We start from the raw sequence: 57,671 nt of genomic DNA, 5'->3' as shown, positions 1-57,671 counted from the left end.
GTGTTATCTATCTTAAATGCTGAATAATTCAGTATAAAGTAGAATGTAGCACCTTCTTTAAAGATAAAGGGTTGCTAAGGTTTCATCGGGTCTTTCCCTCCGCCTTTCGTGATAACTTTCAATAAAAATAGGAACACTGCAAAGTAAAGACATAGCGTTAATAATTGCAAGTATTAACGCTATATTTTTTTACTAGTTTTATACTATGGCTTTTACCACAGCTTTTGGAGCCTCTTTACGGGTTCCGTCAAATCCGTCAACACCAGAAACTGTAGTATATTTTAATACATATTTCTTACCTGGATTGATGATTTGGTATGCTGCCTGACACATTAAAGTCGCTTCGTGGAATCCACAAAGAATCAATTTTAATTTCCCCGGATATGTATTTACGTCACCAATAGCAAAAATTCCAGGAATGTTCGTTTGGTAATCCAATGCATTATTTACTTTAATGGCATTTTTTTCAATGTCTAATCCCCAGTCCCCGATAGGACCTAATTTTGGCGTTAATCCAAAAAGTGGAATAAAATAATCCGTTTCTATAGTACGGTGCGCTCCATTTTCCTCAATATCAATTGATTCTAAATGTTCAGCTCCGTTCAAACCAATTACCTCTGCTGGCGTAATCATTCTTATTTTTCCTAAATCTTTCAATTCTTGGACTTTTTCTACAGAATCTAATGCACCTCTAAATTCATTTCTTCTGTGAATCAAAGTCACCTCAGAAGCTACATTAGACAAGAAAATACTCCAGTCCAAAGCAGAATCACCACCTCCGGCAATTACAACTCTTTTGTTTCTGAATTTCTCTGGATTTTTGATGAAATATTTTATCCCTTTATCTTCGTAAAATTCAATGTCTTCGATAAGTGGTTTTCTTGGTTCAAAACTTCCTAATCCACCCGCAATCGCAACCACTGAAGCATGAAATTTCTTTCCTTTATTAGAAGTTACAATAAAACTTCCGTCTTCTTGTTTTGCTATAGTTTCTGCACGTTCGCCTAGCGTAAAACCAGGCTCGAATTGTTTGATTTGTTCCATCAAATTATCAACTAAATCACCCGCTAATACTTCCGGAAATCCTGGAATATCATAAATAGGTTTTTTTGGATACAATTCTGAAAGTTGTCCGCCCGCTTGTGGCAGTGCGTCTAAAATATGACATTTTAGTTTTAACAATCCTGCTTCAAAAACTGCAAATAAACCTGTTGGTCCGGCTCCTATAATTAATATGTCTGTTTTAACCATTTTTTTATTCTTTATATGTGTAATTATGCTAAACTATTTTACTGCAAATTAACGATTGATTTTTACTGTTTTAAATGATAAATATCATTCGTTACTTAGTGGCTCTTTTATTCTTTATTTTTTAACGCTTCGGTGATTTCATTCATTTTTTGAACTTTTTCCTCGAAATTTCCTTTCAGCGTTTTGCGATATTCATTTAGGTTTTCGACCATTTTATTGATATCGTCCGGGATTATTTCTTCAAAAAACTCCCGTAATCTTTTGGCTGTTGTCGGTGATTTCCCGTTTGTTGAAATGGCTATTTTGACATTGCCTTTGGTTACGATTCCTCCCAAATAATAATCACATAATGGCGGCGTATCGGCAATATTGCAAATCAAATATCTTTTTCGAGACAAGTCGAATACTCGTTTATTGACTTTCAAATCATCGGTACAAGCGATAACCATGTGCCGTTTCTTCAACATTTTTTTCTTGAACTTGGCTTTCGTCAATTTCACCGAAGGATGCTTTTTAACCAACTCCTCCAGTTCGGGCAAAAACTTTGGTGCTACCACCTCAACATTTGCATTGGGGCTGGATTTTAGCATAAACGATAACTTTTCTAAACCTACATTTCCTCCTCCTACAATAAGTACATTGAGGTTGTGTAATTTTAAAAATATCGGATATAATTCGTTCCTTTCCATTATTATCTTATTTCAGATGCTATAAATTCTTCGTAAAACCCTTTTAACTTGCTGCTTTCTTTTACCACTTCTCCAATAACAATTATCGCTGGTGAACTTAACTTGTTCTTCGCCACAACTTCTTGGATACTGTTAATCGTTCCAACTCCCCCTTTTTCTTGTGGAGTAGTTCCGTTTTGAATAATCGCTATTGGAGTTTCTCCTTTGGATTCTTTTTGAAATAAAGAAACAATTTGCGATAGTTTACTCATTCCCATCAAGATCACAACTGTTGCTGATGATTGTGCTGCAAGCGCTACATCATCCGACAAATTCCTGTCGGAAGTTGTGCCTGTAATAACCCAAAAACTTTCGGAAACGCCTCTTTTTGTCAAAGAAATTCCTTGATAAGCGGGAACAGCAATTGCCGATGAAATTCCAGGCACCACAAATGTAGGGATTCCAAAACTTTCTGCGTATTCTATTTCTTCGCTTCCACGACCAAAAATAAATGGATCGCCACCTTTTAACCGAACCACATTTCCATACGTAAGCGCGTTATCTACAATCAGCTGATTGATTTGGTCTTGAGAATATTCATGTGCTCCAATTCTTTTACCCACAAATATTTTTATGGCAGTTTTTGGCGCGTGATTCATTATTTCTTCATTGGCCAGCGCATCATACAAAACCACATTCGCTTCAGCAAGTGCTTTTACTCCTTTCAGAGTAAGCAAATCTGGGTCACCGGGACCAGCACCTACTAAAGTTACTTTTGTTTGTATTGTATTATGCATCAGCTAAATCTTTTGCTCTGTATTTTTCTATTTTATCAAAAAACGCAACTCCTTCTTGAATGTATTTTTGTGCAAATTCCGCAGAAGGCTCATTCGCTTTGATTTGATAAACCAAATCTTTAAAGCTTGAATCCAATTCGATTTTTTTGCTTTCGATAAAAACAGTATCAAATAAATCGATAATTCCAGCGTGGTGATTCGTTTTTTGGTTTTCGGCCAATAATATTGCTTTCGCTCCATTTACAAAACCTGCGTAGGCTAAATAAATCGCATCTGCCCATTTTTTATCTTCAAAAGCTTCTTGTGCAAAAGTCAATTTGTCTTTGGCTTCTAATATTAAAGTAGCTACTAAATCAATAACGACACCCGCACATTCTCCTACTCCAACTGCTTTTACGTAGTTATCTGCATTTCCCCAATCTACAAAATCAGCTTCGGTAAGATTTGTCAAATCAGCTAATGGTTTCAAGAATTCGTAGAAATATTTCTCTCCTTTGGCATCGTAATAATTCAAGAATGATTGTCCGTTTCCATTGGCATCAAAATCATTTAAGATAAAACGCAATGCATCTGGCCCTCTTCTGCTTGGAATTTTGATTACTTTATCAGAAAAACGTCCTACTCCGTTTCCTAAATTTCCTCCACCTAACAATACTTGAAGTGCTGGAGCAACTAGTTTTCCTGCATTAATTGACATTCCTTGGAAACCAATTTCAGACATATTGTGTTGTCCGCAAGCATTCATACAACCGCTAATTTTAATTGCGATTTGTTGATTGTTGCTGTATTGTGGGTATTCAGTTTTTAATACTCTTTCTAATTCATCCGCAATACCAGTACTACTTGCAATACCTAAATTACAAGTATCCGTTCCCGGACAAGCCGTGATATCTCCGATAGTATCATATCCTAAAGCAACAAAATCCAATTTAGCTAATTCTTGGTAAAAGAACGCTAGATTTTCTTCTTTAATATTACGTAAAACGATGTTTTGTCTTAATGAAAAACGCAATTCATTAGCTCCATAATTTTTAATCAAATCAGCTAATAATCTTGCTTTGTCTGTATAAAAATCTCCTAAAAGCACTTTAATACCAATAGCAACATATCCTGCTTGTTTTTGTGCAATCACATTTGATTTTTTCCAAGCTTCAAAAGCTTCAACATTCTCAATTGTTACTGATGGTACTGTCAACAAAGGTTCTGTAATTGGCCCTTCAAAAGCGGTAGTATCTATTTCGTAAGTATGAAATGGCAAGGCTTTTTTCTCTTCGTCAACCAAACGTAAAAACTCATCACGCCCTAGGTCTTTGATTAAAAACTTCATACGTGCTTTCAAACGTTTTGCTCTTTCTCCGTAACGGTCAAAAACTCTAATTATACCTTCGGCAGTTGGGATAATTTGATTCACCGGTACAAATTCTGAAAGCAATTCAGCGTGACTTGGTTGAGAACCTAAACCACCAGCGAACATTATTTTGAACCCTTTTTCGCCATTTACAATTTTTGGAATAAATCCTAAATCGTGTAAATAACTCAGCGCCGTATCTTTATCAGAAGAGGAGAATGATATTTTGAACTTACGTCCCATTTCTTGACAAATTGGGTTACGCAATAAATATTGAAACAAACCATGTGCATAAGGCGATACGTCGAAAGGTTCGTCAACATCTACACCAGCTAATTCGCTTCCAGTAATATTACGCACTGTGTTTCCACAAGCTTCTCTCAAAGTGATATCGTCTTTGGCTAACTCAGACCAAAGCTCAGGAGTTCTATCTAAACTCACATAGTGAATTTGAATATCCTGACGGGTAGTAATGTGCAAACGTCCCGTAGAATATTTATCAGAAACTTCAGTAATTCTCTTCAATTGCTCACTAGTCACTTTTCCGTATGGTAATTTAATACGAATCATTTGCACGCCTTCTTGACGTTGACCGTAAATACCACGTGCCAAACGAAGACTACGAAAACGCTCATCGTCAATTTGTCCACTTCGGAATGAATGAATTTTTTTCTCTAAATCGATAATCTCTTTTTGAACAATCGGGTCTTCTATTTCGGTTCTAAAACTTTGCATCTTTTTTAGCTTTTAGCTATTGGCCTTGGGCTTTTAGCTGTTAATCTATATCTTTTAACTTATTTATTTTTTTAGCAAAAGCTAAAAATTATTTTATAAAACCAACTCCTGCTGTTGTGTTTGTTGCAGCATCTATTAAGATGAAAGCTCCGTTAGATTTATTATCAGTGTAAGCATCAAAATAAATGGCTTTGCTCAATTTAATAGTTACTTCTCCAATTTCATTTATAGCTAATTGAGTCGCTGGAGTTGTTCCAGAATAATCGGTTGCGATTACGTTTTTTACACTATCAATTTTTGCCAAAACTCTATTGCTATTGTGTTGTACATAATATTTTGCACCTGCCACTAATTTTTTAGTGTCCATCCAACAAACAGTTGTTGTGATGTCTTTTTCAATTTTAGGAAGTTCATTTGATTTTACAATCATATCACCTCTGGTTACATTGATGTCATTATCTAATTCGATAGTGATAGAAGAACCAGCCGTAGCTTCATCAAATTGTTTATCAAAAAAGTGAATATTCGTTACTGTAGATTCTGTTAAAGAAGGAAGTACCGTTACGGCATCCCCAACTTTAATAGTGTTACCGTATAATTTTCCGGCATATCCTCTAAAATCGTGATATTCCTCTGTTTTTGGTCGGATTACTGTTTGCACAGGGAAACGTGCGATTCCGTTTTCGTAGATATCATTTGGTTCTAAAGATTCCAAATGCTCCAAAACCGTCTGTCCTGTGTACCAAGGCATATTCTCCGATTTATCGGCAACATTACCACCATTGATTGCACTTAACGGAATGTAACTTACATTTTGTTCTTTGAAAGCACTTTTTGCATTTAATGCCTGAAAGTCTGCTTTGATTTTGTTGTATACTTCTTCTGAATAATCAACTAAATCCATTTTGTTTACCGCAACAATCACATCTTTTACTCTCAATAAATTATTGATGAAAAAGTGACGGTAGGTTTGCTCAATAACTCCTTTACGAGCATCAATCAAAATAATTGAAACTTGTGAAGTTGAAGCTCCGGTAACCATGTTACGTGTATATTCTACGTGACCTGGAGTATCGGCAATAATGTAACTTTTTTTGGCAGTCGAAAAATAAATGTGAGCCACATCAATCGTGATTCCTTGTTCTCTTTCAGCAACCAAACCATCAGTAGCCAATGAGAAATCTAAATAATCGTATCCTTTTTGTTTGCTGCTTTTTTCTATTGCTTCAATCTTATCTGTAGTCAACGATTTTGTATCGTATAATAATCTTCCGATTAATGTACTTTTTCCGTCATCTACACTTCCTGCTGTTGCTATTTTTAAAACTTCCATATCTTTTATCCCCTCCCCAGCCCTCCCCGAAGGGAAGGGAGCCGAGTCTGGCGTTTTTTTAATTAAAATTTCACTTTTTTATTCGATTTTTTTTTCTCCAAACCCTTAACCAATTGGATAATTTTTATCCGTTATGGCTCCCTCCCCTTCGGGGAGGGCTGGGGTGGGGATTCTAAAAGTACCCTTGTTGTTTTCTTTTTTCCATTGCAGCTTCAGAACGTTTATCATCAATTCTGGCTCCTCTTTCAGAAATAGTTGAAGATCTAATTTCCCCAACCACTTCTTGAATAGTTGCTGCATAAGAATCAACGGCAGCAGTACAACTCATATCTCCAACAGTTCTAAAACGAACAATTCTTTCCTCGATTTCTTCATCTTCTTCTTGGTATACAAATGGAGAATGTGACCAAATCATACCATCTCTTATAAATACTTTACGCTTATGCGAAAAATAAATAGATGGAATTTCTATTTGCTCTTGTTCGATATAACTCCAAACATCTAATTCAGTCCAGTTCGAAATTGGAAAAACACGTACGTTTTGACCATTTTCAATTTTTCCGTTCAAAAGATCAAATAATTCAGGACGTTGGTTTTTTTCATCCCATTGACCAAAATCATCACGAACAGAAAAAATACGTTCTTTGGCTCTTGCTTTTTCTTCATCTCTACGAGCTCCACCAATACAAGCGTCAAATTTAAATTCTTCGATAGCATCTAATAATGTAGTCGTTTGCAAACTGTTTCTGCTAGAATATTTTCCAGACTCTTCTACAACTTTCCCTTCATCTATAGCATCCTGAACATTACGAACGATTAATTCCAATCCTAATTCAGCTACCAATTTATCTCTAAATGCAATAGTTTCCGGAAAGTTATGTCCTGTATCAACGTGCAACAATGGAAAAGGAATTTTAGCAGGAAAAAAAGCTTTCTGTGCTAAACGCACCAATGTAATTGAATCTTTTCCACCAGAGAAAAGCAAAACTGGTTTGTCAAATTGAGAAATAACTTCTCTAAAAATGTATATCGCTTCGCTTTCTAAAGCGTTTGTTTTTAATATTGAACTCATTTTTTGTTTTTTTGGTAATTTATTTTTTTGTTAATCTGTTTTCGTCTAAACGATTAAACTTTTATTTTTGGTGTAAACCACATTCCTTATGACTTGATTCCCATGACCATCTTCCCGCCCTGATATCTTCTCCTTCGGCTATGGCTCTGGTACAAGGTGCGCAACCAATGCTTACAAATCCTTTTTTGTGCAATGCGTTTTGAGGCACATTATTATCATCAATATATTTTTGAACTTCGGTCAAAGTCCATTTCAACAATGGATTAAATTTGATAATATTAAAATGGGCATCGTATTCAAAGGCTGCCAAATCATTTCTGTTTTCCGATTGTTCTGCACGCAAACCGGTAATCCAAATTTCATTCCCTTTTAATGCTTTAGTCAACGGAGCCACTTTTCGAATAAAACAACATTCTTTTCTATTCTCAACTGATTCGTAGAAACTGTTTGGACCTTTTTTATTCAATAATTCTTCTACTGCAGTCGCTTCCGGAAAATAGGTTTTAATGTCTATTTTATACTTTTTCAATGTCTTATGAAAAACATCATAAGTTTCTTGGAACATTCTTCCTGTATCCAAAGTGAAAATGGTAATTGGCAAATCATTTTTGGCAATTAAAGCCGTTATCACTTGGTCTTCCTGTCCAAAAGAAGTTGAAAAAACCACTTTGTCTTTGTATTCATTAGCCAAAAAAGCAAGTGTTTCCTCAATGGAGAAATCTTTTGTTTTTTCTAACAAACTATTAACTATAGCTATACTCATAATCTCTTTTCTCTTTTATAAAAATTTAGATAATGTTTTTAAACTCAAAACAATTATCAATATTCCAACCGCAATCATCATTGGCTTTCTTTGAATTTTATTAACCAAATAAGCCGCAAGTGGCGCCGCAGCCACCCCTCCTAAAATCAACCCCAGAATCACCTGCCAACCATGTATCCCGCCAAAAAGCATAAAAGTAATTCCACTTGCAAAAGAAACTGCAAATTCTGCAGCATTCACAGAACCAATAGTATAACGAGGATTTCGACCTCGTCCAAGCAATGTTGAAGTCACAATCGGTCCCCATCCGCCGCCTCCAACAGCATCCATAAAACCACCAAAAGTAGCCAAAACACCTAAGCGCTTTGTTTTCTTTTTGATAATATTCTTTTTCATGGCTTTTCTAATAATTATAACAGCCAAAGCAATCATATATACTGCAATAAAAGGCTTTATTACATCACCATCAATTACATCCGACAATAAATACGCCCCAACAACAGAACCAATCACCCCTGGAATTAAAAGGTTTTTGACTAACTTTTTATTTATGTTTCCAAATCTATGATGAGAAATGGCTGACGCTCCCGTTGTAAACATTTCAGCAACATGAACTCCAGCACTACTAATGGCTGGTGAAACTCCATACGCTAATAAAAAAGATGTTGACGTAGCTCCATAACCCATCCCTAAAGTTCCATCCACTAATTGAGCAAAAATCCCAATTAAGACAAATATTAAAAACTCTTGGTCAAACCCAGCTACAAAACCATTCCAAGAAAATTCATCATAATGGTTATACACCAATGTTGACAATAACCCAACTAACAAAACAACAGGAATAATAACCCACAAACGTTTTGTAAACGAAACTTCCGGTTTTAATGCCCCACTGTTTATTTTCAATTCTTTATTCATATTTTCCATGTAAAACTAATTTGGCCTCAACTATGTCCATTACCCTATCGGCTTAGTAGATTACTCCGCAAAGGTACTACTTATTTACAAATAACAAAATAATATTTGGATTTTTCACATTAAAAAAGCGTCCTAAAAGACTCAATAGTTGGAATCAGTTAGTTTCAATACTTATTTGTCATTTTACCAAGAGTCACTCAATTTGCGATACAAGTAACCGACTTCATTCTATAAGCGAGAACTTAAACTATTTGAAGAAAATATTAAGCTTCCACCAAATTCAATGGGATTGTAAATTTATTTAATTGTCATTATTAAGAAGAAGATTGATTTATTTTTACTTTTTTAAAATATATTCCATAAACCCTACCTTGTCTATAGGACAATTATAAAAATAATTGTTATTTTGTCAAAAAATTTCTTTCATGGATTTTCAATTCGGTTTAGTAGTTGCAGGTTTAGTAGTTGGTTTTATAGTAGGCTTAACAGGTGTGGGAGGAGGATCTTTGATGACTCCAATTTTATTATGGTTTGGTATTCCACCAACAACTGCCGTTGGAACCGATTTATTGTATGCGGCTTTTACTAAAATAGGTGGTGTGTTTGTACATCATAAAAAAGGCAATATAAATTGGTCCATCACCGGTTGGCTTACTTTAGGCAGTGTTCCTGCAGCTTTACTAACTTTATGGATATTAAATAGTATTAAAACAGACATTTCAACTATAAATGCTGTAATAAAATACAGTTTGGGTTGGGCGCTACTTTTTACTTCGATAGCCATTTTATTCAAAAAGAAACTCTTAGTTTTTTCACAAAAACATGCTGGTGATAAATTTCATAGTCAGAGTAAAACTCAAAATGTATTAACTGTCGCTATTGGCGTAATGCTAGGAGCAACCGTGACCCTGACTTCGATAGGAGCTGGTGCTTTAGGTACGGTTACTTTATTTTTCCTGTACCCACTTTTGCCAACTCCGAGATTAGTTGGAACCGAGATTGCCCATGCCGTTCCTTTAACTCTTGTTGCAGGAATAGGACATGCCTCAATGGGAAATTTAGATTTAGGGCTGTTAGGACAGTTATTAATAGGATCCCTTCCCGGAATTTTTATAGGAAGTATGTTGAGTGGAAAAGTACCTGATTTGTTCCTTCGAAATGCCATTGCAATAATGTTATTTTTCGTGGGATATAAATTGGTTTTTTAACTCTTATGACGAAATCTTTTAATTGAAATTGAATTAAAAAAGTGGTTCAACAATTCATTTTTAAACATATTAGCTTAAAAAAATGACCTTTTTAGTGTATCAACACACTAAAAAGGTCATTTTTTTAAGCTTTTTTTTTAGAACAGGATAGGCCTAAAAGGCAATATCTGCCAAGGTATTATTTTCTAAAATCATTAAGGTATTGTCCCGAACTTCCATCATTAATTTCCGAACGGCGCATAAGGATTCATCTTTACAATCGTCGCATTTTTCGTAAAAGTTATGACTGGCACAAGGCAATAAAGCAATTGGACCTTCAAGAATTCGGTACACTTTTGCCATATTAATATCCTTTGGATCTTTGATAAGATAGTAGCCACCGCCTTTCCCTTTCTTCGCTCCAAGAAAACCAGAATGACGCAAAAGCAATAAAATACTTTCTAAAAACTTAATTGAAATTTGCTCTGCCTTTGCAATATCTGCAATAGCAACAGGAGTTTTATCTTCTTGGCGCGCCAAAAAAGTCAAAGCTTTTATTCCGTATTTAGTCTTTTTTGAAAGCATATTAAAAATATAAGATTGAAGATTAACGATTTTTGATTTCAGATTTCAAACTAATCTAAAATCTACAGGCCTTTATTGTAACGACAAAAATATACTTTTTAACTATAAAAAATAATGAATGATAATTAATGATTGTTATTGGATTACAAATCTGCAATCTATAACAATCATTAATCATCATTCTAAAATCTAATATCCTTATGAAAGCGCTTGCTCCAAATCAGCAATTACATCTTTCACTGTTTCTAAACCTACTGAAACACGTACCAAACCATCAGTTATACTTACTGCCAAACGTTCTTCAACAGATAATTTACTGTGTGTTGTAGAGGCTGGATGCGTTACAATTGTTCTCGTATCACCAATATTTGCCGAAAGGGAACATAGTTTTATTTTATCGAGAAATTGTCGTCCTGCTTCTATTCCTCCTTTAATTTCAAAAGCGATAATGTTGCCTCCCAAAAGCATTTGTTTTTTGGCAATTTCATATTTCGGATGTGATTTCAAGAACGGATATTTCACGCTGTTCACATTCGGATTATTTTCTAGAAATTCGGCTACTTTCAAAGCATTTTCGCAATGTTTTTCGACACGAACTACCAATGTTTCTAAACTTTTAGATAAAATCCAAGCATTGAATGGGGATAAAGCTGGCCCTGTATTTCTAGAAAATAAATAAATTTGACGAATCAAATCTTCGCTTCCTACTGTTACTCCACCCAAAACTCTTCCTTGTCCATCAATTAATTTGGTAGCTGAATGTACCACTAAGTGTGCTCCCCATTTTATAGGTTGTTGAATATAAGGTGTTGCAAAACAGTTATCGATAATCAATATCAAATTATGTTTCTTGGCAATTGCTCCTAATAATTCCAAATCAATAATATCAACCGCAGGATTCGTAGGAGACTCGGCATACAAAATTTTGGTATTTGGTTTAATGAAACTCTCAATAGTTTCTGGCTTATTAATATCAAAATACGAGGTTTCAATATTCCATTTTGGAAAATAAGTCATAAACAAAGCGTGCGTAGAACCAAAAACACTACTTGCAGAAACAATATGATCCCCAGAATTCAACAAAGCTGCAAACGTAGAATATACCGCAGCCATTCCTGTTGCAAAAGCATAACCGGCTTCAGCGCCTTCCATTTTGCAAATTTTATCTACAAACTCAGTTGTGTTAGGATTGCTGAAACGGCTGTAAATATTGCGTTCTTTTTCTTCTGTAAAAGAGGCACGCATGTCTTCGGCATCTTCAAATACAAAACTCGATGATAAATACAAAGGCACAGAATGCTCTTGATATTGTGATCTCTCTAATTGGGTACGGATGGCTTGGGTTTCAAAACCAAAATCTTGTTCGTTCATTTTTATTTTTTAGTTTAAAGTTTAAGTTTTAAAGTTGTTGGAATCATAAACACGAACAACTTTAATTTAAACTATAATGATTTATTATTCAAAACTACTTTATAATGTATCGTTGCGTTTGGTTCCAATGTTTTTGAAACCGAACAATATTTCTCGAAAGAAAGTTGTGCTGCTCTTGCGGCTTTTTCTTCATTAATTGGCCCTTCCAGATAAAACACAATATGAATATCCTTGAATGGTTTTGCCTCTCCTACTTGAACGCGTTCCCCTTCAACCTCAGCACTGAAAGAGGTAATTTCTTGACGTTGTTTTTTCAAAATCGAAATCATATCAATGGCGCTACAACCTGCAACACCCATCAATACTAATTCCATTGGACTTGCACCCATATCATTCCCGCCAAATTCAGGACGACTATCCACATTTACGGTATGACCTCTTTCGTTTTTCAATTCAAAGTGAAAGTTGTCGTTTATTCTGTTAAGTGTTATTTTCATTGTTATCTATTTTCCTCTCCCCGACCCTCTCCAAAGGAGAGGGAGCCAAAACTGGAGAATTATTACTGTTTAATTTTTTTAAATCTTAAATCAAAAATCGTTAATCTGCAATCTTAAATCATTACCCTTTATCCGACAATCTCAAAATGTCCCCAAAAACCCCTCTCGCCGTCACTGCCGATCCAGCTCCTGCGCCTTGAATTACAATTGGTCTGTCACCATACGATTCGGTGTAAATTTCGAAGAAAGAGTCAGAACCTTTCAATCCGCCTAATGCCGTATCCGAAGGTACAGAAACTAATTTCACTTCCAGGTTTCCTTTGTCATTTTGCAAATCACCTGATAATTCACCTATGTATCGCAACACGTGATTTGGTTTTTGTTCCGCTTTAATTTTATCATAAATAGGATCAAATTCCTTTAATTTATTTAGAAAATCAGAAACATCACCTTCACGTAAATGCTCCGGAATTAAATTCTGAATATTGATTTCTTCAAATTCATTTTGCAAATCTAATTCTCTTGCTAAAATTAATAATTTTCTACCAACATCATTCCCACACAAATCTTCTCTTGGGTCTGGTTCCGTATATCCATTATCAATAGCCTCTTTCAATATCTCACTAAACGGCACCTCTTTTGCAGAAAAATTATTGAACAAGTAACTCAATGTGCCCGAAAAAACGCCTTTGATTTTCGTTATGTTCTCACCTGAAAGATGCAATAATTTTATCGTATCAATCAGTGGTAATCCCGCTCCTACATTGGTTTCATACAAATAACTCTTTTGATTATCCGCTAATACTTTTCGCAATTTTTTATAAAAGCTATAACTTAATGTATTTGCCACTTTATTAGAAGAAATCAAATCGAAACCATTCTCTATTAAAGGAATATAATTTTCTACAAATGCAGCACTTGCCGTGTTATCAATAGCAATTAAATTCTCTAAGTGATGCTCATTTGCGTAAGCGATAACATCATCAATTGTATACGAAAACCCATTATTCTGGATTTCATTTTTCCAATTTGGAGTGACGCTATTTTTATTTAAAAGCACATTTTTAGAATTTGCAATTGCAAAAACATTCAGTTTTATATCTTTTCTTTTCTCAATAGCTGCAGCTGACTCCAGTATTTGGTTAATCAAAGTTCCACCTACTAATCCATGACCAAAAATAGCAATGTTAATTTTCTTAGAAACCCCGAAAATCTCCCCATGAATCACATTTAATGCTTTGTGAAGCTGTGATTTTTTAACCACTAAACTCACGTTTTTACCAGTAACCGTGTTATTGAAAAGTATAGGGACAATTTTATTTTTTATCAATGCCGTGTAAGGCTTATGGAACGTACTCAAATCCTGCCCAATGATAGAAATCACCGAAACATTATCAGTAACCGTGATTTTATTCACATCCTTCGAGTAGAAATCATTTTCGAATTCTTTCTCTAGTTCAATCATTGCTTTTGTCGCTTTATCGGCATCAACTACCAAACCGATTCCTCTTTCTGAAGAACCTTGTGAAATAATACTCACGCTGATATCATTATCACCCATCACTCTAAAAATACGGGCATCAACACCAGTTTTCCCAAGCAGTCCTCTTCCTTCCAGATTTACCAACGACACATTTTCAAGAACTGAAAGTGTTTTAATTCCTTCTTTGTTAGAATTAGAAGTAATTAATGTTCCTTTATTTTCGTGATTGAAAGTATTAAGAATACGAAGCGGAATATTTTTTTCCAATAAAGGAATAATCGTTTTGGCATGCAGTATTGTAGCTCCAAAATTAGCCAACTCATTCGCCTCATTAAAAGTCAAATGATCTATTTTTTTAGCATCAGGAACTAAATCTGGATTGGCTGTATAAATTCCGTCAACATGCGTGTAATTCTGCAGTTCTTCGGCATCGATATAATTAGCAATCAATGAAGCGGTATAGTTACTGCCATTTCTTCCTAAAGTCGTCGTGTCGTTCTTGCTATTTGAACCTATAAAACCGGTAACCACATTTACGGTTGTTCCGTTATTTTGTTTGAAATAATTGATTACGTTTTTCTTCGAAAGTTGTTCCAAAGGTTGTGCGTCTCCAAATTTTGAATCAGTTTTAATTAATTCTCTTGTATCTGCAAAACGCGCATTTACTCCATTTTTAATTAAAATAGCCGTCAGTAATTTTGCAGAAAGCAGCTCCCCTTTTGAAAGCACCTGATCTTTAATTTTACTACTGTAATCACCAATTAAACTTACACCTTCAAAAAGTTTTTCAAGGACATTAAATTCTTCTGATAAATCAACTTCTTGGTAATCGTCTTGCTGGTATTTTTTGAAATCTTCAAATAGTACTTTATAATTACCATTTTTAGAGGCAACTCCTAAAATTTCTTCCAACTCATCTGTAGCATTTCCTCTTGCCGAAACCACTATAGCAATTTTTTCTCCTTGATTTACTTTATCAGTAATAATGGCAACTACTTTGTTTATTCCCTCGCCATTCGATAAAGATTTACCTCCAAATTTTAATATTTTCATTGTGTATGTTTTTATATGGTTTCGCCCCTAAAAAATTGAGGCAAGCAAATTGTCTAATTGTTTGTATTCTATCAAAAAAGCATCATGTCCGTGAATGGAAACAATTTCTTGATAGGTGACATTATTTTTATGTTTTTTTAATTCCTCATAAGTCGCTCTATTTTCATTTACCGTAAAAAACAAGTCTGAATCGATTCCGATAATGTGGATGTCAGCTTCAATTTTGGATGCTATTTCTTCAAATGACCCGCTATTTCGGGTAATATCTATTGTTTTGAGCAATTGATTCATCATTTTATAAGATGACAGTTGGAATCGTTTTTGAAGTTTTTCACCGTGATGACACAACCAGCTTTCAATGTTAAAAATGGCTAATTCTTCATTAGTTGTTCTCTGAAATTTTGACTTGAAGGATTCTGGGGTTCTATAACAAAGCATTGCATGAATCCTTGCATCTTCAATAGGTTTCGAAGAATTATTGAGAATTTGCTCCTGCAAAAAGCAATTGGCAATCAACCAATCTGTCGATTTCCAATCCGTCGCGATGGGAATTAAATGTTGTGTGATTTTAGGTTCCAAAGCCGCTATTTCCCATGCAATTCCGCCACCAACTGATCCACCAATAATAGCGTACAGTTGTTTGATTTTAAGAAAATGAATGCCTTGAATAAAAATTTTGGCAATATCTCTGGTGTTAAAATCCAAATAATTCTCAATGACGGTATCATCAAAACCATTTCCGGGAACATTAAAAGCCAGTATCGTGTATTTATTTGTATCTATGGTTTTGTTTTCACCAATTAAATCATTCCACCAACCGCTCTCTCCCACAACTTGGGAATTTCCTGTCAATGCATGATTTACCAAAACTATTGGAGCGGAATGTAAAGCTGGTCCAAAAACTTGAAAACTTAAGTTTAAGGTAGCATAAAAAGCCCCACTTTCCGTGGTGAAATTTTGTAATGTAATAGGTGTTGGTTTATTTTCCAATTTTCAAATCTTTTATGATTTTTTGATTTGTGTCTGGAAATATTAGAAAGAAAGCTAGAAGTAAACTAGGAGAATTCTTAGTGTTATCTTTCCACATTATGATGTGGTAGAATGCAGCACCTTCTTCGATAAATCGAAGGGTTGCTAAGGCTTCATCGGGTCTAATCCCTCTGCCTTTCTTTATAACATTTCAATACAGTTCTGAACTTAAAGGCACAAATTAACTACTATTTTTTTTAAGAAACAAATTTTTATAGGAATTGATTCTAATTGTTTCATTGAAAAACAATCTGGAAAAGCAACTCACAATTGCCTTTTCGACGAAGGAATAGTACCATTATATGGATTTTCTACTTCGTCGAAAAAACAGCTTTGGGTAACAATCTCAAGGAATCAAAATCGATTTTGAAATTCGATTTTTTAAATAAAAAGCTCTTCATTTTCCTTTGAATACATTAGAAAAAGCAAAGAATTTGGCACCAATTTTTGCGCTAAAGGATCGTTTTTTGATATTTCAAATCTTGGATGGATCAATTCATTTTTTGAATCGCTACTGTTTTCTATTTTGTTCCTGAAACTAAAGTTTTTTAGCAACCGAAAGGTTCTTGGGAAATATTTTAATGTTCTCATAATTTTAAGATATTAGCTATTATTTTTTTCTTTTGAATTAATTATAGATTCTGAAACAAATTCAGAATAAATGAAAAAACCCTTTTAGATACGTATCCAAAAGGGTTTTTAAGTTGTGTTATAAACTTATACTTTTTGGAATCAACAGACATGAATACACATAATGGCATTGGCACAAATGTTATTTTTGACCTTGGAATTATTTGTTTTCTGTTGATTTAACGTATTCATTTTATTCTTGTTTTTTTTATGTTTAAAAAATTACAACCGATGCATTTCAAAAAAAAAGCCTCCCGTTATCCGGGAGGCTTTTGCTATATAAATTTTTAATTTAAATTTAAGCAATAAGCGACCCGCAGGATTCTTCCTGAATGGCTTTTGACATATTGCACACATTAAATTTCATCTTTGTTTTCTTTCTTGTAGCAAATATGCAAACTATAATTTAAATATCCAAATAATTTAAAAAAAAAATCCAATCAAATCTTTTCTTTTTTTTATGGATCAAAAAAGCAGGAAATATTTTAACAGCAAAAAAAAGTTAAGATTAATTTGCAATTCAAAATGGTTTCATACATTTGCACCCGAATACAAGAGGAAAAATTTGAACTGATTGCAACCTCTTCATAATGAAACGAATTCATTATGGATGCTGAAAATTTTTCAGTAGAAAAAATGCTAAAGCAGAAACTCTTCTTTAGTCTTTTTTAGCAATTATTTTTTCTCGCTTAATTTTAAACTAATAATTATTATGGCCTATTTATTTACGTCAGAATCTGTAAGCGAAGGACATCCAGACAAAATTGCAGATCAAATTTCGGATGCGTTAATCGATAACTTTTTGGCATTTGATGCTGACTCAAAAGTAGCTTGTGAAACTTTAGTAACTACTGGTCAAGTAATTTTGGCTGGTGAAGTAAAATCAAACACTTATTTAGACGTACAACAAATCGCTCGTGACGTAATCAGAAAAATTGGTTACACTAAAAGCGAATACATGTTTGAAGCCAATTCTTGTGGAATCCTTTCTGCCATTCATGAACAATCTGCTGATATCAATCAAGGTGTTGACAGAGCAAATCCTGAAGATCAAGGAGCTGGTGACCAAGGAATGATGTTTGGCTATGCCACTAATGAAACGGAGAATTATATGCCATTGGCACTTGATTTATCACATAAATTATTGCAAGAATTAGCTATTTTAAGACGTGAGAATAACGAAATTACTTATTTGCGTCCTGATGCAAAATCACAAGTAACTTTAGAATATAGTGACGACAATAAGCCAACTCGTATCGATGCTATTGTAATCTCGACACAACATGATGATTTTGACGAAGAAGCAACAATGCTTGCAAAAATCAAAAAAGACATCATTGAAATATTGATTCCAAGGATTATTGCAAAAAATCCAACACATGCTCATTTATTCAACGATAAAATTCAATACCATATCAATCCAACCGGGAAATTCGTAATTGGAGGACCTCACGGAGATACTGGGCTTACAGGAAGAAAAATCATTGTGGATACCTACGGTGGAAAAGGTGCTCACGGTGGTGGTGCATTCTCTGGAAAAGACCCAAGTAAAGTAGACAGAAGTGCAGCATATGCTACACGTCATATCGCTAAAAACTTAGTTGCAGCGGGTGTTGCAGATGAAATTTTAGTACAGGTTTCTTATGCAATTGGTGTTGCAAAACCAATGGGTATTTTTATTGACACATACAGGACATCAAAAGTGAATTTAACCAATGGCGAAATCGCTAAAAAAGTAGAAGCTATTTTTGATATGCGTCCTTACTTTATCGAACAACGTTTGAAATTAAGAAATCCTATTTATAGCGAAACTGCTGCTTACGGACACATGGGACGTACGCCAGAAACCGTAACTAAAACTTTTTCTGCTCCAGGTGGAAACGAAAAAACGGTTACTGTTGAATTGTTTACTTGGGAAAAATTAGATTTCGTTGACCAGGTGAAAACGACTTTCGGACTGTAATTATCCAAAATTACTTTATAGACAAAACCATTCGACAAGTGCGAATGGTTTTTTTATGCTTTTTGGACATTTGCAAAGAACAAAACATAATTCTTTTTTGTAATTTGCTTGAATTATGAAAAACCTTATTATAGTATTTTTTTTCACCTTATCCTCGATTGCATCCGGGCAAAACCAAAAACTACTTGCTACAAAGATAAATCACATAACTATTGCTGCCGAACAGTTTTTGGGATACGATAAATTTGATTTTTATTACACCATTAAAAATAATATTTTTTCTAAAACGAAAGACAGCGAATCTATAGAATATAAAAACATTGCTTTGGGAAAAATCACAAAAGTAGATTTGCAAAATCCTTTGAAAATTATTTTATTCTACGAAAACTTTAATACCGTTATCTTACTTGACAATCAACTGAACGAAATTCAAAAGATTAACTTTTCAGAACACATAATCCCAATTGTTGTGACCGCTACCGGAATAGCTTCTCAAAATCAATTATGGGTTTACAATAGTTTGAATCAGCAAATTGGACTATACGATTATTTAAAAAATGATTACAAAACCATTTCAACCTCATTTCCGGAAAGCATTAAATATTATCAATCTGATTTCAATACTTTTTATTGGATTGACGAAAAAAATAATTGGTACTCTTGTGACATTTTTGGGAAAATAACAAAGAAGAGAAAAACACCCGATTTTGATTCGATAGAAATCATCAACGATAATCAATTTATCATTTTTAAGGACTCCATTCTGACTATTGAAGACATTGAAAAGAATCAAAAATTTGAAATTGAAATTTTAGAAAAAACGTTTAAAAAATTCTGCTACAAAGACCAAATTTTATCTATTTTTACACTTGAAGGAATTACAAATTATAAAATCACAATACCGTAATGCACATAGCAGTAGCAGGAAACATTGGATCAGGAAAAACAACTTTGACACAATTACTGGCAAAACACTTTAAATGGGAACCCCATTTTGAAGATGTTGTCGATAATCCTTATTTAGATGATTTCTATCATCAAATGGAGCGTTGGTCTTTTAATTTACAAATTTATTTCTTGAACAGTCGTTTTCGCCAAGTAATGCAAATTCGCGAAAGCGGAAAAAAAATCATCCAAGACAGAACGATTTATGAAGATGCCCATATTTTCGCCCCCAACCTTTATTCCATGGGTTTAATGACGAATCGTGATTTTCAGAATTATTCTTCTCTTTTCGAATTAATGGAATCATTGGTGAAACCACCCGATTTGCTGATTTACTTAAGAAGTTCCATCCCAAATTTAGTGGGACAAATTCACAAACGCGGTCGCGAATATGAAAATTCCATTTCTATTGACTATTTAAGTCGTTTGAATGAGCGTTATGAAGCGTGGGTTCATACATACAACAAAGGAAAACTATTAATTATTGATGTAGATAACATTAATTTTGTTGACAATCCGGAAGATTTAGGAACTATTTTAAATAGGATTAATGCAGAACTGAATGGATTATTCTAATCCTCTACTCTCCCGAAGCTTCGGTACTCTTTAAAGGAAAGGGAGAAGAAACTGGAGAAAAAACTTTTAAAAAAATTACATATAACAAAATGTCTCACAATTGCGAGGCATTTTTTATTTTTATATCTTTATACATCAATACTTTAACACAAATAAAAATTAAGCTAATTTACTTTCGCCACCCTTATTTTACCACAATAAAACATTAATCAACTGATTTTTCTGATTATTAATTAAAATTTAAAAATCATGAGACTCAAAAATTTTAAAACTAAAACCGTTTGTTTTTTACTGGTTATTGCGCTTATGCTGCAAAGTTGTAGCGTTTATAAAAAAACGCCTGTGACTTTAGAGGAGGCTGCAACTACAGATCGAAAAGTTTTAGTCATTAAGTCTGACAATACAAAACTCAAATTTAAGAGGATTGAACAAACTGACGGCATCTATTACGGCCTCCTAAAAACCAGAGCTGGAATTGAAAGAATACCACTAACCGAAAGTGATTTAAAAACGATACGTGTTCTCGATAAAACAGCAACAACAGTAGGAAATGTCGCAATTGTTGTCGGTTCCTTGGGGGTTGTTCTTTTAGTTATTGCTGCAGTAGAACTTTCTAATTTAGGTGACGATTGGGGCAATTGGGATTGGGGTACTTATTGAATCTTTATAAAATACTAATCGACGGATTCAAAGTTAAATAAGCTAATTTTATCAGTAATTCATCGGTTGTTATAAAAGCAAAATGCCCTGTTTTCACAGGGCATTTTAACTATCAAATAACTCATTGTTTTATTTCAAAGCATCGATTTTCGCCTGAACTTCTTTCTCAGTACCCTCGAAAACTTGAGTATCCACTTTACCATTTATCGTTGTTGTTACTGTAGCCACAACCACACCATTAGTACTTGTTTTTTGAATTGAAACTTCTTTATACATCATGTGGTGATTTGGCATTGCTGCTGCATTCATATGTTCACAGGTTTTATTTGTACAGCCTTTTGCTTTACATTCTTCCGCTGACATTGAGGTGCATTTTCCTGAAGCCACGCAACAAGACGCTTTATCGGAAATCGTGTGACTTCCACTGCCCAAAATTGGTGCAATTACCAAACCAATTAAACAAGTCAATTTAATCAAAATATTCATTGATGGTCCAGAAGTATCTTTGAACGGATCTCCAACAGTATCTCCAGTAACCGCCGCTTTATGCGCATCAGAACCTTTATACGTCATTTCACCATTAATCATAACTCCTGCTTCAAAAGATTTCTTAGCATTGTCCCAAGCACCTCCAGCATTGTTTTGGAAAACAGCCCAAAGGACACCAGAAACAGTAACTCCAGCCATATAACCTCCTAGCATTTCTGCAATTAATTGATTGTTATCTGAATAAACTAACTTCCCTAGTAAAACAATCGCAATTGGAAAACCAATAGTCAAAATTCCCGGCAACATCATTTCGCGTAAAGCGGCTTTGGTAGAAATATCAACACATTTAGCATATTCCGGTTTTCCAGTTCCTTCCATAATTCCTGGAATCTCCCTGAACTGACGACGTACTTCATACACCATATCCATTGCGGCTTTTCCAACAGAATTCATTGCCAAAGCAGAGAAAACTACGGGTATCATTCCGCCCACAAATAACATGGCTAAAACGGGCGCTTTGAAAATATTGATTCCGTCAATTCCTGTAAAAGTAACATATGCCGCAAACAAAGCCAGTGAAGTCAATGCAGCTGATGCAATTGCAAAACCTTTTCCCGTTGCAGCAGTTGTGTTTCCAACAGAATCTAAAATATCAGTTCTGGTACGAACTTCTTTTGGCAATTCACTCATTTCAGCAATTCCACCCGCGTTATCTGATATTGGTCCGAAAGCATCAATTGCCAATTGCATTGCCGTTGTTGCCATCATCGCTGAAGCAGCCAAAGCCACACCATAGAACCCTGCTAAAGCATAAGAACTCCAAATCGCTGCTGCAAATAAAAGAACGGTTGGAAATGTAGAAATCATTCCGGTTGCCAGTCCTGCAATTACGTTTGTCCCTGCTCCGGTTGAAGATTTTTGTACAATTGCCATAACAGGTTTTGTCCCCAATCCTGTATAATATTCAGTTACTGACGAAATGAGTCCACCAACTGCTAAACCTACAATTGTAGCATAGAAAACACGCATTGAAGAAATTTCTTTAGTCCCTTCTCCGAAGAAATCCATTTTCATCGTTTCTGGTAACATATAATCAACTAAAAAATAACATGCAATTAAGGTTAATCCTATTGAAAGCCAGTTACCCATATTTAAAGCGCTTTGCACTTGCGCTTCTTTTGCATTATCATCAGTAATTTTCACAACCATAGTCCCGATAATAGAAAATAAAATTCCAAAACCAGCGATTGCCATTGGTAATAAAATAGGCCCAATCCCGCCAAAAGCATCTTGAATGTTTCCGCCCATATCTTTGATAACATAGTTACCCAAAACCATCGCAGCCAAAACAGTTGCTACGTAAGAACCAAATAAATCGGCACCCATTCCGGCAACGTCTCCCACATTATCACCTACGTTATCTGCAATTGTTGCAGGATTACGAGGATCATCTTCAGGGATTCCAGCTTCTACTTTACCTACTAAATCCGCTCCAACATCGGCAGCTTTTGTATAAATTCCACCACCAACTCTTGCAAAAAGCGCAATAGACTCTGCTCCAAGAGAAAACCCAGCTAATGTCTCCAAAACAATAGTCATATCATCTGTTGAAGTCCAAGCTCCATTCATAAAAAAGTGGAAGAAGAAAATAAAGAATGTTGTTAAACCTAAAACTGCTAAACCCGCAACTCCCAATCCCATTACTGTTCCACCGCCAAAAGAGACTTTTAATGCTTGCGGTAAACTGGTACGTGCAGCTTGCGTTGTTCTAACATTTGTTTTTGTTGCGATTTTCATTCCCATATTCCCCGCTAATGCTGAGAAAAAAGCTCCGAAAACAAAAGCAACTACTATTAATATATGTGTGGTGGGAACAATAAACGAAATCCCTGCTAAAACGATACTTGCACCAACAACGAAGAAGGCTAATAATCTATATTCTGCATTAAGGAAGGCTAATGCTCCTTCGTAGATATAATCTGAAATCTCTTTCATTTTACCATCTCCGGCGTCTTGTTTTAATACCCAAGCTCTTTTAACCCACATGAACAGAAGTCCTACAATTGCCATAACTATTGGCAAGTAAATCATTATTGTATTCATAAATTTCTTTTGGTTTTTGGTTAGTATTATTAATGCAACAAAACGAATTTAAACAAAAAAGCAATACTCCTAACGGAATATTGCTTTTTTTGTAAAAATTATAGCCTAAAATTATTTAATACTAAATAATCCTTCTGGTTTGTTTTCAATTTGATTAAAACGCTCTGTACATTCTTTAATAATGGCAAACGCTTCATTTACATCTCCCCAACCTTCTACATCAACTTGCTTGTTTTCAAGATCTTTGTAAACTTGAAAGAAGTGTTCAATCTCTTTTAACAAGTGTGGATTAATATCCGATAAATTTTCTAATGAATTCCAAATTGGATCTGAAACCGGTACACAGATTACTTTTTCATCTGGTCCTTTATCATCTGCCATATGGAAAACACCGATTGGTTTTACTTCCATTACACATCCGGGAAAAGTTGGCTCGTTTACTAAAACCAAAACATCTAATGGATCTCCATCTAATGCTAAAGTTTCAGGAATAAATCCGTAATCAGCCGGATACATCATTGACGAGAATAACATTCTGTCAAAACGCATTCTTTTTATTTCGAAATCATATTCGTATTTATTTCTACTTCCTCTTGGTATTTCGATTAAGACATCGAAAGTTGTTAATTTGTCTGCAGTCATTTTAGTTTTTCTTTTCTATATTTATGGGTGCAAAAATAAGTAAAGAATCCCTTTCAGCAATGAAAAAATTAGGTTATCTGTTGATTAAATTGTAACAAACAGCACTTTAGTAAACCACCGTTCTATTTCTTTTGTTCAAATAATGATGCCATAAAAGATAGGTAGCCACGGAACGATACGGACTCCATCTTATAGTATGGACTTCCATATCTTCTTTATTGTGAATATCCAGCAATTCTTTTATGGTATTTACTACCGCAATATCACCCAAGGGTAACAAATCTGGTGCTTGAAGACAAAACATTAAATAGATATCAATTGTCCAATTTCCTATTCCTTTAATCTTGATAAGTTCTTCTCGAACTTGCTGAGCCGTTTTGCTTGGCAAACTTTCCAAATCAATATCCTTATTCAGTATTGCAGTTGACAACGCTTTAATGTAAGACGTTTTTTGGTGGCTTACACCAAGATTCCTAAATTCTTCGTCTGATAAATTAAGAAGTGCATTAGGTTCAACCGTTTTTTCTTTGGTTTTTAATTTTAAAAAAGTGGCCTTGGCTGAATCTATAGATACCTGTTGTTCTAAAATCAATAATACTAAAGTCTCAAAACCCTGAGGCCTTTTAGGAATGGTTGGCATTCCATATTGTTCAATAATTGACTTGAAAATGGTGTCTTTTTCTAAAAGATAGTCGATGGCTTCTTGCATAATCTGATTTTTTTTTAGCCCGTCCTAAAGTTTCGGAAGGAATAGCTCCTAGAAATTAAACCCAAATGACCCTTTTACCGAAAAACGTTTCGTATCAGGCGTATTGAGATAATTACCTCTCCAAGCAAAATCGATACGGAATACTTTGAAGATATTGCCAATTCCGGCACTGTATTCCCAATACCCTTTTTCGGGTGCGTTGTAGACCAAACCAGAAGCATTTATAGCTCTGTTCTCATCTGAAATGCTACCGTAAACGCCTTTTACCGATACGATTTCTCTCCAATTGAGTTTTCGCATAAATGGAATTCTAGAAAAAAATCGGCCATTGAAATTGTGGTTCCACTGGAAAGTAGCGTATTGATCTGACACAAATTCATAAAAATTAAGATTGCTAAAGGTGTTCTCAAGTGTGAAAAAAGTTTGATTTCCCGGAATAACACTCATCAATCCCAAAGGAACGGTTCCAAAAGTTTTCCCCAGTTCCATAATTATATTCGTACGCCCCAATGGCCCAATAATTATCGGTTGCTTGTAATAGAATTGTATCTTATCATATTTGAAATCACTATTCAACAATCCTTTAAAACCATGACTGTAATTGACAAAAAAGCGACTGTAAGGACTGTCAACATTTTCTCTTTCCACAGCAAATCCAATGGTTTTTCTCTTTGGTGTATATTCAACCTGGAAGTTAGCTTCCGATTGCTTAACTTCACTTTTTGTCACACCATTCGCTATATCCGTGTAATAATCCAGGCTAAATGTGGGGGAAGCAGACTCCAGAGTGCGATACGAAATTCCGGTTTGAAATATTAAATTTTTAACCGGCTCTATTTCTACTGCGATATTGCTCAGATTGATATTGGTCAATTTTCCGTTACTACCTGATGAAAAAACAGAAGACGAAGCAAAACTTCTACCCAAAATATCATATGTAGTAGTCAAACTGGCACCAATTTGCTCGATATCACGCCTGTTACCTCCAGACAAAATGATTCTTTTTTTCTTATCGACCATCCATTTACCGGAAAATCCATATTTGAATTTTTCATCCTTAAAACCATAGGCTGTATAGCCTTGCAAACGCCAAGTGTCGTTCGTTCCAAAATAGGTTCTTCCACCTGCTCGCAATCGAGCACCCTCCACTTCATTGTATCCAAAAGTGGAGAAAATGGGACCATAATCAAAATTTCCAAATTGCAAAAATCCGCTGGCCAGAACCTGAACCGTACTGTATATTTGCTTGAATTTCCTAACCGTTTGCAGTGTATCCAGCATTTTATAAACACCCAATTCGTCCTTAGTTAAGTTCTCAAATCGATTCTCGTTCCAGTACTCATCCGATTTGTTATAAACATCAGCATCCATATAATTAACCTCCTCCTTATAGAAAGCAACAGGTTTCTCTTTATTGAATTGATGATTCCTATAGAAAGTGGTTCGCTTTCCGTAAACACCTTTTGATTTTTCTTTTTTGTTTAAAGCAAAATCAGACATTAAATAATCTCGGGTTAATAGAAAAACAGAATCACTGACCACCTCAAATTCCTGCTCCAAATAAATGTCTTTTACCCAATTGATATTGGCACTTTTTGTAACTGCCATATTAATTTTCTTGATGGCAAATGTGGAATCATTCACCCAAAAATCACCTTTGAAAGTCAATTCGTTCTTGCGTCGTGGATAAAATACAATATTATAACACCATTTCTTATCAATGAAAGCACTGTCTTTCAAGACATAATTATAAACATCAATACCCGTTTTGGACAATGGGCTCGTAAAACTTTTGTCAAAAAAAGTTAAGTAGTTATTATAGATATCGTAATTAGAATATAAATCTTTTACAAAAGTCAAAATCTGTTGGTTCCCATTAAAACCAGAAGTCTTATTGGCTTTTATTTTTTCCTTTACTTTTTTTAATTTATTATCTCCGTAAACATCATTAAGCGATTCATTTACAAAAATGGGTAAATACGTTTTACCCGTAATTTTTGAAGTATCCATTTGGTTGAAAATAAACTCCATCCCCTTAAAAAGCTTGCTTTCCATAAAAGTACTATCAATAGAATTCATGTCAAATTCTATTTTCTCATACTTTTCCATTTGATATTGATCAAATAAATACAACCCATTATGACGTTTCCTTTCCCAAATTTTTTTCAGAATATCAAGGGCAGGATTATTTTTTTTTGAAGTTTTACCTGCAAAAACAACTACTTCACTCAAACTCTCGGCTTCATTCAACTGAATTTTGAAATTATAATTCACCTGTTTATCTAAAGTGATTTCTTTTTCGGAAAACCCTACCGAGGATATTATTAAAGTAGTGTAGGTTTTTTCGGATTCAAGGTAAAAGCGACCATCTTCATTGGTAACAATTCCTTCACTCGAGTTCTTGAAAACCACATTGGCAAAAGGAATAGGTTGATCTGTTTTGTCCACAACAATTCCACTAACTTTAGTTTGCGCAAAAAGAACATTTACTGAAACCAGTAAAAAAAATAAGAGAAACAAAAAATTCTTTTTCATAGTCATTCAAAAAAAAACTCCATCAAATATACAATTGATGAAGTTTCAAATATAGGTATTTAGAAATCTAGATTCCCTGAAATTAAGTCTATTGACTGTTAAAGTTTATCTAAAAATAAAAATTTAAAAAAATCTATTTTTTATACAATACTTTTTTAACCGCTTTCACTACATCTCCCGCATTAGGCAACCATTCTTTAAGTAATACTGGAGAGTAAGGCGCAGGAGTATCAGCCGTTGTGATACGCTGGATTGGCGCATCAAGAAAATCAAAAGCACGCTCTTGAACTAAATAAGTTATCTCAGAAGAAACACTTGCAAAAGGCCAAGCCTCTTCAAGAATCACCAATCTGTTTGTTTTTTTAACCGAAGTCAAAATTGTTTCAAAATCCAAAGGGCGAACTGTTCTTAAATCGATAATTTCACAGGAGATTCCTTCTTTGGCTAACTCATCTGCAGCGATATACGCTTCTTTGATGATTTTTCCAAAAGACACGATAGTTACATCAGTCCCTTCACGTTTGATATCAGCAACACCAATTGGAATAGTATATTCACCATCTGGAACTTCCCCTTTATCACCATACATTTGTTCTGATTCCATGAAAATCACAGGATCATTATCACGAATAGCTGATTTTAATAATCCTTTAGCATCGTAAACATTAGATGGAACTACTACTTTAAGACCTGGAGTGTTAGCAAACCAGTTTTCAAGTGCTTGTGAGTGTGTCGCTCCTAATTGTCCCGCCGAAGCCGTTGGTCCACGAAAAACGATAGGCACATTGAATTGTCCACCTGTCATCTGACGCATTTTGGCAGCGTTATTTATTATTTGGTCAATCCCTACTAAACAGAAATTGAAAGTCATATATTCAACAATTGGTCTACATCCATTCATTGCTGAACCTACTGCGATACCTGTAAAACCTAGTTCCGCAATCGGAGTGTCAATCACTCTTTTTTCGCCAAATTCAGCAAGCATTCCTTTAGATGCTTTGTACGCACCATTATATTCTGCAACTTCTTCACCCATTAAGTATATGGACTCATCGCGACGCATTTCTTCACTCATTGCTTCGCAAATGGCCTCTCTAAATTGTATAGTTCTCATAGTTGTATGTTGTATGTATGTAATTTTCGAAAAGCAAAAATAAATATTTTAAACCACTTAAAAGCATAAATCACTTTAAAATAATCAGGAGCCATTTCCGGCTATACGCTATATCTTGTTGTGGTTAAAGGAACCACAACAAGGATACCGCTGCTATCCGGGCTACGAAATCGATGTAGCATTAAAGATTTGTACATCTTAAGCAACTTATCCCCTCAATCTGCACATTAAATGAGAAGTCGAAAACAACAATTTGGTTGCTTTTTGTTTAATTTTTTTCATTAATTCATTCAAATCCATAAGCAACCTTTCTCTTATCAAAAAAATATCCCGCTTTTATTACAAAATTGCGAAATCGTAATAGCATTTGAAAATATTATGCACGCATAGTAAATTATTCGAATTATTATTCTAATTTTGTGAAACAAATTTTGAATAATAAAATCAATACTTATGAAAATATTAGTTTGCATCAGTCACGTTCCTGATACTACTTCAAAGATTAACTTCGTCAATGGTGACTCTGAATTCGACACTAATGGCGTACAATACGTAATCAATCCAAATGATGAATTTGGTTTAACACGTGCCATTTGGTTTCAAGAACAACAAGGTGCAACCGTTACTGTTGTAAATGTCGGAGGACCGGAAACGGAACCAACTTTAAGAAAAGCATTAGCAATAGGCGCAAACGAAGCCATTCGTGTAAACGCAACCCCCAAAGACGGATTTTTTGTTGCTAAACAACTTGCAGAAGTAATTAAAAACGGCGCATACGACGTTATCATAGCCGGAAAAGAATCGCTGGATTATAATGGAGGAATGGTTCCTGGAATGATTGCCGGTATTTTAGGTTATAATTTTCTAAATTCTTGCACAAGCCTTACTGTTGATGGAACTAATGTAAAAGCAATCCGTGAGATTGATGGTGGAAAAGAAACAGTAAGCACTACTTTGCCTTTAATCATTGGTGGACAAAAGGGACTGGTTGAAGAAAAAGACTTGCGTATTCCTAACATGAGAGGAATTATGACTGCAAGAACTAAAGTATTGACTATCCTTGAACCAGTTGAAGCTTCAGTAAACACAAAAGCAGTGAAATTTGAAAAACCAGCTCCAAAATCAGCGGTAAAATTAATTTCTGCTGATAATTTAGATGAATTAATCAATTTGTTACACAACGAAGCCAAGGTAATTTAAGATTGAAGAATTCAGATTTAAGATTGCAGAAAGCAGCATAAATCTAAAATTCAACATTTGATTCACATCAAAAATCTAAAATCGTTAATCTAAAATCTAAAATCATTATGTCAATATTAATATATGCGGAATACGCAGAAGGAAAATTTAAAAAAGTAGCATTCGAATTAGCTTCTTACGCAAAAAAAGTAGCCGAATCACTAGGAACTACAGTTACAGCCGTAACCGTAAACGCCGGAGATGTTTCGGAATTATCAAAATATGGAGTAGATAAAGTATTAAAAGTAAATAACGATAAATTATCAGGATTTACAGCCAAAGCGTATGCTGATGTAATCAAACAAGCAGCTCAAAAAGAAAGCGCTAAATTAATTTTACTTTCATCAACTACAGACAGTATTTACCTCTCCTCACTAGTTGCAGTAGCGTTAGAAGCAGGATTTGCTTCAAATGTTGTTGGATTACCCATTTCAACTTCGCCTTTTCAAGTAAAAAGAAATGCTTTTTCAAACAAAGCTTTCAATATTACTGAAATTGCAACAGACGTCAAAGTTCTTGGACTTGCTAAGAACTCTTACGGTGTTTTTGAAAATACATCTACATTGACTCAAAAAGATTTTAACCCAACAATTGGAGACAATGATTTTGGTGTAAAAGTTGAATCCGTAGAAAAAGGTTCTGGAAAAGTTTCCATCGCTGATGCTGATATCGTAGTTTCTGCTGGACGTGGATTAAAAGGTCCTGAAAACTGGGGAATGATTGAAGAATTGGCTTCAGTTCTTGGAGCTGCAACTGCTTGTTCAAAACCCGTTTCCGATTTAGGATGGAGACCTCACGGAGAGCACGTAGGACAAACGGGAAAACCTGTTGCTACTAACCTTTATATTGCTATAGGAATTTCTGGAGCCATTCAACACATTGCAGGAATCAACTCTTCTAAAGTAAAAGTGGTTATCAATAGCGATCCCGAAGCACCATTCTTCAAAGTAGCTGATTACGGAATTGTAGGAGATGCTTTTGAAATTGTCCCAAAATTAATTGAGAAACTTAAAGCGTTTAAGGCTCATCAGTCATAATTCAATAAATCTCTTCAAATTGCTGCCTAAAAATTAAGATATTTGTATCTTTGCTCTTAGGCAGCAATTTTTTTGAATAAAAAATGCGCCTAATTTTTTATTAAAAAAATAAGTACGTCGTACTTTTCCATTTTCACAACTATGAGCTTAGTTAAATTATCCATAAAGGGGATTTCATATAGTCAAACCCAAAACGGAGCGTATGCTTTGATTTTGAATGAAGTTGACGGTGAAAGAAAATTGCCTATCGTCATAGGTGCTTTTGAAGCCCAATCTATTGCTATTGCTTTAGAAAAAGAAATCAAGCCTCCTCGCCCTTTGACACATGATTTATTCAAAAATTTTGCTGAGCGTTTTGATATTATTGTAAAACAAGTCATTATTCACAAACTGGTAGATGGTGTTTTTTATTCCAGTATCATTTGCGAAAGAGATAAAATTGAAGAGATAATAGACGCCAGAACTTCCGATGCTATTGCTTTAGCATTACGATTCAATGCCCCAATTTATACTTATAAAAACATCCTTGATAAAGCTGGAATTTATTTGAAAGCAAATCCTTTGGAAGCGAATAAAGATTCACAGGAAATCGATGATGTGCTTTCAAATCCAGATACTTTTGGTCGTGAAGAAGAAAGCAATCAATCCGGACATACGTATTCCAAACACAGCCTACAGGAATTGAACGAGTTACTTGATCAAGCTGTAGAACATGAAGATTACGAAAAAGCAGCTAAGATTAGAGACGAAATTTCGAAGAGAGAATCATAAATTGGTGTTAGGCACTAGGTTTTAGGTGTTATCCAGAGCGATTACAATCAAAAATAAATTAAGTGTACTAACCATAGAACAGGAATTTTAACAGTCCCAAAACCTCACACCTAATACCTTAAGAATGAAGCAATATTTAGATTTAGTGCAACACGTTATGGAAAACGGTTGTCAAAAGGGAGATCGAACCGGAACAGGAACAAAAAGTGTATTTGGATATCAAATGCGTTTTGACCTAAGCGAAGGTTTTCCGATGGTTACCACTAAAAAACTCCATCTAAAATCTATTATTTACGAATTACTCTGGTTCCTGAAAGGCGATACAAATATTAAGTATCTTCAAGAAAATGGAGTGAAAATTTGGGATGCCTGGGCAGATAGCAATGGAGATTTAGGACCAGTTTATGGCCACCAATGGCGCAACTGGAATAGCGAAGAAATAGACCAGATTACGGAACTAATTACAGAACTAAAAACCAATCCTAACAGCCGTAGAATGCTCGTTTCAGCGTGGAATCCTTCTGTACTACCGGACACGAAAAAATCTTTTGAGGAAAATGTAGCCAACAATAAGGCGGCTTTACCTCCTTGCCATGCATTTTTTCAATTTTATGTTTCCGATGGAAAATTATCCTGTCAATTATACCAACGAAGCGCCGATATTTTCTTGGGTGTTCCCTTTAATATAGCTTCCTACGCATTGCTTACCATGATGATTGCACAAATTTGTGAATTACAGCCAGGCGAATTTATTCACACTTTTGGCGATGCACATATTTATAACAATCATTTTGAACAACTGGAATTACAATTATCACGTGAACCAAAACCATTGCCAAAAATGATTTTGAATCCTGAGATTAAAAATATTTTCGATTTTGGCTTTGAAGATTTCACACTTGAAGGTTACGAACCACACCCCCTAATAAAAGGAAGCGTTGCCGTGTAAAACGGCATAAATGATGTTTAAAATTCCAATTCCCAATAAAAAAATAAAGAAAATCCGCTTCTCAGCGGATTTTCATATTTGATTAGATAGACAAAACGCTATTTTCAGTACCAGCAAAATCATTCCATACAAATGAATCAGCTTCCGGTTCATTTACGAACTCACCATCTATAATATATTTAAACTCATAAGACGCATCTTTGTTCAAGTCGTAAGTAGCTTTAAAAGTTCCGTTTTTTAATTTACTCAAAACACCTTCGGCTAAATTCCAATTATTGAAATCACCAACCACTGATGCTGTTGTAGCTTGCTTTGCTTCTACTGAAAATGTAACTTTACAAACTGGTTTTGTTTTTACAAATTGTTTCTTAATTGACATAACTATTTCATTTTTAGAATTATGTAACAAAGAAAATAAATTCAAATGAACTTTCAACAAAGCACATGAAGATTTAAGAGAATGACATAAACAATGTTAATTTTCGAATAAATCCTTAATTATCTAAGTGTTAATTTTTATATCCTAAATAAGAAAACGTTTTCTTACTAAATAATCCCGAATCAAAATTGTGCCTTTTCAAAATAAAATTTATCTTTATAAACAAAATTTAACCTATGGAAAAAGATCAACACGAACAATATGAGTATGCTAGACGACGAATTAAGCAAAAAAAGAGATTGTATTTCCATTTTGTTTTATTCCTTTTAGGAAGTTTCTTTTTATTTGTAGCCAATAAATTTTTTGCAATTGATGTAGAGGCAGATTGGTATATTTGGGGAATTACTATCTGGTTTTTTATATTCATATTACATTTCATAAAAGTTTACATTACAGACCGTTTTATGAATAAAGATTGGGAAAGAGAACAGATAGATCGGCTTGTTGCACTTCAGCAAAAAAAAATTGACCAATTGCAAACAAAAATTAACGAAGAATCCTCTATATAAAAATTAAGAGAACTATGATAGTAATGATTGCGGCTGTTGCCGAAAATAATGCGCTTGGAAAAAACAATGAATTAGTATGGCATCTTCCAAATGATTTCAAAAGATTTAAAACACTTACTTCCGGACATTATATCATAATGGGACGGAAAACTTTTGAAAGCTTCCCAAAACCATTACCTAATCGAACCCATATTGTGATATCCCGACAGGAAGGATACCAGCCCGAAGGTTGTATCATTGTAGGAAGCATAGAAAAAGCATTAGAGATTTGTCCTAGAAATGAAACCATTTATATTATTGGAGGAGGTGAAATTTATAATTTAGGGCTTCCTTTTACAGATAAGGTTGAGATTACAAGAGTTCATCATAGTTTTGAAGCTGACGCTTTTTTTCCTGAAATCAATCTTGAAGAATGGGAAATAACGGCATCCGAATTTAATGAAAAAGATGAAAAACACCTTTACGATTATACGTATCAGACCTATCTTAGAAAATAAAAAAACATCCCGAAATGGGATGTTTTTTATTTAACAATGACAAGGGAAATGACCTATTCTAAAAACAGTATTTGATAACTCAAAATAAAAATAACAACTACTAATAACATTCCAGAAATGAAGATAATAGCATTTGATGATTTTTGAGAGTACATTTCAAAAAAGCCTTTAATACCAAATACCACGAAGGTACTAAAGACAAAGAAAATCAAAATTTCCAAAAACAAATTTAATCCTAAGAACGTGTTTTGCGTTTTAAACATAGCGCTATTTTGTAAAATAGCACTTTCAAAACTGCTTACAAGAACAAATGATATAGTTAACGCAAAAAACAACCATTTGATTTGGGTCATTGAATCCCTATTAATCATTGAAAAATATTTTAAAATATTATATTGTAAAATTCAACAATAAAAACATTCGTTGCAATACCCACTTTTAGTGATATTTAAGTTTTTTTGAAATCATTTTTCGAAAGCAAAAACCATCCATTTTTTTGATTAAAAGAAAATTTACTCTAATTCTGAAACTGATTTTTAGTTTGTGCAGTTTGTATTATATTTGTGAAAATTAAAAAAATGTCAAAAAATATAACACCCTATAAAAATTCAACTTTAGGCAAAAAAGAACAGGTTGCTAAAATGTTTGACACTATATCTGGAAATTATGACAATCTCAATCGTGTCATTTCATTTGGCATTGATATAAAATGGCGTAAAAAAGTTCTGAAAATCGTTGCCAAATCTAATCCAAAAATAATTCTGGATATTGCAACAGGAACTGGCGACTTGGCTATTTTAATGGCACAAACCAATGCTGAAAAAATTATTGGGCTAGATATATCTGCAGGAATGCTTGAAGTAGGCAAGAAAAAAATTGCCGCAAAGAACATGTCTGACACTATTGAAATGATTTTAGGCGACTCTGAAAACATGCCGTTTGAGGATAACTATTTTGACGCCATCACAGTTGCATTTGGCGTTAGAAATTTTGAAACACTAGAAAAAGGTTTGTCCGAAATTTTAAGGGTTTTAAAACCAAATGGTGTTTTTGTAATTTTAGAAACCTCAGTACCGGAAAAAACTCCGTATAAACAAGGTTATACTTTTTACAGTAAAAACATACTCCCTCTTATAGGAAAACTATTTTCTAAAGACAATGTAGCGTATGGCTATTTATCTGAATCTTCCGCCGCATTTCCTTACGGTGAAGCATTGAACAATATTTTGAGAAAAATTGGGTTTATAGATGTTGTAGCGATGCCACAAACATTTGGCGTAGCTACCATTTACTCTGCTTCTAAAAAATAAGATGAAAAAAATAGTTGTTTTAGTTTTACTAACTTTTACTCTGAATGGATTTGCTCAGTTTACTAAAAACATGTTTAGCAAGGATCCAATCATTAACCTTGAGAATTTTCAGAATAAAAGACTTTATTTTGGATATTTTTTGGGATTCAATTCTTACGATTTTAAAATTGACTATAAAAACGCTGAACCTGACATCCAAGTTAAAAAAACAACGGGCTTTAATGTGGGAATTGTTGGTGATTTAAAACTTCATCAATATATCAGTTTACGATTCGAACCGGGTTTGTTTTACACTAAAAGAGATTTAAGCTTTCCTGGTTTTACAACAAAAGCCGATGCGCTGAGAGAAGTCAACAGCACATACATTCATTTGCCTTTATTATTAAAATTTTTGTCTCTTAGAACTGGAAATATTCGCCCTTACCTTGTAGGAGGATTGTCGACGACTTTAAATTTATCGAGCAATTCAAAATCAGTAGACGATAATGCCGAACAACGCTTTAGAGTAAAACCTTGGACTACAAATTACGAAATGGGTTTGGGAATCGATTTCTTTTCCCCTTATTTTATATTTTCCCCTTCCATAAGAGGTGTTTTTGGCCTTAAAGACGAACTAATTAGAGACAATGACCCAAACAGTCCTTGGACCAGCGACATTGAATCCATAAAATCCAGAGCTGTTTTTATCAATTTTACTTTTCATTAAAATCAATTACTACTCTTATTTTTTAGGAATTTCTTCTGAATTCACTGAGAATAATAGCAGTTGCAGTTGCCACATTCAAGCTTTCGGTCTTTTGAATTTCTCCAAAACGAGGAATTGTAAGCCTGTTTTGAACCAGTTTTTCAATTTCTGCTGAAATTCCATTGGCTTCATTTCCCATGATAATTATTCCCGCCTGAGGCAAACTGGTTTTGTAAATATTCACACCATCCATAAAAGTACCAAAAACCGGTAATTGGGTTTTAGAAATAAAAGCGTTCAAATCCGTGTAACTCACATTAACCCGTGCAATTGAACCCATTGTAGCTTGGACCACTTTTGGATTATAAATATCAACTGTTTCCTTCGAACACACTAATTGATGAATTCCAAACCAGTCACACAATCGCAAAATCGTTCCTAAATTTCCGGGATCTCGAATACTATCAAGAGCGAGAATCAATCCGGATTCCATCATTTTTTTCTCAACCGGCATTTTAAAAACCGCCAGGCAGGAATTTGGCGATGAAAGAGCACTTATTTTTTTCAAATCACTATCATCAATAACCGTTTTTTTGGAACTTAAAACTTCCTCAAAATCGTTTTGAGTACTATACAGATGTTCCAGTTCAAAATTTGACTGCAATAATTCCTGAATTACTTTTACCCCTTCGGCAAAAAATAATTTATTGGCCACCCTATATTTTTTTTGCTGTAAACTCGTTATAAGTTTTATTTGGTTTTTACTAACCATAAAATAATGTACTTTTGAATTAAATATTTTATAACACTTGAAAAAGATTTCCACAAAAATAACAGCATTTATTCTAATTGCAACATTAATCTGTGCATGTAACGCTGTAAAAAGAGTTCCGCAAGGCAAACACTTGCTTACTAAAAATGAAGTTTTAGTAAATAACAAAGCCACAAAAGAAGAAATTATTTTCAATCAATTGTATCAAAAACCAAATAGCACCCTATTATTGGGTTTTCGTTTGCGATTAAATTTGTATAATTTGGCTAATCTGAATCCTGACTCCACTTATCAGGCCAAGTTTGCCAATAATCCTGAAAAATACAAAAGGCAATCAAATTGGCTATCAGCAAAACAAGTCGACCGACTTGGAAAATCTTTTTTGTATCATGGAATTCATGATTTTCTAAAAAGAACTGGTGAAGCTCCTGTAATAATTGACAATTCAAAAATTGACAAATCGATATTACGATTAAAATATTATTACTTTAATATTGGTTTCTTTAATGTTAAAGCGAACTACACCATAGATACTTTAAGCGTTAAAAAAGCCAAAATAAAATATGCAATAACTACACTTGAGCCTTTTACTTTAGACTCATTAAAAACAACTATTTTGACTCCAGCATTGGATTCATTATATGAAATAAACAAATCTAAGACCCTAATTATATCCGGAGATCAATATAAAACAGCCAATTTTGAGGATGAAAAAAACAGAATCACCACTAACTTCAGAAACAATGGCGCCTATTATTTTCAGCCTAATTACATCACTTTTGATCTAGATACCATTAAAAAAGTAAATAAAGCAGATGTAAATTTAATCATCAATAATTATTCTTACCAACAACAAGACTCCACAAGAACAGAGCCTTTCAAGTTATATAAAATAAGTGACGTAAACATTTACACCGATTATTTACCCAATGGTGGCAATCAAAAAATTACGGATAGCATTTCTTACAATAACTTTAATTTGTATGGTCGCGAAAAAATAAAATACAAACCTCGCGCCATAACGAATGCCATTTTTATTACAAAAGGAACGCTATTTGCAGATTTTAAAACAGTCTTAACAACCCGATATCTGAATAATCTTAAAATTTTCAATTATCCAACCATACAATACGAAGTCGACAAAAGAGATACAACAGCGCAGTCATTGATTGCAAAAGTATATTTAACCCCGAGAAAAAAGTATAGTTTTGGGACCACCCTTGATGTTACGCATTCAAACATACAAGATATTGGTATTGGACTAAGCGCTTCAGAAACTATCAGAAATGTATTTAACGGCGCCGAAACATTAGAAATTGCTGCTCGTGGAAACATAGGATCTTCAAAAGATTTAGCAAATCCAAATAATAACTTTTTTAATGTTTCAGAATACGGACTAGATTTAAAACTTAGCTTCCCAAGAATTTTCATGCCTTTTGAAACTGAAAAAATCATTCCTAAAAGCATGATTCCTTCCACTCTTATTACTGCGGGTTTTGCCAAGCAAAGAAATATTGGGCTGGACAAGGAAAATTTTACCGGAGCGTTATCTTATAATTGGACACCAAAAAGGAACAATACTGCTCGTTTTGATCTTTTCAATGCGCAATTTGTACGCAATCTTAATCCACAAAATTATTTCAATGTCTATAGGTCATCCTACAATGCTTTGAATGATCTTGGGAAAACATACAATACAAATCCACTCTATTTTAATAATACCATTGATAGAGATTTAATAATCGAAGATGGAACATTAGGATTCACTAATGATGTTTTGAACGGAAATACTTCATTAATACCATCGGATGAAAATTATAAAAACGTAAAAAGCATTGAAGAACGACGAATTAGACTTACTGAGAATGATTTTATTCTAGCGACAAGTTATAGTTTTTCTAAAACTACCAAAATAGACCTGTTGGACAATAATTTTTACCTCTTCAGAACAAAAATTGAATCTGCCGGGACTTTATTATCATTAGTTTCGAAAACAGCAAGTTTGCCTAAAAATCCAGATAACAATTACGAAATATTCAATTTAGAATATTCCGAATATATAAAAACAGAGTTCGACTATATCAAACACTGGGATCTGACAAAAGAGAAAGTTTTTGCTGTTAGAACGTTCTTTGGAATAGCCATTCCTTTTGGAAATTCGGACAACGTACCCTTTTCGAGAAGTTATTTTTCTGGTGGTTCGAACGATAACAGAGCATGGCAACCTTATAGTCTAGGCCCAGGAAGTAGTGGCGCTTCTAATGATTTTAACGAAGCAAATATGAAAATAGCCCTAAGTGGTGAATTTAGATTTAAAGTATTAGGCAGTCTGAAAGGAGCCCTTTTTGTAGATGCAGGAAATATTTGGAATGTGCTTGATAATGTGGAAGATGAAAAGGCAACATTTAAAAATCTAAACGACTTAAAAGACATTGCAATAGGCTCTGGATTTGGGTTGCGATACGATTTAAGTTTTTTTGTAATCCGATTTGATTTAGGGTTTAAAACCTACAATCCGGCCAATGAAACTGGCAAACGATGGTTTAGTGAATACAATTTTGGACACTCTGTTTTAAATTTTGGAATAAATTATCCCTTCTAATGCTAATTAATTCTTATTTTTGCAAACTAAAAACTAAAAAATAACTAAAAAGAATTACAATGGCACACAACATAAAACCAGGCGTAGCTACAGGAGATCAGGTACAGGAAATTTTTAACTATGCTAAAGAAAAAGGATTTGCATTACCGGCTGTAAATGTTACGGGATCAAATACCATCAATGGTGTTCTTGAAACAGCAGCAAAATTAAACGCGCCAGTTATCATCCAATTTTCTAATGGTGGAGCACAATTTAATGCTGGGAAAGGACTTTCAAATGCAGGTGAAAAAGCAGCTATCGCTGGTGGAATTGCTGGAGCATTACACATTCACACTTTGGCGGAAGCTTACGGAGCAACTGTAATTTTACATACTGACCATTGTGCAAAAAAATTATTGCCTTGGATTGATGGACTATTAGATGCTTCAGAAAAACATTTTGCTGCAACAGGAAAACCATTATTCTCTTCTCACATGATTGATTTATCTGAAGAGCCTATCGAAGAAAACATCGAAATTTGCAAAGGTTATTTAGAAAGAATGAGCAAAATGGGAATGACATTGGAAATCGAGCTTGGAATCACAGGTGGTGAAGAAGATGGTGTTGACAACTCTGATGTAGACAGCTCAAAATTATATACACAACCTGAAGAAGTAGCTTATGCTTACGAAGAACTTTCTAAAGTAAGCCCAAAATTCACAATTGCTGCTGCTTTTGGTAACGTTCATGGAGTTTACAAACCAGGAAATGTAAAATTAACTCCAAAAATCTTAAAAAATTCTCAAGATTTTGTACAAAATAAATTCAACACAGGATCTAATCCAGTAGATTTCGTTTTCCATGGTGGTTCAGGTTCTACTCTTGAAGAAATCAGAGAAGGTATCAGCTACGGTGTAATAAAAATGAATATCGATACTGATTTACAATTTGCATTTACTGAAGGGATTCGTGATTACATGGTTAAAAATATCGACTATTTGAAAACTCAAATTGGAAACCCAGAAGGTTCTGATGTTCCAAACAAAAAATATTACGATCCAAGAAAATGGCTACGTGAAAGCGAAGTTACTTTCAACACAAGACTTGAGCAAGCATTTGCTGACTTAAACAATGTGAATACACTATAATAAAATTAAGTTTAAAGTTTTCAAATCCCGATGTAACTATCGGGATTTGAAATCTAAACCATAAACTTTCGGAACGGATTACTGAACACTGAATACTAGAAAAATGGCTTGGTTTAAAAGAAAAGAAAAAGGGATTACTACTGCTACCGAAGACAAGATGGATATCCCAAAAGGGCTTTGGTACAAATCTCCAACTGGAAAAATTATTGATGCCGATGAACTAGCTCGTAACTTATTTGTAAGTCCCGAAGATGGTTTTCATGTTAGAATTGGAAGTGCCGAATATTTCCAAATTTTATTTGACAACAATGAATTTGTTGAATTAGATAAAAATATGACCTCTAAAGATCCTTTGCATTTTGTTGATACAAAAAAGTATGCAGATCGTTTAAAAGATGTTATGGAAAAAACCAAACTTAAGGATGCAGTGCGTACTGGAGTTGGAAAATCCAAAGGAAAAGATGTAGTGATTTGCTGTATGGACTTCGCCTTCATTGGTGGTTCTATGGGAGCTGTAGTGGGAGAGAAAATCGCAAGAGGAATCGATCATGCAATTCAAAACAAATTACCATTTGTAATGATTTCAAAATCTGGCGGAGCAAGAATGATGGAAGCTGCTTATTCTTTGATGCAGTTAGCCAAAACATCCGTTAAACTGGCGCAACTTGCTGAAGCAAAACTGCCTTATATTTCGTTGTGTACAGATCCGACAACAGGCGGAACAACTGCTTCCTATGCAATGCTGGGAGACATTAACATTTCTGAACCAGGAGCATTGATTGGATTTGCAGGACCAAGAGTAGTAAGAGACACCACTGGTAAAGATTTACCGGAAGGCTTTCAAACTGCGGAATTTCTTCTTGAACATGGTTTCTTAGACTTTATAACACCTAGAAAAGAATTGAAGGACAAAATTAACTTGTACATCGATTTGATTCAAAACAACAATATTAGATAAATGAAAATCCCGATTAATCGGGATTTTTTATGCAATCTAAACTTTTCTTTTTAAGAAAAAACAAATCAAAAACGGCTTTCAAATAATTTTTGAAAGCCGTTTTCATATAAATTTGGATTCTTTTTCGAAACGATTAAATGAATTTAAAACCTTACATCCCAGTTCTAATCGCTTCTACAGGATCTAGTTTTGAAGCCGCAATTGCAGGCAAGATACCTGAAATCAAACCAATCAAAGCAGCCAGTCCAGTTCCCAAGAGAATATTCCTCATACCCAAAACAAATTCAAAATCTAATACTTTTGTTAAAACCACCGAAATTATCCAAACTAATAAAAGTCCAATTATTCCACCAATTACAGAGAGTATAATAGCTTCAAATAAAAACTGAAACAATATAAATCTATTTTTCGCACCCAATGATTTCTGAATTCCTATTAAATTGGTACGCTCTTTAACCGAAACAAACATGATGTTGGCAATCCCAAACCCTCCTACAAGTAGAGAAAACCCACTAATAATCCAGCCTACAACATTCATTTGACCTAAAATACCATCTATAAAATCTGTAAAACCTGAAAATACATTTATAAAAAAATTGTCAATTTCACCCGCTTTCAATCCTCTATAACTTCTTAATTTTTGAGATATTTCACTTTTATAAGCTTCCATATCAACCCCGCTCTCTGGCTTAAAAATGATTACGTTTGTCAATGAAGTATTATTATCTCCATATAGTTGACGAACAAAATTTACCGGAATAAAAGCGGAAGTATCATTACTATCTCCAAACAATCCGGCTCCTTCTTTCTTCAAAACACCAATTACAGTAAAACGTTTACCGTATAAACGAACATTTTTACCTATCGGCTCAGATGTATCAAATAATGATTTTGCAATTTCATTTCCTAAAACAACAACCGTAGACCCAGAATTAGCTTCAGACTCATTATAAAACCTTCCTTTATCAAATTCCAAGCCTTGAATATCTATAAACTCATGGGAAACCGGAACAATATTAACATCACTTACCGTTTTTGAATCATATTTTATAGATTCCCTTCTGGTAAATATTTGATATCCCATTTGGGCAGTATTAGTCATTACCCCTTTCATATAAGTATACTCATCATACTTTACATTTGGAAACTGTTCTCTTTTCCATTGCGGAATATCAGAAGGTCCAAAAGAAAATTTCATTAGATAAATAGTATTTTTATCAAGGCTGCTTAAATCTTTGGTGATTTTTCTATCTAAAGAATCTACGGCAGCAAGTACCGCTATTATTGAAAATATACCAATAGTTACACCTAATAAAGAAAGTAAAGTCCTTAATTTATTGTTCCGCAAAGCATTCATTGCGAAACCGAAACTTTCTTTTAATAATCGAAGATAGACTAACATAAAATCTTTTTTGCGTTAAGGTAAAATTCTATATATATTTTTCAAAAACCTAATAAAACCACACCTATCAATTGGTATATTTTTTTAGGATAATGTTACACAAATTCATTGAATTTTATAATCAAAAAAAAACTATTTTTGCACTTTATAATTATAACTACACAATGAACACGACAAAAACAATTCAATCTGCATTAATTTCGGTATTTTCAAAAGAAGGTCTTGAACCAATTGTAAGAAAACTACATGCACAAAATGTAACACTTTATTCTACTGGAGGAACCGAAGATTTTATAAAAAATTTAGGAATCCCTGTTGTTCCTGTTGAAGATGTTACTTCTTACCCTTCCATCCTAGGTGGTAGAGTTAAAACATTACATCCAAAAGTTTTTGGAGGAATTCTAAATCGCCAGGACAATGATAGTGATGTACAACAAATGCAAGAGTTCAATATCCCGCAAATTGATTTAGTGATTGTTGATTTGTACCCATTCGAAAAAACTGTTGCTTCAGGAGCAAGTGAAGAAGATATTATTGAAAAAATAGATATTGGCGGAATATCTTTGATTCGTGCTGCTGCAAAAAACTTTAAAGATACCGTGATAGTGGCATCGGTTGATGAATACAGTTTGCTTTTAGATTTAATTACAGATCAAAATGGAGCTACTACTCTTTCAGACAGGAAATTATTGGCTACAAAAGCATTTCACGTTTCATCACATTACGATACTGCAATTTTCAATTATTTCAATACTGACGAAACAATTTACAAGCAAAGCATTGCTAACGGCCAAGTATTAAGATACGGTGAAAACCCACATCAAAAAGGATTTTTCTTTGGTGATTTTGATGCAATGTTTAAAAAAGTTCACGGAAAAGAATTATCATATAACAATTTATTAGATGTAGATGCTGCCGTTAATTTAATCAATGAATTTAAAAATGACGGTCCAACTTTTGCTATATTAAAACACAATAACGCTTGTGGTCTTGCTACAAGAAATACTATTAGCGAAGCTTACTTAGCAGCCTTAGCTTGTGATCCAACTTCTGCTTTTGGAGGTGTTTTGATTTCCAACACAAAAATTGATGTAGCAACTGCCGCAGAGATAAACAAATTATTTTGCGAAGTGGTCATTGCACCTGAATATGATACTGAAGCTACAGCCATTTTACAAGAGAAGAAAAATAGAATTATATTAGTTCAAAACGAAGTAGCTTTACCACAAAAACAAGTACGAACTTGCTTGAACGGAATTTTAGTTCAAGAAAGAAATAACATAACCGACAATAAAGAAGACTTAAGAACCGTTACTACAATAGCTCCCACTGAACAAGAAGTTCAGGATTTATTATTTGCTTCTAAAATTTGTAAAAACACAAAATCAAATACGATAGTTTTTGCCAAAAATGGTACACTTATTGCATCAGGAACTGGACAGACATCAAGAGTTGATGCGTTGTTACAAGCAATAGAAAAAGCAAATAATTTTCATTTTGATTTGCATGGAGCCGTGATGGCAAGTGACGCTTTTTTCCCTTTCCCTGATTGTGTACAAATAGCTAAAGAAGCAGGGGTAACTGCTGTAATTCAGCCTGGAGGATCAATAAAAGACGAATTGAGTATAAATTATTGTAATGAAAATAAAGTTGCAATGGTATTTACAGGAACTCGTCATTTTAAACATTAATTTGTTTAACTTTGCCCGTCACAAATTTATAACTTTTAACCCTTAAAAAACTTATGGGATTTTTTGATTTCATGACCGAGGATATTGCGATAGACCTTGGTACAGCTAACACTTTAATCATACATAATGATAAAGTCGTAATTGATTGTCCATCAATAGTTGCCCGAGATAGAGTTTCGGGTAAAATCATCGCTGTCGGTAAAGAAGCCAACATGATGCAGGGTAAAACACATGAAAACATTAAGACGATAAGACCGTTGAAAGATGGTGTAATTGCTGATTTCGATGCTTCCGAGAAAATGATTAGTATGTTTATAAAAAGCATACCCGCATTAAAGAAAAGAATGTTTACTCCTGCATTAAGAATGGTTGTCTGTATTCCTTCCGGTATTACCGAAGTGGAAATGAGAGCCGTTAAAGAATCTTGCGAAAGAGTAAATGGAAAGGAAGTCTATTTAATACACGAGCCTATGGCAGCAGCTATTGGTATTGGAATCGACATTATGCAACCTAAAGGAAACATGATTGTAGATATCGGTGGTGGAACAACTGAAATTGCTGTAATTGCATTGGGCGGAATTGTATGTGACAAATCGGTGAAAATTGCCGGTGATGTATTTACAAATGACATTGTCTATTACATGCGTACCCAACACAATCTTTTTGTTGGAGAAAGTACTGCTGAGAAAATAAAAATCCAAATTGGAGCAGCTATTGAAGATTTAGAAACTCCTCCGGAAGACATGTCAGTTCAGGGAAGAGATTTACTTACCGGTAAACCAAAACAAGTAGAGGTTTCGTACCGTGAAATTGCAAAAGCATTAGACAAATCAATTCAAAGAATTGAAGATGCTGTAATGGAAACACTATCTCAAACTCCTCCAGAATTAGCAGCAGACATTTACAATACAGGGATTTATCTTGCAGGTGGCGGATCTATGTTGAGAGGCCTTGATAAAAGAATTTCACAAAAAACAGATTTACCTGTTTACATTGCTGAAGATCCATTAAGAGCAGTAGTTCGAGGAACTGGTATGGCACTAAAAAACATTACAAAATTTAAAAGTATCTTGATAAAATAAGGTCTTATTGACAATTTAAATATCGCTTTATAATCTATATTTGTTATAGTTTTACAAGTAGAAATTTTAGATAAAACCTGAAACAAAATAACCAATAATACATGCAGCAAATATTTAATTTTATATTTAAAAACAGTAATAGATTACTGTTTTTGCTGCTTTTGGGCATTTCACTCGTGCTTACCATTCAATCTCATTCTTTTCATAGAAGCAAGATAATTAGTTCTGCCAACTTTTTAACTGGCGGAGTTTATGAAAAAATTAATTCTGCAAATGAGTATCTGAATTTAAAGACTCAAAATGATGCACTAGCACTTGAAAATGCAGCATTAAAAAGCCAACTCTTTAATCGTAAAGACACAACTGCCGTACAAAAACTAGATAGTTTGAAAGGTGTAAAAGCTAAAGATATCATCGTTTCAAAAGTGATTCATAATTCGTATAATGTTCACGAAAATTATTTAACATTAAATTCTGGAGAATTGCAAGGCATAAAATCAGATATGGGTGTGATAAATAGCCTGGGAATTGTAGGGATTATAGACAATACCTCTCCACACTATTCAACTGTGATTAGTATTTTAAACAAAAAATCTCAAATTAACGCAAAAATCAAAAAATCAAATCATTTTGGATCTTTGATTTGGAATGGAAAAAGCACCGGTTTCGTTCAATTGATAGATGTTCCAAGATTAGCAGCTATTAGGAAAGGCGACACCATTGTAACAGGAGGTCAGTCCGTTATATTTCCAGAAAATATAAACATAGGAACTATAAGCAAAATTTACACTGACAATCAAACCAATTACTACACATTGGACATAAAACTTTTCAATGACATGACAAATCTGGGCCATGTTTATATTATAAAAAGTAAAGATCGTGAAGAACTTATTAATTTAGAAAAAAAAGAAAAAGATGAATAGCACTTTGTTAGTCAATATTTTTCGTTTTGTTCTGTTATTGGCAGTCCAAATTATTATTTTCAATAATATGAATTTTTTGGGCTATATAAGTCCATTTCCTTACCTGCTTTTTATAATACTATATCCTGTAAACGGCAATAAATCTGGATTATTAGTAGCCAGTTTCTTTCTCGGCCTTATAATGGATATGTTTTCTAATTCCGGAGGCATCCATGCTACAGCTTGTCTAGCACTCGCTTATTTCAGGCCCTATATTTTTAAATTTTCATTTGGTTTGAGCTACGAATATCAAACCATTAAACTAAATGACGCATTAACTCCAGAGCGATTCTCTTTTATATTGCTGTCGGTTGTAATTCATCACTTTACCTTGTTCCTGCTAGAAGCGTTTCAATTAAGCTTTTTCTTAGACATTTTACTGCGAACGTTATTGAGTTCCGTATTTACAATACTAATTTGCATAATAATAATATATCTTATTAAGCCAAACAAAAGATGAGAAAATTATTGCTGCCTTCTTTAATCATTGTTGCAGCATCATTGCTAGTAATACGGATATTCTATTTACAAATTGTAGATGATTCGTTCAAACTAAAATCAGACAATAATGCGATTAAAATAAAATATGATTATCCTGAAAGAGGTTATATTTACGATCGAAATGGCAAATTATTGGTAGCCAATCAGGCTTCTTATGATATCATGGTTATTCCCAGAGAACTAAAGAACACGGACACTTTAGAATTTTGTCAATTATTAAACATCACGAAAGAGGATTTTATTAAAAAAATAGAAAAGGCTAAAATCTATAGTCCAAGATTACCATCGGTTTTCTTGCCTCAGTTGAACAAAAGCGAATTTGCCGCATTTCAAGAAAAAATTAGAAAATTTGAAGGATTTTATTTCCAAAAACGTTCTCTTCGTGATTACGAAGTAGATAGCGGTGCTAATATTTTTGGGTTTATCACTCAAGTCAACGAAAAACTAGTTGCTAAAAACCCTTACTATAACAGTGGTGATTTAATTGGAAGACAAGGAGTTGAAGAGAGCTATGAAGATATATTACGAGGAATAAAAGGCGTAAAATATATCCAAAAAGACAAATACAACAGGGAAATTGGCTCCTTTAAAGAAGGAAGATATGATACTATAGCCGTACAAGGTGAAGACATTAACCTGACTATTGACGGTGAACTTCAAAAATATGGTGAAGAATTAATGATTAATAAAAGAGGTGGAATAGTTGCAATCGAGCCAAAAACCGGAGAAATACTCGCTCTTGTTACAGCACCCTCTTATGATCCATCAATATTAGTAGGAAGACAAAGATCAAAAAACTACACAAAATTATATCACGACTCCATTGCTAAACCGCTTTACGACAGAGGATTATTAGCCGAATATCCTCCCGGATCACCATTTAAAATCCTGACAGGACTTGTCGCACTTCAAGAAGGTGTTGTAAACGAACATACCACTTTTATGTGTCATCACGGTTTTAGTTATGCAAGAGGTCGTTTTATGAAATGTCACGGCTTTGGCCCACATCAATTACATAATGGTATTTACAATTCTTGTAATACCTATTTTGCGAGTGCTTACATGTTGACCATAAATAAATACGCAAAACCTGCTTATGCCGTTGATGTTTGGAGCAATCACGTAAAAAGTTTTGGGCTAGGACAATTTATGGGATATGATTTACCAACTGGTAAAAGAGGAAACATTCCAGATTCAAAAACCTATAAAAAAATCTATCCAAATGGAGGCTGGCGTAGTACCACAATCGTATCTAATGCAATAGGCCAAGGTGAAGTCTTGATGACGCCAATACAGCTTGCTAATATGATGGCAACTGTAGCGAATGAAGGATATTATTACACTCCTCATATCATCAAAAAAATTGAAGGTCATAAGATTGACAAGAAATTCACGACAAAACATGTAACCACGATAGACAAAAAGTATTACAAACCCATTATCAGTGGTCTGTTTGATGTTTATAACATGGGTACGGCAAGTTCACTTCGAGTTGAAGGAATCGATATTTGTGGTAAAACAGGAACCGCAGAAAATTTTGCAAAAATAGACGGCAAAAGAGTCCAACTGAAAGACCATTCCATATTTGTAGCATTTGCACCAAAAGACAACCCAAAAATCGCAATTGCTATTTTAGTTGAAAATGGAGGATTTGGAGCGACTATAGCAGGTCCTATTGCCAGTTTAATGATTGAAAAATACCTTAGAAAAAAAATCACAAGAACAGATTTAGAAACCCGAATACTTAATACAAGTTTACAAGCTCAGTATGCCAAATTAGGTGGCCTTTCTGAAGAAATAAAATCAGTATTAAGAAAAAACGATTCTATTTTAAAAAGTAAAACCGTCGTTGTCCCTGTTCCTGTTATAAAAATAGATACAACTAAAGAAAACTAAAACACTACAATATTTCAAATGAAAAACCAAAGCGTAACGAACAATCTTGATTGGATATGTATCATTATCTATAGTTTATTAGTGCTATTAGGTTGGTTAAACATTTACTCTTCCTCACTATCTTCAATGGAAGATACGTATGAAAAGCAGCTTATATTTATCGTATTGACCATCCCATTAATATTCATTGTACTTTCTGTTGATGGGAAATTTTACGAAAAATATGCGAGTATTATTTTTGGCATCTCCCTATTATCATTAGCAGGACTGTTTGTATTCGGAAAAACAATCGCCGGTCAACGCTGTTGGTATGGTTTTGGCAGTTTTACAATCCAACCTTCCGAATTTGCAAAAGCTGCTACCGCATTGGCATTAGCTAAATATTTAAGTGACCCACAAATTAATTTAAAGGAAGTTAATCGTCAAATACAGGCTTTAGCAATTGTCTTTTTACCTGTGATACTTATATTGCCTCAGCCCGATCCTGGAAGTGCTTTAATCTATAGTATATTTATTATCGTTTTATATCGCGAAGGCCTACCTTCTTGGTATGTTTGGACAGGCTTTATAACTATTCTTTTATTTGTGCTAACCTTAATATTAGAGCCTCAATATGTAATATTGATCGCATTAACGACACTCGTTATTGTACATTTCAAATCAAGATTATCAGATAGAAATATTCTATTAAGTGGCATTCTCTTCGCTTTAATATCAGGATTTGTTTTGTCTGTAAATTATGTTTTTGAAAATATTTTTAAACAACACCATCGCGATCGTTTCAATATTTTATTAGGAAAAACTGTAGACTTAAAAGGAGTTGGTTATAATACTAACCAATCTGAAATAGCAATTGGTTCTGGAGGCTGGTTTGGTAAAGGATTTCTTGAAGGAACACAAACCAAAGGAGGCTTCGTACCGGAACAACACACTGATTATATCTTTACAACAGTAGGTGAGGAATGGGGATTCACAGGCTCTTTAGTAGTCATTGCTCTGTTTGTAGGCTTATTTTTAAGAATAATATACTTAGCCGAAAGACAAAAAACAAAATTTAGTAGAGTATATGGTTATTGCGTTGCAGGAATTTTATTCATTCACTTCTTTGTAAATATTGCAATGGTAGTAGGTATATTCCCAACGATTGGAGTGCCTCTGCCTTTCTTTTCTTATGGCGGATCGGGTCTTTGGGGTTTTACCATCTTACTTTTTATATTCATAAAAATGGATGCCAATAAAGTTAACGAATGGTAAATAAACGGTAAGTCATTCGAGTATTAGGAGCTTAATTCGGCTATTCATTTCAGCCTTTTCGCCTCGTTAAAGTTTTAATTATTTTGTCAAGAGCTTGCGCGGTCGTTTTTGACAAAATAGAAAAAACTAATTCCTAGATCTAATTAAAACTCCAGTTTTTATAATCACTACTTTTTTCCAATCGATTTTCAATTTTGTCATTCAATTTAGGAAAAAAATCAATTCCAGTCATCTTTTCAATACGATCAACAGAAACTACAAAACTGTATAATGGCTTATTACTCTCCGAATTAGAAACTAAAAAAGCAATCATTTTAAAATTCCCTTCCGTATTATCCAATAAGACTTTATAAAAATATTCAGGGACAGAAACCTTTTCTTTCCCTATTGTTTTTAGTGAAGATTCTAAAACGCCGCCTGTAATAATGTAAACCCCGTCATATTTTGTTGCCCAATAACGAACTTTTTGTTCTAATCTATTCCAGACTCCGCTATTAAACTCATGCAATTGAGGAGAAATATTTGATGTAAAAAAAGTGTCATTATAGGCGTCAATAACAAATTCCATATCACCAGCAGGACAAAGATGGCCTTTATCATATCCTGATTTTTTATAATTCCGCCAATCAGCCGAACCCGTTATTACTTTGGGATCTTCAATAAAAAAAGGGCGTTTAAAACTATTGTTTTTCAAGTAGCTTTTCTTCAATTCATAAGCTACCCACTCCGCCTGCTCATATTTTTCACTATACGACAAAGTATAATAATTATGTTTTACGATTTGATTTGTTGTAGAAGATGGTAAAAAATTAAATAACGCTGCTACTGCAGCAGGGTTGTTTTCTGCCTTATTAGAGCGCTTTACATCCACCTTTAAAGCATATTGATTAATCTGATTATCTGCCGAATTAGCCATATCTGAGTCCTTTTTGCAAGAAGAAAAAAGACATACACTAATCAGAAACATAATTGAATTAAAAAACCGACTGTTTTTCATTTCTTACTAATTTTTAAAAGTATAATCATTCCCTTATGATAGAAGACACAATAACTAAAAACGCCCCAGAAATTCTATTTAAATTTCTGGGACGGTATAGTAATCAATTTTGTATTGTGCGATTCATTAAAAAAACACTTAGGATTTAGCTAATTTTTCTTTTTTCAATTTAGCAGGAATACTCTTTTTCAAAACAGTTTTTGTCTGTAAATCATCTAAAACATTTAATGCTTCTTCCATATAAATATCTTTTGACAAAGCTTCATGCCATCTGTCCCTTTTTTCTTTTAAGATTACATCTTTATTAGTCTCGTCCACTTCATATGGCAGTGAAGTAAATTTAAGTGCCGTTTTATAATCTGAAAGTGGCTTATATTTTTTGGCTTTTTCCTCAATTTCATTTTGAGCTAATTTGAATTTTTCAATATTCAAACTATAGGTATTATCTTCACTCCTGCTATCAATCCATTTTGCATTCTCTTCCATCAATTGAAATTGTGGGCTTTGTAAAATTCTTTTTTTACTGTTTACAATCGCCTTATTAAAATTATTGTTTTTATTCCAAACAGTATATTCAGCCGGATCAATTTTATCCCATGGCATAGCATTGTCTAAATCACGTTCTCCCATTTTTAAATAAGCGTATCTGTCTGGCATAACAACATCACTACTTACTCCTTCAAGTTGAGTAGAACCACCATTGATTCTATAGAATTTTTGAGTAGTCGTTTTTACAGCTCCTAAATCCCCCAAAGTACTATTACGTACAAAATGATTCAAATCAGTTACATTTTGTACCGTCCCCTTGCCGTAAGTTTGTTTGCTACCAATGATAATTCCTCTTTTATAATCTTGAATTGCAGCTGCCAAAATCTCTGAAGCTGAAGCTGAAAAACTGTTAACCATGATTACTAATGGGCCATCCCATTCAATTTTCTCATCTCTGTCAAATAACACTTCCTTCTTTCTTCCTGCAGATTTGATTTGTACAATTGGTCCTTGCTCAATAAACAATCCTGCAATGTCAACTACTGTTGTCAATGAACCTCCACCATTATCGCGAACATCTAATACAATCCCGTTTACATCTGCACTTTTCAAACGTTCTACTTCCTTAGCAATATCTTTTCCAGCATCTCTACCATCTTGATTTTCAAAATCGATGTAGAATATTGGCAAATAAATAACGCCATATTTCAATCCGTTTTTATTAACGATACTTGATTTAGCATACGTTTCTTCAATTTCAACAATATCTCTGATTATAGAAATAATTTTAATTGTTCCGTCTACTTTTTTAACTGTAAGACGAACTTCGGTTCCTTTTGGCCCTTTAATTTTCTTAACAACATCATCAAGACGCATCCCTACAACGTCTACAGCTTCTGCATTTCCCTGAGCAACCTTCATAATCAAATCTCCTGCTTCAAGTTGCTTACCTCTCCAAGCCGGACCTCCAGAAATAAGTTCTGAAATTTCAGTAAAATCATTTTTCTTTTGAAGACGAGCTCCAATTCCTTCTAATTTTCCGCTGATGCTTTGATTAAAACGCTCTTTATCTTCAGGTGCATAATAACTAGTATGTGGATCAAAACGTGCCGTAATAGAATTGATATATACAGAAAACCAATCGTTTCTGTCTAAATCTTGCATAAAACCAAAATATTCATCTAACGATTTCAAGGCGCTCTCTCTGGTTTCTTTTTCTAATTCTTCGAAAGTTTTAGACTTACCATTGTCTGCTTCCTTTTCGCTTTTAGCACTATCTGAAGTAATAGGGTCAACTGTAAACTTCTCCCCATCTCTCAAAGGAACCGAAGTATCTTTCATCTCTTTTTCTACAATTCCTTTACTCTTATTATCTTGCATTTTTAAACGATCCGTAAGAGAGGAAAGCGTTGACAATTTGATTTGTCTGCGCCATCTATCGCTAAGCTCCTTAACATCTTTGGAATAAGGTGCTTTTTCATAGTCCGTATTAAAACTCTCCTCCGCTTTATAGTCAAAAGGCTGACTCAAAACCGATTTATAAATCTTTTTACTCTCTTCCATTCTTTTCATCAAACGATCGTATGTAAGATTAAAAAACGTCAAATCTTTGTTCAACAACTGATCGTCTAATTGCGTTTCAAATTTTAAAAATTCATCGATATCTGACTGCAGAAAAAAACGTTTAGAAGGATCTAAAGCTTCAATATAATCTTTGTAAATTCCTTTTGAAAATGTGTCGTCTATATTTGCAGGATTATAATGCCCTTTCTGAATCACAATTGTTAATAGCTCCAACAGTAACTTGTCTTTCTCAGGATCGGTTTCTTTTGTCGCATTCATCTTAAATGCAAAGAGTGTTGCCGAAAGACATACAACAACAAGAAGTATTTTATAATTTCTTTTCATAAAGTCAATAATAGTATTCATCAATTTTTAATCTAAATTACGGTAAAAACTATGCCAACAATGACAAGGGCTGCATAATTTTTTGTTAAAGATATAAAATTGTTTTTTTTCTTTGAGGTTTAATATTTCAAGTTAATAAAATTTATTTTCTTTGTTTAAAAAATGCGTATTCTGTACCTACATTTACCATTTAAATCTTTAATTAGAAATCCTTTCTTGAAAACATAAAATGACAAAACACTTGAAACCTTTGATATTAGTTACAAATGACGATGGTATTTCGGCTCCAGGAATTAGGGCATTAATAGCCGTTATGGCAGAAATAGGAGATGTAGTTGTTGTCGCTCCTGACGCCCCTCAAAGCGCCACTGGTCATGGAATTACAATAAATGACACTTTATATCTAAATAAAATTTCAAAAGAAAACGATGCCATTACAGAATACAGTTGTTCCGGAACGCCTGTGGATTGTGTAAAATTTGCTGTCAGCGAAATTTTGAAAAGAAAACCAGATTTATGCGTGTCTGGCGTGAATCATGGTTCAAATTCTTCCATAAATGTAATCTATTCCGGTACCATGAGTGCTGCCGTTGAAGCTGGCATAGAAGGAATTCAAGCTATTGGATTTTCCTTTTTAGATTACGATTGGAATGCCAATTTTGAGGACATAAAATCATTTATTCGAAAAATAACATTAGAAGTACTTGAAAACAAACTGCCAGAAGGAGTCGTTTTAAACGTAAATTTTCCGAAATTAAAAGAAAAAGATATCCGAGGAATCAAAATTTGCCGTCAGGCTAAAGCGGTTTGGATGGAAAAATTCGACAAGCGCAAAACACCCCAAGGAAGAGATTACTACTGGCTTACCGGAGAATTTGTGAACCAGGACAACGGAGAAGACACTGATGAATGGGCATTGAAAAACGGATACATTTCAATTGTTCCAGTCCAATTTGACTTGACTGCGCATCATGCGACACAACAACTTAACACATGGAATTGGAATGAATAAAATAGACTTGCTAACTGGATTTGTAATCGGAATTTTAGCTTCAATATTGGGAAGTTACCTTTTTATAACTTTTTTTACTGAATTCGATTTCATCAAAGGGATATATGCCATGAAATCAGAGGATAAACTTGGAAAAATAATCACACTTGGATCCATTCTTGATTTGGTAGCTTTTGGTATTTTACTCAAACTAAATAAGGAACTCATGGCGCGTGGTGTCGTTTTAGCAGTAATTATTATGACTCTTATCTCTATATTTATTTAAAAAACAATATTCATACCTTTGTCAAAACATAAAAATCTACAATAAAAGGTTTGAATTTGGTACCAATAATAGAAAATCTCTAAACAGAAAAACATGAAATACTACATTATAGCTGGAGAAGCTTCGGGCGATTTACATGGTTCGAATTTGATGAAAGCACTTTATAAGGAAGATCGTAATGCTGATATTCGGTTTTGGGGCGGTGATTTGATGCAAAATGTTGGCGGAACTTTGGTAAAACATTATCGTGAATTGGCTTTCATGGGCTTTATTGAAGTCATTTTTAATTTGAAAACGATTTTGAATAACATCAAAATATGTAAAAAAGACATTCTAAATTTTCAACCAGACGTACTTATATTTATAGATTACCCAGGTTTTAATTTAAGAATTGCAAAGTGGGCAAAAGAACTCGGCATGAAAACCAATTATTATATTTCTCCCCAAATTTGGGCTTGGAAGGAAAGCCGAATTACAGAAATCAAACGAGATATAGATAAAATGTATGTGATTTTACCTTTCGAAAAAAAATTCTATGAAGACAAACATAATTTTCCGGTTGAATTTGTAGGCCATCCATTGATTGACGCAATTCAAAACCAAACACCTATTATTGACGCTATCATTTTTAGAAAAGAAAATAAATTAGACGAAAAACCCATCATTGCCATTCTACCTGGTAGCAGGAAACAAGAAATCACTAAAATGCTATCGGTGATGTTGAGTGTTGTTAATGATTTTCCGGAATATCAATTTGTGATTGCAGGTGCTCCTAGTCAAGAATATTCATTTTATGAGCGTTTTATATCCAATGAAAATATAAAATTCATATCGAATAAAACATATGATTTATTGCGAAATGCAACTGCTGCATTAGTAACATCAGGAACAGCAACACTAGAAACAGCACTTTTTAAAGTTCCGGAAGTGGTTTGTTACAAAGGCAGCTGGGCTTCTTACCAAATTGCAAAACGAATTATTACGTTAAAATATATATCGTTAGTGAATTTGATTATGGATGAAGAAGTGGTAACCGAATTAATTCAGGAAGATTGCACAACGAAACGTATTCGGGAAGAATTGAAAAAAATTCTAGAATCTAATCATCGCAAACAACTTTTAGAGAAATATAACGTTCTAGAAGCAAAACTTGGTGGAATTGGTGCCAGTGAAAAAACGGCAAAATTGATTGTGGCTGATTTGCAATGATTCCAATTCTTTTAAAATCTGTAAAATCCATAAAAAATAAATCTTTTGAAACACCTGCTTTACCTTTTATTGATTCTTATTTTTTTTACGGCATGTAAATCAACTTCAGTAATTATTCCTTCAAAAAAAACAGAAGTAGATACTGACAGAACAAAGCATTTGATAAACCAATTAATTCATTCGGCTTCTGATAATATTGGTGTAAAATATAGAACTGGAGGCACTACAAAAGCAGGTTTTGACTGTTCAGGATTAATCTATTCTGTTTTTAGTTCCTATGACATTCAACTTCCGCGCTCCTCTTACGAACAGTCAAAATTGGGTTTAATTATTGATAGAGAACGAGACAACATCAAAAAAGGAGATTTAATATTTTTCAAAACCAATCGAAAATCACAGATTAATCACGTAGGAATGGTAATAGAAGTTTCTGATGACGATGTAAAATTCATACATTCTTCTACTTCTAAAGGTGTAATAATTTCCTCTACAAAAGAGCCTTATTACCAAAATTCTTTTGTTCAAATCAATAGAATTCTTAGATAAACTGACTATTTCTTGTGTTAAATAAAATTAAATCACAATAATTTATTTACAGAAAACATAACACTATTTCTTACTAAAAAAATTGTACTTTAGACATATGAAAGTGCTACAATTTCCTTTAGCGAGAATAACATTTGGATTTGTTTTAGGAATTCTACTCCCTTATTACCTAAAACCAAATCCTAAGTTAGTATTTGTCCTGCTTTTTATTTCCATCCTCTTTTTCAGCATTAGTTATTTTTTATCCAAAAAAAAAGTAAACGAACTACATTATTTTGGCATTTCTACTTATATTCTTTCTTTTTTTATTGGAGCTACAACTCTAATTGTTCATACTGATTATTTTCAAAAAAGCAATTATATCCATTATAATTCTATTTTCGAAAAATCGCATTTGATCTCTGTTACGTTACGGGAAAAATTAAAAAGTTCTACTTTTAATCAACGGTATGTTGCAGTTATAAATCGTATTGATCAAACAGAAAGTTCGGGTAGAATAATTCTTAATATTCGAAGAGACAGTTTGAATCGTCAGTTCGAAATTGGAACTCCCCTGCGCATCAAAGGCACTTTACACAAAAACAGTCCGCCAAATAATCCGAACCAATTTGACTACAGCAAATACTTAGAGAACAAACAAATCTATTCACAATTGTATGCAGATACTGACGAGATTAGCATAAGTTCAGAAATGGAAAAGGATATTTGGTATTATACTTCCAAACTAAGGACTAAAATCATTTATAACTTAGAAAAAAGCAACTTCAATAAAACCGAATTAAGTGTAGCTGTCGCTTTGATTATGGGACAACAACAAGATATTGCTCCTGAAATTATTCGGGATTATCAATATGCCGGCGCAGTACATATTTTATCGGTTTCGGGATTGCATATTGGATTCATATTGCTTTTTGTAACTTTCATCCTCAAACCTTTGCCCAATACCAAACGAGGTTCCTTTATCAAGCTGATAATCATTTTAGCATCATTATCATTATTTGGATTAATCGCCGGTTTGGCGCCGTCGGTTGTTCGCTCTGTCGCTATGTTTTCGTTTGTCGCCATTGGGAGCCATTTACGGAGAAGTGTAAATATTTACCACA

52 protein-coding genes and 2 riboswitches (1 of these 54 only partly in view) are annotated in these 57,671 nt (G+C 33.8%); of the genes, 28 read left to right on the top strand and 24 right to left on the bottom strand.

The genetic code is table 11. The features are described 5' to 3' along the window. Positions 1-118, bottom strand: a riboswitch (SAM riboswitch). 80 nt (positions 119-198) lie between these two features. From ACM55F_RS13800 to ACM55F_RS13765, 8 genes are all read right to left on the bottom strand, one after another. Continuing rightward, positions 199-1,251, bottom strand: a complete 1,053-nt coding sequence (locus ACM55F_RS13800) for an NAD(P)/FAD-dependent oxidoreductase (RefSeq protein ID WP_416854390.1) — start codon at positions 1,249-1,251, stop codon at positions 199-201. Between the two features lie 107 nt (positions 1,252-1,358). Further along, positions 1,359-1,940, bottom strand: coding sequence for a precorrin-2 dehydrogenase/sirohydrochlorin ferrochelatase family protein (locus ACM55F_RS13795; protein WP_416854389.1), 582 nt, complete (start codon positions 1,938-1,940; stop codon positions 1,359-1,361). 2 nt (positions 1,941-1,942) lie between these two features. Beyond that, positions 1,943-2,716, bottom strand: coding sequence for a uroporphyrinogen-III C-methyltransferase (gene cobA / locus ACM55F_RS13790; RefSeq protein WP_416854388.1), 774 nt, complete (start codon positions 2,714-2,716; stop codon positions 1,943-1,945). Next, entirely contained in the window at positions 2,709-4,799 is a 2,091-nt protein-coding gene (locus ACM55F_RS13785; RefSeq protein ID WP_416854387.1) for a nitrite reductase, read from the bottom strand. Before ACM55F_RS13785 ends, cobA begins: the two co-directional genes overlap by 8 nt. A gap of 88 nt (positions 4,800-4,887) precedes the next feature. Further along, positions 4,888-6,132 carry a sulfate adenylyltransferase subunit 1 gene (locus ACM55F_RS13780; protein WP_416854386.1) on the bottom strand — a complete coding sequence of 415 codons (1,245 nt, stop codon included), beginning with the start codon at positions 6,130-6,132 and terminating at the stop codon, positions 4,888-4,890. Between the two features lie 172 nt (positions 6,133-6,304). Beyond that, entirely contained in the window at positions 6,305-7,204 is a 900-nt protein-coding gene (cysD, locus tag ACM55F_RS13775; RefSeq protein ID WP_039110818.1) for a sulfate adenylyltransferase subunit CysD, read from the bottom strand. Positions 7,205-7,265: 61 nt separating this feature from the next. Further along, entirely contained in the window at positions 7,266-7,967 is a 702-nt protein-coding gene (locus ACM55F_RS13770) for a phosphoadenylyl-sulfate reductase (protein ID WP_416854385.1), read from the bottom strand. Between the two features lie 15 nt (positions 7,968-7,982). Further along, positions 7,983-8,894: a sulfite exporter TauE/SafE family protein gene (locus tag ACM55F_RS13765; protein ID WP_416854384.1), complete on the bottom strand. Its 912-nt coding sequence runs from the start codon at positions 8,892-8,894 to the stop codon at positions 7,983-7,985. 50 nt (positions 8,895-8,944) lie between these two features. Between ACM55F_RS13765 and ACM55F_RS13760 the strand changes: the two genes are divergently transcribed. Next, positions 8,945-9,190, top strand: a complete 246-nt coding sequence (locus ACM55F_RS13760; protein ID WP_416854431.1) for a DUF4372 domain-containing protein — start codon at positions 8,945-8,947, stop codon at positions 9,188-9,190. A gap of 120 nt (positions 9,191-9,310) precedes the next feature. Continuing rightward, entirely contained in the window at positions 9,311-10,093 is a 783-nt protein-coding gene (locus ACM55F_RS13755) for a sulfite exporter TauE/SafE family protein (protein ID WP_416854383.1), read from the top strand. A gap of 153 nt (positions 10,094-10,246) precedes the next feature. On the opposite strand, the gene ACM55F_RS13750 is transcribed toward ACM55F_RS13755, so the two are convergent. The 5 genes from ACM55F_RS13750 to ACM55F_RS13730 form a co-directional block, all read right to left on the bottom strand. After that, positions 10,247-10,657, bottom strand: coding sequence for an RrF2 family transcriptional regulator (locus tag ACM55F_RS13750; RefSeq protein ID WP_416854382.1), 411 nt, complete (start codon positions 10,655-10,657; stop codon positions 10,247-10,249). A 198-nt stretch (positions 10,658-10,855) separates the two neighbouring features. Further along, positions 10,856-12,028 carry a trans-sulfuration enzyme family protein gene (locus tag ACM55F_RS13745; protein ID WP_416854381.1) on the bottom strand — a complete coding sequence of 391 codons (1,173 nt, stop codon included), beginning with the start codon at positions 12,026-12,028 and terminating at the stop codon, positions 10,856-10,858. Positions 12,029-12,099: 71 nt separating this feature from the next. Next, entirely contained in the window at positions 12,100-12,525 is a 426-nt protein-coding gene (locus tag ACM55F_RS13740; protein ID WP_416854380.1) for an OsmC family protein, read from the bottom strand. A gap of 121 nt (positions 12,526-12,646) precedes the next feature. Then, positions 12,647-15,061: a bifunctional aspartate kinase/homoserine dehydrogenase I gene (gene thrA / locus ACM55F_RS13735; RefSeq protein WP_416854379.1), complete on the bottom strand. Its 2,415-nt coding sequence runs from the start codon at positions 15,059-15,061 to the stop codon at positions 12,647-12,649. 27 nt (positions 15,062-15,088) lie between these two features. Continuing rightward, positions 15,089-16,051 carry an alpha/beta fold hydrolase gene (locus ACM55F_RS13730; protein WP_416854378.1) on the bottom strand — a complete coding sequence of 321 codons (963 nt, stop codon included), beginning with the start codon at positions 16,049-16,051 and terminating at the stop codon, positions 15,089-15,091. 80 nt (positions 16,052-16,131) lie between these two features. Then, positions 16,132-16,240: riboswitch (SAM riboswitch) on the bottom strand. Positions 16,241-17,432: 1,192 nt separating this feature from the next. Between ACM55F_RS13730 and metK the strand changes: the two genes are divergently transcribed. The 4 genes from metK to ACM55F_RS13710 all read left to right on the top strand — a co-directional run bounded on the left by metK (position 17,433) and on the right by ACM55F_RS13710 (position 20,864). Beyond that, positions 17,433-18,683 carry a methionine adenosyltransferase gene (gene metK, locus ACM55F_RS13725; protein ID WP_416854377.1) on the top strand — a complete coding sequence of 417 codons (1,251 nt, stop codon included), beginning with the start codon at positions 17,433-17,435 and terminating at the stop codon, positions 18,681-18,683. 115 nt (positions 18,684-18,798) lie between these two features. Beyond that, complete coding sequence (locus ACM55F_RS13720; RefSeq protein WP_416854376.1) at positions 18,799-19,590, top strand: hypothetical protein; 792 nt, start codon at positions 18,799-18,801, stop codon at positions 19,588-19,590. Beyond that, complete coding sequence (locus ACM55F_RS13715; RefSeq protein WP_416854375.1) at positions 19,590-20,204, top strand: deoxynucleoside kinase; 615 nt, start codon at positions 19,590-19,592, stop codon at positions 20,202-20,204. Before ACM55F_RS13720 ends, ACM55F_RS13715 begins: the two co-directional genes overlap by 1 nt. A 249-nt stretch (positions 20,205-20,453) precedes the next feature. After that, positions 20,454-20,864 carry a hypothetical protein gene (locus ACM55F_RS13710; protein ID WP_416854374.1) on the top strand — a complete coding sequence of 137 codons (411 nt, stop codon included), beginning with the start codon at positions 20,454-20,456 and terminating at the stop codon, positions 20,862-20,864. Between the two features lie 129 nt (positions 20,865-20,993). Here the strand turns inward: ACM55F_RS13710 and ACM55F_RS13705 are convergent, their stop codons facing one another. The 5 genes from ACM55F_RS13705 to ACM55F_RS13685 form a co-directional block, all read right to left on the bottom strand. Beyond that, positions 20,994-23,456, bottom strand: coding sequence for a sodium-translocating pyrophosphatase (locus ACM55F_RS13705; RefSeq protein WP_416854373.1), 2,463 nt, complete (start codon positions 23,454-23,456; stop codon positions 20,994-20,996). 111 nt (positions 23,457-23,567) lie between these two features. Further along, positions 23,568-24,098 (bottom strand): inorganic diphosphatase, encoded by a 531-nt coding sequence (locus ACM55F_RS13700; RefSeq protein WP_039110802.1) that lies wholly within the window; start codon positions 24,096-24,098, stop codon positions 23,568-23,570. A 106-nt stretch (positions 24,099-24,204) separates the two neighbouring features. Beyond that, the gene (locus ACM55F_RS13695) at positions 24,205-24,807 is read right to left on the bottom strand and encodes a DNA-3-methyladenine glycosylase family protein (RefSeq protein WP_416854372.1); all 603 of its coding nucleotides are present in this window, start codon (positions 24,805-24,807) and stop codon (positions 24,205-24,207) included. 48 nt (positions 24,808-24,855) lie between these two features. After that, the gene (locus tag ACM55F_RS13690; protein WP_416854370.1) at positions 24,856-27,342 is read right to left on the bottom strand and encodes a DUF5686 and carboxypeptidase-like regulatory domain-containing protein; all 2,487 of its coding nucleotides are present in this window, start codon (positions 27,340-27,342) and stop codon (positions 24,856-24,858) included. A 133-nt stretch (positions 27,343-27,475) separates the two neighbouring features. Beyond that, entirely contained in the window at positions 27,476-28,471 is a 996-nt protein-coding gene (locus ACM55F_RS13685; protein ID WP_416854430.1) for a pyruvate dehydrogenase complex E1 component subunit beta, read from the bottom strand. 438 nt (positions 28,472-28,909) lie between these two features. Here ACM55F_RS13685 and ACM55F_RS13680 point away from each other — a divergent pair, with 438 nt between their 5' ends. The 4 genes from ACM55F_RS13680 (at position 28,910) to ACM55F_RS13665 (ending at position 32,452) form a co-directional block, all read left to right on the top strand. Further along, on the top strand, positions 28,910-29,656 hold the full coding sequence (locus ACM55F_RS13680) for an electron transfer flavoprotein subunit beta/FixA family protein (protein WP_416854369.1): 747 nt from the start codon (positions 28,910-28,912) through the stop codon (positions 29,654-29,656). A gap of 107 nt (positions 29,657-29,763) precedes the next feature. Beyond that, positions 29,764-30,732: an electron transfer flavoprotein subunit alpha/FixB family protein gene (locus ACM55F_RS13675; protein ID WP_416854368.1), complete on the top strand. Its 969-nt coding sequence runs from the start codon at positions 29,764-29,766 to the stop codon at positions 30,730-30,732. A 141-nt stretch (positions 30,733-30,873) separates the two neighbouring features. Beyond that, positions 30,874-31,503, top strand: a complete 630-nt coding sequence (locus ACM55F_RS13670) for a bifunctional nuclease domain-containing protein (protein ID WP_416854367.1) — start codon at positions 30,874-30,876, stop codon at positions 31,501-31,503. 124 nt (positions 31,504-31,627) lie between these two features. After that, complete coding sequence (locus tag ACM55F_RS13665; protein WP_416854366.1) at positions 31,628-32,452, top strand: thymidylate synthase; 825 nt, start codon at positions 31,628-31,630, stop codon at positions 32,450-32,452. An 82-nt stretch (positions 32,453-32,534) separates the two neighbouring features. Here ACM55F_RS13665 and ACM55F_RS13660 read toward each other — a convergent pair whose 3' ends face one another. Further along, a complete protein-coding gene (locus tag ACM55F_RS13660) occupies positions 32,535-32,831 on the bottom strand; it encodes an isoamylase early set domain-containing protein (RefSeq protein ID WP_416854364.1) in 297 nt (98 codons plus the stop codon). 236 nt (positions 32,832-33,067) lie between these two features. Between ACM55F_RS13660 and ACM55F_RS13655 the strand changes: the two genes are divergently transcribed. Both ACM55F_RS13655 and ACM55F_RS13650 read left to right on the top strand, forming a co-directional pair. Beyond that, entirely contained in the window at positions 33,068-33,400 is a 333-nt protein-coding gene (locus tag ACM55F_RS13655) for a 2TM domain-containing protein (protein ID WP_416854363.1), read from the top strand. Between the two features lie 14 nt (positions 33,401-33,414). Continuing rightward, positions 33,415-33,897, top strand: coding sequence for a dihydrofolate reductase (locus tag ACM55F_RS13650; RefSeq protein WP_416854362.1), 483 nt, complete (start codon positions 33,415-33,417; stop codon positions 33,895-33,897). Positions 33,898-33,950: 53 nt separating this feature from the next. Here the strand turns inward: ACM55F_RS13650 and ACM55F_RS13645 are convergent, their stop codons facing one another. Then, positions 33,951-34,268 (bottom strand): hypothetical protein, encoded by a 318-nt coding sequence (locus ACM55F_RS13645; protein WP_416854361.1) that lies wholly within the window; start codon positions 34,266-34,268, stop codon positions 33,951-33,953. Positions 34,269-34,475: 207 nt separating this feature from the next. Between ACM55F_RS13645 and ubiE the strand changes: the two genes are divergently transcribed. Continuing rightward, positions 34,476-35,207 (top strand): bifunctional demethylmenaquinone methyltransferase/2-methoxy-6-polyprenyl-1,4-benzoquinol methylase UbiE, encoded by a 732-nt coding sequence (gene ubiE / locus ACM55F_RS13640; RefSeq protein WP_416854360.1) that lies wholly within the window; start codon positions 34,476-34,478, stop codon positions 35,205-35,207. Position 35,208: 1 nt separating this feature from the next. Next, positions 35,209-35,913 carry a type IX secretion/gliding motility protein PorT/SprT gene (porT, locus tag ACM55F_RS13635; RefSeq protein WP_416854359.1) on the top strand — a complete coding sequence of 235 codons (705 nt, stop codon included), beginning with the start codon at positions 35,209-35,211 and terminating at the stop codon, positions 35,911-35,913. A gap of 22 nt (positions 35,914-35,935) precedes the next feature. Here porT and ACM55F_RS13630 read toward each other — a convergent pair whose 3' ends face one another. Beyond that, positions 35,936-36,664 carry a TrmH family RNA methyltransferase gene (locus tag ACM55F_RS13630; protein WP_416854358.1) on the bottom strand — a complete coding sequence of 243 codons (729 nt, stop codon included), beginning with the start codon at positions 36,662-36,664 and terminating at the stop codon, positions 35,936-35,938. Positions 36,665-36,701: 37 nt separating this feature from the next. Between ACM55F_RS13630 and tamL the strand changes: the two genes are divergently transcribed. From tamL to accD, 3 genes are all read left to right on the top strand, one after another. After that, positions 36,702-39,266: a translocation and assembly module lipoprotein TamL gene (gene tamL, locus ACM55F_RS13625; RefSeq protein WP_416854357.1), complete on the top strand. Its 2,565-nt coding sequence runs from the start codon at positions 36,702-36,704 to the stop codon at positions 39,264-39,266. Between the two features lie 59 nt (positions 39,267-39,325). Continuing rightward, positions 39,326-40,393 (top strand): class II fructose-bisphosphate aldolase, encoded by a 1,068-nt coding sequence (gene fbaA / locus ACM55F_RS13620; RefSeq protein WP_416854356.1) that lies wholly within the window; start codon positions 39,326-39,328, stop codon positions 40,391-40,393. A gap of 103 nt (positions 40,394-40,496) precedes the next feature. Beyond that, on the top strand, positions 40,497-41,351 hold the full coding sequence (gene accD, locus ACM55F_RS13615; protein ID WP_416854355.1) for an acetyl-CoA carboxylase, carboxyltransferase subunit beta: 855 nt from the start codon (positions 40,497-40,499) through the stop codon (positions 41,349-41,351). Positions 41,352-41,502: 151 nt separating this feature from the next. On the opposite strand, the gene ACM55F_RS13610 is transcribed toward accD, so the two are convergent. After that, positions 41,503-42,753 carry an ABC transporter permease gene (locus ACM55F_RS13610; protein WP_416854354.1) on the bottom strand — a complete coding sequence of 417 codons (1,251 nt, stop codon included), beginning with the start codon at positions 42,751-42,753 and terminating at the stop codon, positions 41,503-41,505. Positions 42,754-42,917: 164 nt separating this feature from the next. Between ACM55F_RS13610 and purH the strand changes: the two genes are divergently transcribed. From purH to rodA, 6 genes are all read left to right on the top strand, one after another. Further along, a complete protein-coding gene (purH, locus tag ACM55F_RS13605; protein WP_416854353.1) occupies positions 42,918-44,444 on the top strand; it encodes a bifunctional phosphoribosylaminoimidazolecarboxamide formyltransferase/IMP cyclohydrolase in 1,527 nt (508 codons plus the stop codon). 53 nt (positions 44,445-44,497) lie between these two features. Continuing rightward, positions 44,498-45,526, top strand: a complete 1,029-nt coding sequence (locus ACM55F_RS13600) for a rod shape-determining protein (RefSeq protein ID WP_416854352.1) — start codon at positions 44,498-44,500, stop codon at positions 45,524-45,526. 101 nt (positions 45,527-45,627) lie between these two features. Beyond that, the gene (mreC, locus tag ACM55F_RS13595) at positions 45,628-46,452 is read left to right on the top strand and encodes a rod shape-determining protein MreC (RefSeq protein WP_416854351.1); all 825 of its coding nucleotides are present in this window, start codon (positions 45,628-45,630) and stop codon (positions 46,450-46,452) included. Then, positions 46,445-46,951 (top strand): rod shape-determining protein MreD, encoded by a 507-nt coding sequence (locus ACM55F_RS13590; RefSeq protein ID WP_416854350.1) that lies wholly within the window; start codon positions 46,445-46,447, stop codon positions 46,949-46,951. The genes mreC and ACM55F_RS13590 overlap by 8 nt, the downstream gene beginning before the upstream one ends. Beyond that, the gene (mrdA, locus tag ACM55F_RS13585; protein ID WP_416854349.1) at positions 46,948-48,888 is read left to right on the top strand and encodes a penicillin-binding protein 2; all 1,941 of its coding nucleotides are present in this window, start codon (positions 46,948-46,950) and stop codon (positions 48,886-48,888) included. The genes ACM55F_RS13590 and mrdA overlap by 4 nt, the downstream gene beginning before the upstream one ends. An 18-nt stretch (positions 48,889-48,906) precedes the next feature. Continuing rightward, complete coding sequence (rodA, locus tag ACM55F_RS13580; protein ID WP_416854348.1) at positions 48,907-50,142, top strand: rod shape-determining protein RodA; 1,236 nt, start codon at positions 48,907-48,909, stop codon at positions 50,140-50,142. Between the two features lie 139 nt (positions 50,143-50,281). On the opposite strand, the gene ACM55F_RS13575 is transcribed toward rodA, so the two are convergent. Together ACM55F_RS13575 and ACM55F_RS13570 are read right to left on the bottom strand one after the other, a co-directional pair. Next, positions 50,282-51,058 (bottom strand): DNA/RNA non-specific endonuclease, encoded by a 777-nt coding sequence (locus tag ACM55F_RS13575; RefSeq protein WP_416854347.1) that lies wholly within the window; start codon positions 51,056-51,058, stop codon positions 50,282-50,284. Between the two features lie 219 nt (positions 51,059-51,277). Continuing rightward, positions 51,278-53,557: a carboxy terminal-processing peptidase gene (locus tag ACM55F_RS13570; protein WP_416854346.1), complete on the bottom strand. Its 2,280-nt coding sequence runs from the start codon at positions 53,555-53,557 to the stop codon at positions 51,278-51,280. Between the two features lie 208 nt (positions 53,558-53,765). Here ACM55F_RS13570 and surE point away from each other — a divergent pair, with 208 nt between their 5' ends. From surE to ACM55F_RS13545, 5 genes are all read left to right on the top strand, one after another. Further along, positions 53,766-54,548, top strand: coding sequence for a 5'/3'-nucleotidase SurE (gene surE, locus ACM55F_RS13565; RefSeq protein ID WP_416854345.1), 783 nt, complete (start codon positions 53,766-53,768; stop codon positions 54,546-54,548). After that, positions 54,541-54,813 carry a hypothetical protein gene (locus tag ACM55F_RS13560; RefSeq protein ID WP_416854344.1) on the top strand — a complete coding sequence of 91 codons (273 nt, stop codon included), beginning with the start codon at positions 54,541-54,543 and terminating at the stop codon, positions 54,811-54,813. The genes surE and ACM55F_RS13560 overlap by 8 nt, the downstream gene beginning before the upstream one ends. A gap of 93 nt (positions 54,814-54,906) precedes the next feature. Continuing rightward, positions 54,907-56,022 (top strand): lipid-A-disaccharide synthase, encoded by a 1,116-nt coding sequence (gene lpxB, locus ACM55F_RS13555; protein ID WP_416854343.1) that lies wholly within the window; start codon positions 54,907-54,909, stop codon positions 56,020-56,022. A gap of 45 nt (positions 56,023-56,067) precedes the next feature. Further along, entirely contained in the window at positions 56,068-56,568 is a 501-nt protein-coding gene (locus ACM55F_RS13550; protein ID WP_416854341.1) for a C40 family peptidase, read from the top strand. A gap of 97 nt (positions 56,569-56,665) precedes the next feature. Next, positions 56,666-57,671, top strand: the 5' end (the start) of a protein-coding gene (locus tag ACM55F_RS13545; protein ID WP_416854340.1) for a ComEC/Rec2 family competence protein. The gene runs 1,031 nt beyond the window's last position; the window shows 1,006 of its 2,037 coding nt (coding positions 1-1,006); its start codon is at positions 56,666-56,668; its stop codon lies beyond the right edge, outside the window.

This window comes from Flavobacterium melibiosi, assembly GCF_048158545.1.
Classification (GTDB): Bacteria; Bacteroidota; Bacteroidia; order Flavobacteriales; family Flavobacteriaceae; genus Flavobacterium; species Flavobacterium melibiosi.
The sequence above is the reverse complement of the archived record's forward strand: the minus strand, read 5'-3'. Positions and strand labels throughout refer to the sequence as shown.

What these genes read in the sequence shown, in the direction of transcription:
- ACM55F_RS13800 (WP_416854390.1), bottom strand. Translation starts at nt 1,251, where the DNA reads ATGGTTAAAACAGACATATTAATTATAGGAGCCGGACCAACAGGTTTA.
- ACM55F_RS13795 (WP_416854389.1), bottom strand. Translation starts at nt 1,940, where the DNA reads ATGGAAAGGAACGAATTATATCCGATATTTTTAAAATTACACAACCTC.
- cobA (WP_416854388.1), bottom strand. Translation starts at nt 2,716, where the DNA reads ATGCATAATACAATACAAACAAAAGTAACTTTAGTAGGTGCTGGTCCC.
- ACM55F_RS13785 (WP_416854387.1), bottom strand. Translation starts at nt 4,799, where the DNA reads ATGCAAAGTTTTAGAACCGAAATAGAAGACCCGATTGTTCAAAAAGAG.
- ACM55F_RS13780 (WP_416854386.1), bottom strand. Translation starts at nt 6,132, where the DNA reads ATGGAAGTTTTAAAAATAGCAACAGCAGGAAGTGTAGATGACGGAAAA.
- cysD (WP_039110818.1), bottom strand. Translation starts at nt 7,204, where the DNA reads ATGAGTTCAATATTAAAAACAAACGCTTTAGAAAGCGAAGCGATATAC.
- ACM55F_RS13770 (WP_416854385.1), bottom strand. Translation starts at nt 7,967, where the DNA reads ATGAGTATAGCTATAGTTAATAGTTTGTTAGAAAAAACAAAAGATTTC.
- ACM55F_RS13765 (WP_416854384.1), bottom strand. Translation starts at nt 8,894, where the DNA reads ATGGAAAATATGAATAAAGAATTGAAAATAAACAGTGGGGCATTAAAA.
- ACM55F_RS13755 (WP_416854383.1), top strand. Translation starts at nt 9,311, where the DNA reads ATGGATTTTCAATTCGGTTTAGTAGTTGCAGGTTTAGTAGTTGGTTTT.
- ACM55F_RS13750 (WP_416854382.1), bottom strand. Translation starts at nt 10,657, where the DNA reads ATGCTTTCAAAAAAGACTAAATACGGAATAAAAGCTTTGACTTTTTTG.
- ACM55F_RS13745 (WP_416854381.1), bottom strand. Translation starts at nt 12,028, where the DNA reads ATGAACGAACAAGATTTTGGTTTTGAAACCCAAGCCATCCGTACCCAA.
- ACM55F_RS13740 (WP_416854380.1), bottom strand. Translation starts at nt 12,525, where the DNA reads ATGAAAATAACACTTAACAGAATAAACGACAACTTTCACTTTGAATTG.
- thrA (WP_416854379.1), bottom strand. Translation starts at nt 15,061, where the DNA reads ATGAAAATATTAAAATTTGGAGGTAAATCTTTATCGAATGGCGAGGGA.
- metK (WP_416854377.1), top strand. Translation starts at nt 17,433, where the DNA reads ATGGCCTATTTATTTACGTCAGAATCTGTAAGCGAAGGACATCCAGAC.
- ACM55F_RS13720 (WP_416854376.1), top strand. Translation starts at nt 18,799, where the DNA reads ATGAAAAACCTTATTATAGTATTTTTTTTCACCTTATCCTCGATTGCA.
- ACM55F_RS13715 (WP_416854375.1), top strand. Translation starts at nt 19,590, where the DNA reads ATGCACATAGCAGTAGCAGGAAACATTGGATCAGGAAAAACAACTTTG.
- ACM55F_RS13710 (WP_416854374.1), top strand. Translation starts at nt 20,454, where the DNA reads ATGAGACTCAAAAATTTTAAAACTAAAACCGTTTGTTTTTTACTGGTT.
- ACM55F_RS13705 (WP_416854373.1), bottom strand. Translation starts at nt 23,456, where the DNA reads ATGAATACAATAATGATTTACTTGCCAATAGTTATGGCAATTGTAGGA.
- ACM55F_RS13700 (WP_039110802.1), bottom strand. Translation starts at nt 24,098, where the DNA reads ATGACTGCAGACAAATTAACAACTTTCGATGTCTTAATCGAAATACCA.
- ACM55F_RS13695 (WP_416854372.1), bottom strand. Translation starts at nt 24,807, where the DNA reads ATGCAAGAAGCCATCGACTATCTTTTAGAAAAAGACACCATTTTCAAG.
- ACM55F_RS13690 (WP_416854370.1), bottom strand. Translation starts at nt 27,342, where the DNA reads ATGAAAAAGAATTTTTTGTTTCTCTTATTTTTTTTACTGGTTTCAGTA.
- ACM55F_RS13680 (WP_416854369.1), top strand. Translation starts at nt 28,910, where the DNA reads ATGAAAATATTAGTTTGCATCAGTCACGTTCCTGATACTACTTCAAAG.
- ACM55F_RS13675 (WP_416854368.1), top strand. Translation starts at nt 29,764, where the DNA reads ATGTCAATATTAATATATGCGGAATACGCAGAAGGAAAATTTAAAAAA.
- ACM55F_RS13670 (WP_416854367.1), top strand. Translation starts at nt 30,874, where the DNA reads ATGAGCTTAGTTAAATTATCCATAAAGGGGATTTCATATAGTCAAACC.
- ACM55F_RS13665 (WP_416854366.1), top strand. Translation starts at nt 31,628, where the DNA reads ATGAAGCAATATTTAGATTTAGTGCAACACGTTATGGAAAACGGTTGT.
- ACM55F_RS13660 (WP_416854364.1), bottom strand. Translation starts at nt 32,831, where the DNA reads ATGTCAATTAAGAAACAATTTGTAAAAACAAAACCAGTTTGTAAAGTT.
- ACM55F_RS13655 (WP_416854363.1), top strand. Translation starts at nt 33,068, where the DNA reads ATGGAAAAAGATCAACACGAACAATATGAGTATGCTAGACGACGAATT.
- ACM55F_RS13650 (WP_416854362.1), top strand. Translation starts at nt 33,415, where the DNA reads ATGATAGTAATGATTGCGGCTGTTGCCGAAAATAATGCGCTTGGAAAA.
- ACM55F_RS13645 (WP_416854361.1), bottom strand. Translation starts at nt 34,268, where the DNA reads ATGATTAATAGGGATTCAATGACCCAAATCAAATGGTTGTTTTTTGCG.
- ubiE (WP_416854360.1), top strand. Translation starts at nt 34,476, where the DNA reads ATGTCAAAAAATATAACACCCTATAAAAATTCAACTTTAGGCAAAAAA.
- porT (WP_416854359.1), top strand. Translation starts at nt 35,209, where the DNA reads ATGAAAAAAATAGTTGTTTTAGTTTTACTAACTTTTACTCTGAATGGA.
- ACM55F_RS13630 (WP_416854358.1), bottom strand. Translation starts at nt 36,664, where the DNA reads ATGGTTAGTAAAAACCAAATAAAACTTATAACGAGTTTACAGCAAAAA.
- fbaA (WP_416854356.1), top strand. Translation starts at nt 39,326, where the DNA reads ATGGCACACAACATAAAACCAGGCGTAGCTACAGGAGATCAGGTACAG.
- accD (WP_416854355.1), top strand. Translation starts at nt 40,497, where the DNA reads ATGGCTTGGTTTAAAAGAAAAGAAAAAGGGATTACTACTGCTACCGAA.
- ACM55F_RS13610 (WP_416854354.1), bottom strand. Translation starts at nt 42,753, where the DNA reads ATGTTAGTCTATCTTCGATTATTAAAAGAAAGTTTCGGTTTCGCAATG.
- purH (WP_416854353.1), top strand. Translation starts at nt 42,918, where the DNA reads ATGAACACGACAAAAACAATTCAATCTGCATTAATTTCGGTATTTTCA.
- ACM55F_RS13600 (WP_416854352.1), top strand. Translation starts at nt 44,498, where the DNA reads ATGGGATTTTTTGATTTCATGACCGAGGATATTGCGATAGACCTTGGT.
- mreC (WP_416854351.1), top strand. Translation starts at nt 45,628, where the DNA reads ATGCAGCAAATATTTAATTTTATATTTAAAAACAGTAATAGATTACTG.
- ACM55F_RS13590 (WP_416854350.1), top strand. Translation starts at nt 46,445, where the DNA reads ATGAATAGCACTTTGTTAGTCAATATTTTTCGTTTTGTTCTGTTATTG.
- mrdA (WP_416854349.1), top strand. Translation starts at nt 46,948, where the DNA reads ATGAGAAAATTATTGCTGCCTTCTTTAATCATTGTTGCAGCATCATTG.
- rodA (WP_416854348.1), top strand. Translation starts at nt 48,907, where the DNA reads ATGAAAAACCAAAGCGTAACGAACAATCTTGATTGGATATGTATCATT.
- ACM55F_RS13575 (WP_416854347.1), bottom strand. Translation starts at nt 51,058, where the DNA reads ATGGCTAATTCGGCAGATAATCAGATTAATCAATATGCTTTAAAGGTG.
- ACM55F_RS13570 (WP_416854346.1), bottom strand. Translation starts at nt 53,557, where the DNA reads ATGAATACTATTATTGACTTTATGAAAAGAAATTATAAAATACTTCTT.
- surE (WP_416854345.1), top strand. Translation starts at nt 53,766, where the DNA reads ATGACAAAACACTTGAAACCTTTGATATTAGTTACAAATGACGATGGT.
- ACM55F_RS13560 (WP_416854344.1), top strand. Translation starts at nt 54,541, where the DNA reads ATGAATAAAATAGACTTGCTAACTGGATTTGTAATCGGAATTTTAGCT.
- lpxB (WP_416854343.1), top strand. Translation starts at nt 54,907, where the DNA reads ATGAAATACTACATTATAGCTGGAGAAGCTTCGGGCGATTTACATGGT.